Origin of the sequence: Kribbella sp. NPDC003557 (assembly GCF_040610805.1) — a bacterium.
Taxonomy (GTDB): Bacteria; Actinomycetota; Actinomycetes; order Propionibacteriales; family Kribbellaceae; genus Kribbella.
Map to the genome: position 1 here is coordinate 113,249 of NZ_JBEXMY010000010.1, position 57,671 is coordinate 170,919.

General features: G+C 70.5%; 45 protein-coding genes, 1 tRNA gene and 1 other RNA gene (1 of these 47 cut by a window edge). 23 read left to right on the forward strand and 24 right to left on the reverse strand.

Going from position 1 to position 57,671, the window contains the following annotated elements:
* Nucleotides 1-334, forward strand: partial view of a family 78 glycoside hydrolase catalytic domain gene (locus ABZW60_RS35425; RefSeq protein WP_355484448.1) — the 3' end only. It extends 2,255 nt beyond the left edge of the window; 334 of the gene's 2,589 nt are visible here — the last part of the coding sequence; the start codon falls outside the window, past its left edge; it ends in the stop codon at nt 332-334.
* Here the strand turns inward: ABZW60_RS35425 and trmB are convergent.
* Both trmB and ABZW60_RS35435 read right to left on the reverse strand, forming a co-directional pair.
* Nucleotides 315-1,037, reverse strand: a complete 723-nt coding sequence (gene trmB, locus ABZW60_RS35430; protein WP_355484450.1) for a tRNA (guanosine(46)-N7)-methyltransferase TrmB — start codon at nt 1,035-1,037, stop codon at nt 315-317. The two genes, ABZW60_RS35425 and trmB, sit on opposite strands and share 20 nt — an antisense overlap.
* Nucleotides 1,038-1,088: 51 nt before the next feature.
* Complete coding sequence (locus ABZW60_RS35435) at nt 1,089-4,073, reverse strand: bifunctional [glutamine synthetase] adenylyltransferase/[glutamine synthetase]-adenylyl-L-tyrosine phosphorylase (RefSeq protein ID WP_355484452.1); 2,985 nt, start codon at nt 4,071-4,073, stop codon at nt 1,089-1,091.
* Nucleotides 4,074-4,236: 163 nt separating this feature from the next.
* Between ABZW60_RS35435 and ABZW60_RS35440 the strand changes: the two genes are divergently transcribed.
* From ABZW60_RS35440 to ABZW60_RS35455, 4 genes are all read left to right on the forward strand, one after another.
* Nucleotides 4,237-4,731, forward strand: coding sequence for a hypothetical protein (locus ABZW60_RS35440; protein ID WP_355484453.1), 495 nt, complete (start codon nt 4,237-4,239; stop codon nt 4,729-4,731).
* Nucleotides 4,732-4,786: 55 nt separating this feature from the next.
* Complete coding sequence (locus tag ABZW60_RS35445; RefSeq protein ID WP_355484455.1) at nt 4,787-5,284, forward strand: SigE family RNA polymerase sigma factor; 498 nt, start codon at nt 4,787-4,789, stop codon at nt 5,282-5,284.
* Nucleotides 5,281-5,826: a hypothetical protein gene (locus ABZW60_RS35450; protein WP_355484457.1), complete on the forward strand. Its 546-nt coding sequence runs from the start codon at nt 5,281-5,283 to the stop codon at nt 5,824-5,826. The genes ABZW60_RS35445 and ABZW60_RS35450 overlap by 4 nt, the downstream gene beginning before the upstream one ends.
* 83 nt (nt 5,827-5,909) lie before the next feature.
* Entirely contained in the window at nt 5,910-6,197 is a 288-nt protein-coding gene (locus tag ABZW60_RS35455) for a YiaA/YiaB family inner membrane protein (protein ID WP_355484459.1), read from the forward strand.
* Nucleotides 6,198-6,221: 24 nt separating this feature from the next.
* Here the strand turns inward: ABZW60_RS35455 and glnA are convergent, their stop codons facing one another.
* Nucleotides 6,222-7,562 carry a type I glutamate--ammonia ligase gene (glnA, locus tag ABZW60_RS35460; protein ID WP_355484460.1) on the reverse strand — a complete coding sequence of 447 codons (1,341 nt, stop codon included), beginning with the start codon at nt 7,560-7,562 and terminating at the stop codon, nt 6,222-6,224.
* 116 nt (nt 7,563-7,678) lie between these two features.
* Here glnA and ABZW60_RS35465 point away from each other — a divergent pair, with 116 nt between their 5' ends.
* Entirely contained in the window at nt 7,679-8,086 is a 408-nt protein-coding gene (locus ABZW60_RS35465) for a hypothetical protein (protein ID WP_355484462.1), read from the forward strand.
* Here the strand turns inward: ABZW60_RS35465 and ABZW60_RS35470 are convergent.
* Together ABZW60_RS35470 and ABZW60_RS35475 are read right to left on the reverse strand one after the other, a co-directional pair.
* Nucleotides 8,012-8,911: an HTTM domain-containing protein gene (locus tag ABZW60_RS35470; RefSeq protein WP_355484464.1), complete on the reverse strand. Its 900-nt coding sequence runs from the start codon at nt 8,909-8,911 to the stop codon at nt 8,012-8,014. The two genes, ABZW60_RS35465 and ABZW60_RS35470, sit on opposite strands and share 75 nt — an antisense overlap.
* Nucleotides 8,908-9,381 carry a hypothetical protein gene (locus tag ABZW60_RS35475; RefSeq protein ID WP_355484465.1) on the reverse strand — a complete coding sequence of 158 codons (474 nt, stop codon included), beginning with the start codon at nt 9,379-9,381 and terminating at the stop codon, nt 8,908-8,910. Before ABZW60_RS35475 ends, ABZW60_RS35470 begins: the two co-directional genes overlap by 4 nt.
* A gap of 56 nt (nt 9,382-9,437) precedes the next feature.
* On the opposite strand from ABZW60_RS35475, the gene ABZW60_RS35480 reads away from it, so the two are divergent.
* Nucleotides 9,438-10,103, forward strand: coding sequence for a peptidoglycan recognition family protein (locus ABZW60_RS35480; RefSeq protein ID WP_355484467.1), 666 nt, complete (start codon nt 9,438-9,440; stop codon nt 10,101-10,103).
* Here the strand turns inward: ABZW60_RS35480 and ABZW60_RS35485 are convergent.
* Nucleotides 10,049-11,230, reverse strand: coding sequence for a DUF418 domain-containing protein (locus ABZW60_RS35485; RefSeq protein WP_355484469.1), 1,182 nt, complete (start codon nt 11,228-11,230; stop codon nt 10,049-10,051). The genes ABZW60_RS35480 and ABZW60_RS35485 overlap by 55 nt on opposite strands.
* A 173-nt stretch (nt 11,231-11,403) precedes the next feature.
* Here ABZW60_RS35485 and ABZW60_RS35490 point away from each other — a divergent pair, with 173 nt between their 5' ends.
* Together ABZW60_RS35490 and panB are read left to right on the forward strand one after the other, a co-directional pair.
* The gene (locus tag ABZW60_RS35490) at nt 11,404-13,176 is read left to right on the forward strand and encodes an NAD+ synthase (RefSeq protein ID WP_355484471.1); all 1,773 of its coding nucleotides are present in this window, start codon (nt 11,404-11,406) and stop codon (nt 13,174-13,176) included.
* A gap of 152 nt (nt 13,177-13,328) precedes the next feature.
* Entirely contained in the window at nt 13,329-16,271 is a 2,943-nt protein-coding gene (gene panB, locus ABZW60_RS35495) for a 3-methyl-2-oxobutanoate hydroxymethyltransferase (RefSeq protein WP_355484473.1), read from the forward strand.
* Nucleotides 16,272-16,289: 18 nt separating this feature from the next.
* On the opposite strand, the gene ABZW60_RS35500 is transcribed toward panB, so the two are convergent.
* On the reverse strand, nt 16,290-17,189 hold the full coding sequence (locus ABZW60_RS35500) for an aldo/keto reductase (RefSeq protein ID WP_355484475.1): 900 nt from the start codon (nt 17,187-17,189) through the stop codon (nt 16,290-16,292).
* Nucleotides 17,190-17,293: 104 nt separating this feature from the next.
* On the opposite strand from ABZW60_RS35500, the gene ABZW60_RS35505 reads away from it, so the two are divergent.
* On the forward strand, nt 17,294-17,791 hold the full coding sequence (locus ABZW60_RS35505) for an NUDIX domain-containing protein (RefSeq protein ID WP_355484476.1): 498 nt from the start codon (nt 17,294-17,296) through the stop codon (nt 17,789-17,791).
* On the opposite strand, the gene ABZW60_RS35510 is transcribed toward ABZW60_RS35505, so the two are convergent.
* A complete protein-coding gene (locus tag ABZW60_RS35510; protein WP_355484676.1) occupies nt 17,792-17,968 on the reverse strand; it encodes a hypothetical protein in 177 nt (58 codons plus the stop codon). It lies immediately after the preceding gene.
* A 63-nt stretch (nt 17,969-18,031) separates the two neighbouring features.
* Entirely contained in the window at nt 18,032-18,769 is a 738-nt protein-coding gene (locus ABZW60_RS35515) for a helical backbone metal receptor (RefSeq protein ID WP_355484670.1), read from the reverse strand.
* Between the two features lie 304 nt (nt 18,770-19,073).
* Here ABZW60_RS35515 and ABZW60_RS35520 point away from each other — a divergent pair, with 304 nt between their 5' ends.
* A complete protein-coding gene (locus tag ABZW60_RS35520) occupies nt 19,074-19,685 on the forward strand; it encodes a histone H1-like repetitive region-containing protein (RefSeq protein ID WP_355484478.1) in 612 nt (203 codons plus the stop codon).
* Between the two features lie 98 nt (nt 19,686-19,783).
* Here the strand turns inward: ABZW60_RS35520 and ABZW60_RS35525 are convergent, their stop codons facing one another.
* On the reverse strand, nt 19,784-19,972 hold the full coding sequence (locus ABZW60_RS35525) for a hypothetical protein (RefSeq protein ID WP_355484480.1): 189 nt from the start codon (nt 19,970-19,972) through the stop codon (nt 19,784-19,786).
* A gap of 53 nt (nt 19,973-20,025) precedes the next feature.
* On the opposite strand from ABZW60_RS35525, the gene map reads away from it, so the two are divergent.
* Both map and ABZW60_RS35535 read left to right on the forward strand, forming a co-directional pair.
* Nucleotides 20,026-20,874 (forward strand): type I methionyl aminopeptidase, encoded by an 849-nt coding sequence (map, locus tag ABZW60_RS35530; protein WP_355484482.1) that lies wholly within the window; start codon nt 20,026-20,028, stop codon nt 20,872-20,874.
* The gene (locus tag ABZW60_RS35535) at nt 20,871-21,254 is read left to right on the forward strand and encodes a GNAT family N-acetyltransferase (protein WP_355484483.1); all 384 of its coding nucleotides are present in this window, start codon (nt 20,871-20,873) and stop codon (nt 21,252-21,254) included. Before map ends, ABZW60_RS35535 begins: the two co-directional genes overlap by 4 nt.
* Here ABZW60_RS35535 and ABZW60_RS35540 read toward each other — a convergent pair.
* Nucleotides 21,242-22,762 carry a peptidase S10 gene (locus tag ABZW60_RS35540; RefSeq protein WP_355484485.1) on the reverse strand — a complete coding sequence of 507 codons (1,521 nt, stop codon included), beginning with the start codon at nt 22,760-22,762 and terminating at the stop codon, nt 21,242-21,244. The genes ABZW60_RS35535 and ABZW60_RS35540 overlap by 13 nt on opposite strands.
* Before the next feature lie 43 nt (nt 22,763-22,805).
* Here ABZW60_RS35540 and ABZW60_RS35545 point away from each other — a divergent pair, with 43 nt between their 5' ends.
* The 5 genes from ABZW60_RS35545 (at nt 22,806) to ABZW60_RS35565 (ending at nt 26,909) form a co-directional block, all read left to right on the forward strand.
* Entirely contained in the window at nt 22,806-23,183 is a 378-nt protein-coding gene (locus ABZW60_RS35545) for a DUF952 domain-containing protein (RefSeq protein ID WP_355484487.1), read from the forward strand.
* Nucleotides 23,184-23,193: 10 nt separating this feature from the next.
* Nucleotides 23,194-23,593, forward strand: an RNA gene (gene rnpB / locus ABZW60_RS35550) — RNase P RNA component class A.
* 243 nt (nt 23,594-23,836) lie between these two features.
* Nucleotides 23,837-25,447, forward strand: a complete 1,611-nt coding sequence (locus tag ABZW60_RS35555) for a TROVE domain-containing protein (protein ID WP_355484488.1) — start codon at nt 23,837-23,839, stop codon at nt 25,445-25,447.
* Nucleotides 25,440-25,649 carry a hypothetical protein gene (locus ABZW60_RS35560; RefSeq protein ID WP_355484490.1) on the forward strand — a complete coding sequence of 70 codons (210 nt, stop codon included), beginning with the start codon at nt 25,440-25,442 and terminating at the stop codon, nt 25,647-25,649. Before ABZW60_RS35555 ends, ABZW60_RS35560 begins: the two co-directional genes overlap by 8 nt.
* A 126-nt stretch (nt 25,650-25,775) precedes the next feature.
* A complete protein-coding gene (locus ABZW60_RS35565; protein WP_355484492.1) occupies nt 25,776-26,909 on the forward strand; it encodes a hypothetical protein in 1,134 nt (377 codons plus the stop codon).
* Here ABZW60_RS35565 and ABZW60_RS35570 read toward each other — a convergent pair.
* Nucleotides 26,906-27,391, reverse strand: coding sequence for a GNAT family N-acetyltransferase (locus tag ABZW60_RS35570; protein ID WP_355484494.1), 486 nt, complete (start codon nt 27,389-27,391; stop codon nt 26,906-26,908). The two genes, ABZW60_RS35565 and ABZW60_RS35570, sit on opposite strands and share 4 nt — an antisense overlap.
* Before the next feature lie 51 nt (nt 27,392-27,442).
* Between ABZW60_RS35570 and ABZW60_RS35575 the strand changes: the two genes are divergently transcribed.
* Entirely contained in the window at nt 27,443-27,997 is a 555-nt protein-coding gene (locus ABZW60_RS35575) for a TetR/AcrR family transcriptional regulator (protein ID WP_355484496.1), read from the forward strand.
* Here the strand turns inward: ABZW60_RS35575 and ABZW60_RS35580 are convergent.
* From ABZW60_RS35580 to ABZW60_RS35610, 7 genes are all read right to left on the reverse strand, one after another.
* On the reverse strand, nt 27,994-29,076 hold the full coding sequence (locus ABZW60_RS35580) for a hypothetical protein (protein ID WP_355484498.1): 1,083 nt from the start codon (nt 29,074-29,076) through the stop codon (nt 27,994-27,996). The two genes, ABZW60_RS35575 and ABZW60_RS35580, sit on opposite strands and share 4 nt — an antisense overlap.
* Nucleotides 29,073-29,474 carry a hypothetical protein gene (locus ABZW60_RS35585; protein ID WP_355484500.1) on the reverse strand — a complete coding sequence of 134 codons (402 nt, stop codon included), beginning with the start codon at nt 29,472-29,474 and terminating at the stop codon, nt 29,073-29,075. Before ABZW60_RS35585 ends, ABZW60_RS35580 begins: the two co-directional genes overlap by 4 nt.
* A gap of 39 nt (nt 29,475-29,513) precedes the next feature.
* Nucleotides 29,514-30,944, reverse strand: coding sequence for an RNB domain-containing ribonuclease (locus tag ABZW60_RS35590; protein ID WP_355484502.1), 1,431 nt, complete (start codon nt 30,942-30,944; stop codon nt 29,514-29,516).
* A 4-nt stretch (nt 30,945-30,948) separates the two neighbouring features.
* Nucleotides 30,949-32,073, reverse strand: coding sequence for a bifunctional RNase H/acid phosphatase (locus tag ABZW60_RS35595; protein WP_355484504.1), 1,125 nt, complete (start codon nt 32,071-32,073; stop codon nt 30,949-30,951).
* Complete coding sequence (locus ABZW60_RS35600; protein ID WP_355484506.1) at nt 32,070-32,783, reverse strand: C4-type zinc ribbon domain-containing protein; 714 nt, start codon at nt 32,781-32,783, stop codon at nt 32,070-32,072. Before ABZW60_RS35600 ends, ABZW60_RS35595 begins: the two co-directional genes overlap by 4 nt.
* Before the next feature lie 60 nt (nt 32,784-32,843).
* Complete coding sequence (locus ABZW60_RS35605; protein WP_355484507.1) at nt 32,844-33,971, reverse strand: Nif3-like dinuclear metal center hexameric protein; 1,128 nt, start codon at nt 33,969-33,971, stop codon at nt 32,844-32,846.
* 176 nt (nt 33,972-34,147) lie between these two features.
* Nucleotides 34,148-35,803, reverse strand: a complete 1,656-nt coding sequence (locus tag ABZW60_RS35610) for a glycoside hydrolase family 13 protein (RefSeq protein WP_355484508.1) — start codon at nt 35,801-35,803, stop codon at nt 34,148-34,150.
* Nucleotides 35,804-35,911: 108 nt separating this feature from the next.
* On the opposite strand from ABZW60_RS35610, the gene ABZW60_RS35615 reads away from it, so the two are divergent.
* On the forward strand, nt 35,912-37,120 hold the full coding sequence (locus ABZW60_RS35615; RefSeq protein ID WP_355484510.1) for an ROK family transcriptional regulator: 1,209 nt from the start codon (nt 35,912-35,914) through the stop codon (nt 37,118-37,120).
* A gap of 113 nt (nt 37,121-37,233) precedes the next feature.
* Here ABZW60_RS35615 and nagZ read toward each other — a convergent pair whose 3' ends face one another.
* Entirely contained in the window at nt 37,234-38,718 is a 1,485-nt protein-coding gene (gene nagZ / locus ABZW60_RS35620) for a beta-N-acetylhexosaminidase (protein WP_355484512.1), read from the reverse strand.
* A gap of 249 nt (nt 38,719-38,967) precedes the next feature.
* On the opposite strand from nagZ, the gene ABZW60_RS35625 reads away from it, so the two are divergent.
* Nucleotides 38,968-39,897, forward strand: coding sequence for an ROK family protein (locus ABZW60_RS35625; protein ID WP_355484514.1), 930 nt, complete (start codon nt 38,968-38,970; stop codon nt 39,895-39,897).
* Between the two features lie 423 nt (nt 39,898-40,320).
* On the opposite strand, the gene ABZW60_RS35630 is transcribed toward ABZW60_RS35625, so the two are convergent.
* Nucleotides 40,321-51,741: an amino acid adenylation domain-containing protein gene (locus ABZW60_RS35630; protein ID WP_355484516.1), complete on the reverse strand. Its 11,421-nt coding sequence runs from the start codon at nt 51,739-51,741 to the stop codon at nt 40,321-40,323.
* A gap of 447 nt (nt 51,742-52,188) precedes the next feature.
* Between ABZW60_RS35630 and ABZW60_RS35635 the strand changes: the two genes are divergently transcribed.
* Nucleotides 52,189-53,283 (forward strand): serine hydrolase domain-containing protein, encoded by a 1,095-nt coding sequence (locus ABZW60_RS35635; RefSeq protein ID WP_355484518.1) that lies wholly within the window; start codon nt 52,189-52,191, stop codon nt 53,281-53,283.
* A gap of 131 nt (nt 53,284-53,414) precedes the next feature.
* Here the strand turns inward: ABZW60_RS35635 and ABZW60_RS35640 are convergent.
* The 3 genes from ABZW60_RS35640 to ABZW60_RS35650 all read right to left on the reverse strand — a co-directional run bounded on the left by ABZW60_RS35640 (nt 53,415) and on the right by ABZW60_RS35650 (nt 54,418).
* Nucleotides 53,415-53,486, reverse strand: a tRNA-Val gene (locus tag ABZW60_RS35640).
* Nucleotides 53,487-53,507: 21 nt separating this feature from the next.
* Nucleotides 53,508-53,978 carry a peroxiredoxin gene (locus ABZW60_RS35645; protein WP_355484519.1) on the reverse strand — a complete coding sequence of 157 codons (471 nt, stop codon included), beginning with the start codon at nt 53,976-53,978 and terminating at the stop codon, nt 53,508-53,510.
* Nucleotides 53,975-54,418 (reverse strand): DUF3052 domain-containing protein, encoded by a 444-nt coding sequence (locus ABZW60_RS35650; protein WP_355484521.1) that lies wholly within the window; start codon nt 54,416-54,418, stop codon nt 53,975-53,977. The genes ABZW60_RS35645 and ABZW60_RS35650 overlap by 4 nt, the downstream gene beginning before the upstream one ends.
* Nucleotides 54,419-54,748: 330 nt before the next feature.
* Here ABZW60_RS35650 and aceE point away from each other — a divergent pair, with 330 nt between their 5' ends.
* Entirely contained in the window at nt 54,749-57,475 is a 2,727-nt protein-coding gene (aceE, locus tag ABZW60_RS35655; RefSeq protein WP_355484672.1) for a pyruvate dehydrogenase (acetyl-transferring), homodimeric type, read from the forward strand.
* The last annotated feature ends 196 nt before the right edge of the window (nt 57,476-57,671 follow it).

The following is a 57,671-nucleotide window of genomic DNA, read 5'->3' on the forward strand; positions in this document are numbered from 1 at the left end:
CTTCGAGAACGTCGCCGGGCTCCGGGTCGTCGACGCGGGCAGCGAGCGGATCGTCGTCCGGCCGGACGCCCGCGACGAGGTGGACTCGGCGAGCATCAGGACCGAGACGATCCGCGGGCGGGTGTCGGTGTCCTGGACGAAGACCGGGCGGGTGCTGTCGCTGGACGTGCAGGTGCCGGTCGGGACCACGGCCGAGATCCACGTGCCGTCGGCGCGGGCTTCGGACGTCGACGCCGTGCCGCAGTCGTTCGCGGGCACCCCGACGTACGACGAGGGCTACACGATCTACACGGTCGGCGCCGGGCAGTGGGCGTTCACGAGCCGCTCCGCTTGACGTAGATGAGGTCGCGGACGGCGCGCCCTTCGGCCTGCGCACGGGACTCGAACTTGGTCACCGGCCGCCACTCGGGCCGCGGCGCCCAGCCGTCGTCCCCGGAGTCGTGCTGGTACTTGTTGGCCAGCGTCGGCTCGGCCTCGCACGCCGCGAGCATGCCGTCGGCGTAGTCGGCCCAGTCCGTTGCCAGGTGCAACGTCCCGCCCGGCTGCAGGCGGTCGGCGATCAGCGCCACGAACGGCGCCGTGACGAGCCGGCGCTTGTGGTGCCGCTTCTTCGGCCACGGGTCCGGGAAGTAGATCCGGACGCCGGCCAGCGTGCCGGGGGCGACGTGATCGCGCAGGAAGTCCAGCGCGTCGCCCTGCAGCAGGCGGACGTTGTCGAGGTCGTACTTCTCCACCCAGAGCATCAGCTGGCCGAGACCGGCCGGGTAGACCTCCGCGGCCAGGTGGTTGACCTCCGGCGTCGCGACCGCGAGCTGTGCGGTCGCCTCCCCCATCCCGGAGCCGATCTCCAGCACGGTCGGCGCGTCCCGCCCGAACCACTCGGCCAGATCCAGGACGCCGGGCGGCAGATCCTCCTGCGTCCGGCCCAGGTCCTGCCAGTGGGATTCCCAGACGCGCTTCTGGCCGGCCGTCATCCGCACGCTGCGGCGGACAGTGCTGAAGACACCGGCTTGCCTGACCTGATCTGTTGCTCCCACCAGGTGAATTCTAGAAGCACCTGATCCGTAGGGGTCCGGGAGGTCTCCTGGTCAGTCGTCCCAGAACAGGTGCGCCACGGTGTTGTGGGCGCGGCGCGTGGTGCGCAGGTAGTCGTCGGAGAAGCGGCCGGACTCGCCGGGCGGGTAGCCGCAGATCTGCGCCACGGCGGCGAGGTCTCGCGGGTCGCGGGGCAGCGAGTCGCCGGGGCGGCCGCGGACCAGCATGATCGCGTTGCGGATCCGGGTGGCCAGCTCCCAGGCGGCCTGGAGCGTGTCGGCCTCGGACGAGTCGACGAGGCCGGCCTCCACCCCGGCACGCAGCGCGGTGAGCGTGCGCGTCGTGCGGAGGCTCGGGACGCGGTGCGCCTCGCGGAGCTGGAGCAGCTGGACGGTCCACTCGATGTCGGCCAGGCCGCCGCGACCAAGTTTGGTGTGCGTGGCCGGGTCCGCGCCGCGCGGCAGCCGCTCGGCATCGACGCGGGCCTTGATCCGGCGGATCTCCATCACGTCCCGCTCGCGGATGCCGTTCTCCGGGTAGCGCAACGGGTCGATCAGCTCGCGGAACGACCGGCACAGGTCCGCGTCGCCGCACAACGGGTCGGCGCGCAGCAGCGCCTGCGCCTCCCAGACGGCCGACCAGCGCGCGTAGTACGAGGCGTACGACGCGAGGGTCCGGACCAGCGGTCCCTGCCGGCCCTCCGGGCGCAGGTCCGCGTCGATCGCGACGGCCGGATCGGCGCCCGGCAGCGCGAGCATCCGGCGCAGCTCGGTCGCGGCCTGGGTGGCGAAGTCGGTCGCCTTCTTCTCGTCCGCGCCCGGGAGCGGGTCGTGCACGAACATCACGTCGGCGTCGCTGCCGTACCCGAGCTCGTGGCCGCCGAACCGGCCCATCGCGACGATCGACATCCGGGTCGGCTCCGGCTCCCCCTTCGCGACCGCCTTGCGGACGACTTCGAGCGCGGTCGTCAGGGTGCCGACCGAGACGCTCGTCAGGGCGTCGCCGACCGCCTCCACGTCGAGCAGGCCGGACAGGTCCGCGGCCGCGATCCGGAACAGCTCCCGGCGCCGGACCGCGCGGATCGCCGCGACCGCGGCCTCCGGCGCGTCCTGCCGCCGGGCGGCCGCGGACATCTCGGCGAGCAACGCCTCCTGGGTGCGCGGCGTCAGCTCGCGCTCGTCGGCGAGCATCGCCGTCGCCTCCGGCGCACGCTGCAGCAGGTCGACGGCGTACCGGCCGCTGGCGAGCAGGTGCGCGAGCCGCTCGGCCGACGCGCCTTCGTCGCGCAACTGGCGCAGGTACCAGGGTGTCGAGCCGAGGGCGTCGGAGATCGTACGGAACGCCAGCAGGCCGGCGTCCGGATCGGGCGACTCGGCGAACCAGCCGAGCATCGCGGGCAGCAGCGCCTTCTGGATCGACGAGCGCCGCGAAACACCTTCGGACAGCGCCTCGATGTGCCGCAGCGCCGAGGCGGGATCGGCGTACCCGAGGGCGGTCAGCCGTTGCTTGGCGGCCTCGGGCGTCAGCCGGACCTCACCGCCGGGGATCCGCGCGACGGCCGCGAGCAGCGGTCGGTAGAACAGCTTCTCGTGCAGGCGCCGCACCTCGAGGGCGTGCTTCTTCCACGCCGCGGTGAGGTCGGTGACCGGGTTCTTCGTGAAGCCGAGCGACCGGCCGAGGCGCCGCAGGTCGGCCTCGTCGTCCGGGACGTGATGCGTCCGGCGGAGGCGGTACAGCTGGATGCGGTGCTCCATCGACCGCAGGAACCGGTACGCGTCGGCGAGGACGGCGCCGTCCGTGCGGCCGACGTACCCGCTGCTCGTCAGGCTCTCCAGCGCCACCAGCGTCGTACCGCTGCGGACCGACTCGTCGCTGCGGCCGTGCACGAGCTGCAGCAGCTGGACGGCGAACTCGACATCGCGCAGTCCGCCGGGACCGAGCTTCAGCTGGCGGTCGACATCCGCGGCCGGGATGTGGTCGATCACGCGCCGGCGCATCGCCTGCACGTCGGCGACGAAGCCTTCGCGGTCGGCGGCCGACCAGGTGAGCTTGCCGATCGTCTCCTGGTACTGCCGGCCCAGCTCGCGATCGCCCGCGACCGGTCGGGCCTTGAGGAGCGCCTGGAACTCCCACGTCTTCGCCCAGCGCTGGTAGTAGGCGAGGTGGCTGTCGAGGGTGCGGACGAGCGGACCGGACTTGCCTTCCGGGCGGAGCGCGGCGTCGACCGGCCAGAGCGTGCCTTCGCCGGTGTGCGCGGAGCAGATCCGCATCGTGGCCGCGGCGAGCTGCGTCGCGGTCTTCAGGGCGGGCAGCTCCGGTTCGCCGTCGAGCGGCTCGGCCACGAACAGCACGTCGACGTCGCTGACGTAGTTGAGCTCCCGGCCGCCGCACTTGCCCATGGCAACGATCGCGAGCCGGCAGTCGGCGGCGCCGGGATGCAGGGCGAAGTACTCGTTGCGCGCGATGTGCAGGGCGGTCTCGAGCGCTCCTCCGGCGAGATCCGCGAGCACGGCGGCGACCTCGTCGACGAGCAGCCCCTCGGCGAGATCCCGCGCGGCCAGCCGGATCAGCAACCGGCGGTACTCGATCCGGAGCGCATCGACCGGGTTCTCGGCGTCGACCGCCGTCCTCAGCTTCGCGGCGACGTCCTCGACCGACGGCCGGGACCCTGCGAGCGACGGGTCCGCGAGGTCGTACCAGTGCCGCGGATGGACGCCGAGATGCCGCCCGAGCGCCTCACTGGCTCCGAGTACCGAGACGAGCCGCCGGCGGAAGTCGGCATCCATCTCGAGCGTGCGGGCGAACGCGCCCAGGTCGTGCCCGTGCCGGTGCAGCGACTCGGCCATCGCGCACAGGCTGTGCAGCGCGAGGTCGGGATCGGCCGACTCCGAGAGCGTGGTGATCAGCTGCTCGGTGGCCAGCGGGCTGTGCGAGTCGAGCGCGTCCAGGTCCTCGAGCATGCCCGCCGCCCGCTGCGGATCCTCGAAGCCCAGCCGGACCAGCCGGCCCTCCCACGACGATCTCCGACCCTCAGCCACCCCCGCAGGCTATCCAACCCCACTTTGTGCACCGGATCCGCGTCCCACGGGGCTCAGGGCGCGGATCTGATGCACAAAGTCGCGGCGGGATCTCGGCTGGATTGCGATGGATACACGGTGTCGTGTAGCGAACTCGCTCAGTAGTCGGGCATGATGACTGTCCATGGTCATGATGACGGGGTCACTCGCCGTGCGCGGCACGGTGGTGTGGTTGACACCCCAGCAGGGCGGACGCGTCTCCGGGCCGCCGGATCCGGACTACGACTACGACTACACCGCGACGGCGTACCTGCCGCCGCGCACCGCCGACGACGGGCAGGCCGGGCTCGCGCTCCGCCGGTTCGCGCCCGGCGCCTGGCGGACGCCGGCCGAGGGGATTCTCGTTCCTGCCAAGGGGAATCGGGCCCAGCAGGTGATCCCCGGCTGCATCGTCGTCATCACCGAGGGCGTCCGTCCCGTCGGGCTGCTGACCGTCGAAGAGGTCGAGGTGCTGGCCCCTGACGGCACACCCGTTCCGGCCGCCGCCCCGACGTTCGACGCAGTCGTCGAAGCCGCACCGCTGGCTGCCGAACCGCCGTACCGTCACTCCACCGCGGCCGCTCGCTGGACCTCCACCCACGCCTCCGACGACACGCCCTCGCAAACTGCCGGGGTTTGACCCCCAACGCCGCGCACCGGTTGTTCGTCTGAACCGGTGAGAGGACGGTGGTGTGGTGGCCGACTGGGAGCAGGCGTTCCGCGCGTTGCTGGCGACGCGTGGTGGTGCGCTGCGTAGCTACGCCTATCTGTTGACGGGCGACGCGGTGTCGGCCGGCGATCTGGTGCAGGAAGCACTCACGCGGGTGTTCGGGCGGCAACGGGTCGGCGAGGACATCGATCGGCTGGAGGCGTACGTCCGGCGGGCGATGCTGAACCAGTACGTCGACAGCCGCCGCCGGCTCGCGCGGTGGAACGCGACCCGGCACCTGCTGGTCGATCCGCCGCACCACGACGACGACCGGTACGCCGTCGCGGACGAGGTCCGCCGAGCACTGGCGACGCTGTCGCCGCGCCAGCGGGCCTGCGTCGTCCTGCGCTACTACGAGGACCTGACCGTGCCCGAGATCGCCGACGAGCTGAACTGCGCCGAGGGCACCGTGAAACGCCACCTGGCCGACGCCAGAGCCAAACTTGCCACGCAGCTCGCCATCACCGAGGAGAGCACCCCATGACCGACCTGCGCGAACTACTTCGCACCACAGCCGCCGAAGGCGCCGAAGCGGTCGACCTCGCCGAGGACGTCGTTGCCGACCGCATCCGTCGCCGCCGGACCCGCACCAAGCGCTTGGCTGTCGGCGGTGTCGCAGTCGCCGTCGCGGCGGCGATCGCCGGTACCACCTGGCTCGTTCGGCCGGCCCACGAAACCCCATCGCCCGCGAGCGGGCCGGCCCCTCGGATCGTGAGGTCCGATGTGGACAATCCTGCGGTGCTCGAGGCACTGCTCCGCACCACCTTGAGCGCCGACGCGAAAGGCTGCGTCCAGGCCGGCCCGGACCCCACCGCGGTCACGCTCGTGTGGCCACGCGGGTACACCGTCCGTGGCACTGCGCAGTCCTTCGAAATCCTCGACCAGGCGAACAACGTCGTCGCTCGCTCCGGCGTACCCCTCGACATCGGCGGCGGTGGCGTCGACCACTTCAAGCCCACCTGGACCGGCAAAGACTGTGCAACCGCCACCAACCTCTGGTGGGTAGGCCACATCTCCCAGCGCTAGCTGTGATGTCCGGCCTGGTAGGCCGAAGCCGTCTGAGTGTTTCTGCTCATGCCGCGACTGTCCAGATGCCAGACGATCCTGGTATGACGAAGAGCATCCAGCCCCGGCAGACCGCAGCCTTCTACGCCCAGGCGGTCGCCTCCTTCGCCGTCTCGGTTTCGGCGATGGTGATTGCCCTGGCGTATCTCCCGGCCCAGCCCTGGGTACGAGCGTTCCTCGCCCTCGGCCTGCTGTACGTCGTGACATCGACGGTCGTACTGTGCAAGGTCGTCCGGGACCGGCAGGAAATCTCCGAGGTGACGACCCGCGTCGACCAGGCCCGCCTGGACAAACTCCTCACCGAACACGACCCATTCAAAGTCGATTCGTGACCCGCCCGGCAGTCCCCCGACGTACTACAGAACCGGCAGCAGCTTGTTGAGTTCGAAGGGGGTGACCTGGCGGCGGTAGTCCTGCCATTCCGCGCGCTTGTTGCGGAGGAAGAAGTCGAAGACGTGTTCGCCGAGGGTTTCGGCGACCAGCTCGCTGTCCTCCATCGCGCTGATGGCTTCGGCCAGACTGCCGGGGAGCGGCTTGATGCCGAGGGCCTTGCGTTCGCGCGGGGTGAGGGACCAGATGTCTTCCTCGACCTCGGCCGGCAGCTCGTAGCCTTCCTCGATCCCCTTCAGACCGGCGGCGAGCATCAGGGCGAACGCGAGGTACGGGTTGGCGGCCGAGTCCAGCGACCGGAACTCGACCCGCGAGGACTGACCCTTGTGCGGCTTGTACATCGGCACCCGCACCAGCGCGGACCGGTTGTTGTGACCCCACGAGACGAACGACGGCGCCTCGTCGCCGACCGCGAGCCGCTTGTACGAGTTCACCCACTGGTTGGTGACCGCGGTGATCTCGGCCGCGTGATGCAGCAGCCCGGCGATGAACGCCCGCCCGGTCTTCGACAGCTGGTACTGCGCGCCGCCCTCGAAGAACGCGTTCCGGTCGCCCTCGAACAGCGACATGTGGGTGTGCATCCCGGAGCCGGGCTGGTCGGACAGCGGCTTCGGCATGAACGACGCGTAGATGCCCTGCGACAGCGCGACCTCCTTCACCACGACGCGGAACGTCATGATGTTGTCGGCGGTCGACAGCGCGTCGGCGTACCGCAGGTCGATCTCCTGCTGGCCCGGTCCGCCCTCGTGGTGGCTGAACTCGACCGAGATCCCCATCGACTCGAGCATCGTGATCGCCTCGCGGCGGAAGTCGTTGCCGATGCCCTGCGGGGTGTGGTCGAAGTACCCGGACGAGTCGACCGGCTCCGGCGTCGTGCCGGGCGCGCCGACGAGCGACTTGAACAGGTAGAACTCGATCTCCGGGTGCGTGTAGAACGTGAACCCGAGGTCCGCGGCCTTCGACAGCGTCCGCTTCAGCACGTGCCGCGGATCCGCGAACGACGCCGACCCGTCCGGCATGTTGATGTCGCAGAACATCCGCGCGGTGCCCATGGTCTCGCCACGCCAGGGCAGGATCTGGAACGTCGACGGGTCCGGCTTGGCGAGCATGTCGGCCTCGGTCACCCGGGCGAACCCCTCGATCGCCGACCCGTCGAACCCGAGCCCTTCGGCGAACGCACTCTCCAGCTCGGCCGGCGCCACCGCGACCGACTTGAGGAACCCGAGCACGTCGGTGAACCAGAGCCGCACGAAGCGTACGTCGCGCTCCTCCAGCGCGCGCAGCACGAACTCCTGCTGCTTGTCCATCAGTCCACCTCTCACCGGCACGTCGCGGGGTCTCTCACAGTGTGCCCCGCGCTTGTTAAGCAGACGTTACGTGGCGGGGCGGACAGTGCCACGATCAGGGCCTAGCGTGTCCCCTTGTGCAGACGATCTTCCACGCGGCGCTCATCGTGGCGGCGGTGCTGTGCGTCAGCGACCTGATCGTCGGCACCGCCCGGTTCGTGCAGTCGCTGCGGCGTAAACGGCCCGCCGAGCGGGACGTGCTGGGCCGCCGCTGGCTGCCGGTCCCGGAGCTCGGCTTCGGCATGTGCGCGTTCTGCTGCCCGGGCCTGGTCACGCTCGGTCTGACGCATCACGACGCGGACAACCTGCCGACCCGGCAGATCCTGCTCGCCGCCCTGGTTTTCGGGTACGCCGGGGCGGTGCTGTCCCGGGTCGTCCGGACCCCGGGGCCGGGCGGCCGCCGGTTCAAGCTACGCGCCGGCCTGCTGCTCGGTCTGCCGGCCGTGTTCGGCCTGGTCTTCGGCCTCTCGGGCATCCCCGGCTGAGCTCTCGTCCGATCCGCGGCGCGCCCGGTACCAGGGGACGATCCGCTCCAGGGGTGCGAACGCGAGCCAGCAGACGACCGTCGGCAGGAAGTGGATCAGCAGGATCGCGGTGTTCGCGGCGTGGAACCCGAGGAAGAACAGCGCCCCGAACAGCTGCCACCGGCCGCGCAGCCACAGGATCAGCGGCGACAGGAACTCCGCGATGATGCCGACCCACTGCATCACGTGCAGCATCCACGGGTAGTGCAGCAGCCACTCGCCGACCGGATGCGGCCGCCGCACGATCGCCCAGGTGAGTACGGCGCTGCCGGGCCAGGTCAGCGCCCATCCGGCACTGCGGAGTTTCGCCACCGCGGACAGGAAGTACGTCGCGATGACGCTGATCTGGATGCACCGGATCGCCCAGCCGGCCGCCTCCGACCGGGTCTGGTCGCCGTACCGCGCCCGGCCCACGGTCGGGAGCACCCAGAGCGCGATCACGAGCGCGAGGTGGTCGTGGTCGACCTTCCCGTCGCTCATCCCGATCAGCACCCACCAGGTGAACGCCGGCGCGACGACCCAGCCGGCGATCCGCGGGAAGTAGTTGGTCGCGCCGATCAGGCAGGCGGCGATCAGGACGATGTACAGCGCGGTGGTGTTCGCGACCGAGGGCTTCGGGAGGTCGAGGAGGCGGGCCAGGAGCAGCGGCTGGTACAGCCCGGGGTGCTCGCCCTTGTCGCGGGTGTCGCGGACGAAGGCGTGCATGTCGAGGATGACGAACAGGTACAGGACCGTCCGCAGCCAGGCGATCCGGCCGAGCGCGATCGCCGGGGTGAACCACTTCATCGGGTCACCGTCCAGGTCGCGAGCACCTGCGAGTTCGGCGGCCCCTCGACCCGGCCTTTCACCAGCTGGGTCGTGTCCCGGATCAGCTCGAGCTTCACGTACTTCGGCTGGTCGGGATGCTTGCGCGCCCACCCGTCCGCGACCTGCTGCAGCAGCGACGGGTCCTTGACGATCTCGCCGGCCCGCGCCTCGATCTCTGCCCGCGCGACGCCGGCGCCCTCGATGTTCAGCGGGACGTCGACCGTCGTACCGGCGTCCGTCTGCGCGCTGATCCGGGTGTAGTCGATCTTGGCGTCGTCGGGGACCGACATCGCGTACTGCGACATCGGCCCGAACGGCCAGGCGTCGTCGGTGGCCCGCACCGATCCGTTGATCAGCAGACCGATACCGGCAAGCGCGACGACCACCCGCACTCCCCGGCCGAGCCGTCCCACCCGCACCACGTCCGGTGCCTCCTGACTCTGTGTCACTGCAGCATTAGATCATTCCGGTTTGGGCGGGTCTTTGGTAGGGAATTTTCCTAGACATGACCGCCCCAGAAAATATCCAACGTGCCCGGGTCACCCGGCGCACCCTGCTCGGCGCCACCGCCGGTGGGGTGCTGCTGGCCGGCGCGACCATGCCCACAGCAGCGCATGCCGCCCCGGCGCCGCGCTGTTACACGCGCACCGAATGGTCGGCGCGCCCGCCCCGGTCCGCGACGCAGGTGATCGGCAAGCCCGATCACATCGTCATCCACCACACCGCGAGCCCGAACGTCACCGACTACTCGCTCGCGGCGGCGTACAAGGTCCAGCACTGGATCCAGGACCTGCACATGGATACCAACGGCTGGATCGACATCGGCAACCAGCTGACGATCAGCCGCGGCGGCTTTCTGATGGAGGGCCGCAGCAAGTCGTTGTCGTCGATCAACAACGGGCAGAACGTGCTCGGCGCCCAGACCGCGAACAACAACAGCCACACGATCGGCATCGAGCACGAAGGCATTTACGTCAGCGAGAACGTGCCGGTCGCGCTGTTCGACATGTCGGTGCTGACGTGCGCGTGGCTGTGTACGAAGTACAACCTGGACCCGCACGCGGCGATCGTCGGGCACCGCGACTACAACACGACGCAGTGCCCGGGTGACGTGTTCTACGCGCGGCTCCCGGAGTTGCGGGACCGGGTGGCCGCGGTTCTTCTCGGCTGATAGGTGATCCGCCTGATCAGGACTTCGAACGGGCCGCGGTAGTCGGCCCGGCGCATCCGGTCGGCGAGCAGGACGGTCGCCAGCCAGGTCGCGAGGGCGAGCAGTGCCGTCGTGGTCGTGGTGAGAGTGCCCGAGAGGTCGAGCAGGTACGGCGTGAACACGACGGCCCAGACGACGGACTGGGACAGGTAGCACGTCAACGATCGTTGTCCGACGGCGGCGATCGCCCGCGTCACCGGGCGGTCGCCGACCCGGTGCGCGATCAGGACGATCAGCGCGGCGTACCCGAGTCCGCCGAGGACGCCGGTCGCGTCGTGCAGCGGGCCGAGGACCGTGACCGCGTGGTCGCTCGGCCGGGCGAGTACGCCGCCGACGACCAGCGAGATCGGGAGCGCGCCGATGATCGCGATCGTCAGACCGAGGAGCGCCGTGGTGCGCAGCAGGGTGAGGTGCTCGGCCGGGCGTTCGAGGATGCGGCGGCGCCCCGCCCACAGACCGATCAGGAACGGCGTGACGAAGCCGATCCAGCCGAGGCCCGCGATGAACGGCTGCACGACCAGCCGGTCCGCGAACTGGCCGAGGAAGGTCGCCGGCACCATCGACGGGTCGGGTCCCTCGATGGAGCCCGCGAGCGTATCGCCGCTCGGCAACGCCGTCATGATCAGCACGATCGCGGCGACGACGAACAGCCAGCGGTCCTTCCAGCGCAGCGCCCAGACGCCGAGGAAGAGCAGCACGCCGTACGCCGCGAGGATGTCGCCGACGTAGAGCAGCATGGCGTGCAGGAAGCCGAGCACGACCAGGACCAGGCTGCGGCGCCACAACAGCTTGCGGATCGACCACCAGTCGTTGCCCGCGTCGCGCTGCCGGCGGACGATCTGCGCGACGCCGTACCCGAAGAGGACGCCGAACATGGGGAACGCCCGACCGTCGACGAGCGTCGAGATCAGCAGCCCGAGACCGCGGTCCACGGTCGATCCGTCCGTCGGGAAACCGCTGAAGTACGCCGTGCCGGCGATGAAGTAGTGCGAGTTGGCGAGAGCGATGAACAGCAACATGAAGCCACGCGCGAGGTCCGGCCCCAGCGCACGTTCACGCAGTCCGGTCGGCCCACCCTGAATGCTCATGCTCCCCAGTCAAGGCGCGCCCCAACGCCGACACATCCAACAAAAGTCCCGGCCCGCCGAACCTTCGTCGCTGTTCGACAGATGCAGGCACAGCGCGGTGAACAACCTGAGGCGTTGGTAAGAGGTTGGTGACGGGCGTGGGGTCGGGCCGGGGGAACCAGTACTGTGCTCTCGTGCCTCAGCTTCGGGTAGCGCTTGCTCAACTCAATGTGACCGTGGGTGACATCGACGGGAACGCGGACAAGATCGTCGCGTGGACCCGGAACGCGGTCGAGCGCGGCGCGCATCTGGTGGCGTTCCCGGAGCTCGGACTGACCGGTTATCCGGTGGAGGACCTGGCGTTGCGCGCGTCGTTCGTCGACGCCTCCCAGGCCCGGATCGGCAAGCTCGCGCAGCGGCTCGCCGACGAAGGTCTCGGCGACATCGTGGTGATCTGCGGCTACCTCGACCGCGCGAGCGGTACGGCGATGGGCATCGACCGCCTCGGCCGCCCGAAGGGCTCGCCCACCAATGCCGCGGCGGTCATCCACCAGGGCCGCGTCGTCACCAGCGCCGTCAAACACCACCTGCCGAACTACGGCGTCTTCGACGAGTTCCGGCACTTCGTCCCCGGCAACACCCTGCAGGTCGTGCGCATCCACGGCATCGACGTCGCGCTGGTGATCTGCGAGGACCTCTGGCAGGACGGCGGTCCGGTCGCGGTCACCCGTGCGGCCGGCGCGGGGCTGCTGCTCGTCGTGAACAGCTCTCCGTACGAGGCCAACAAGGACGACGTCCGCGGCGATCTCGTCCGGCGCCGCGCCCGCGAGGCCGGCTGCGCACTCGCGTATGTCAACCTCGTCGGCGGCCAGGACGAGCTGGTCTTCGACGGCGACTCGCTGATCGCCGACCCCGACGGCACGATCTTCGCCCGGGCACCGCAGTTCGAGCAGGGCAGCATGGTCGTCGACCTCGACCTGCCTGCCGCGTCAGGCACGCCGCAGGGCACCCACGAGGGCATCGAGATCGTCCACACGGTGCTCCAGGACGACCCGCTCCCGCCGTACGAGCCGATCGCCGCGAACATCGCGCCGCGGCTGTCCGACGAGGCCGAGATGTACGGCGCGATCGTCACCGGACTCCGCGACTACGTGCAGAAGAACGGCTTCAAGTCGGTGCTGCTCGGACTGTCCGGCGGCATCGACTCGTCGCTGGTCGCCGCGATCGCCTGTGACGCGATCGGCGCCGAGCACGTGTTCGGGATCTCCAACCCGAGCGTGTACTCCAGCGACCACTCCAAGGACGACGCCGCCGAGCTCGCCGCGCGGACCGGGCTGAACTATCGCGTCGTCCCGATCCAGCCGATGGTGCAACCGTTCCTGGACACGCTCGGCCTGACCGGGCTGGCCGAGGAGAACCTGCAGGCCCGCGTCCGGGCGGTGATCTGGATGGGTTTGTCAAACGCCGACGGCCACCTGGTGCTTGCCTGTGGCAACAAGTCGGAGCTGTCCGTCGGGTACTCGACGATCTACGGCGACGCGGTCGGCGGGTACGCGCCGCTGAAGGACGTGCCGAAGACCGTCGTCTGGCGGCTCGCGAAGTGGCGGAACGCGGACGCGAAGGAGAAGGGGCAGCAGCCCTCGATCCCGGAGAACTCGATCGCCAAACCGCCGTCGGCCGAGCTCCGCCCGGGGCAGCAGGACACCGACTCGCTGCCGCCGTACGACCTGCTCGACGACATGCTCGACGACTACGTCGAGCAGGACCGCGGCAGCGCCGAACTCGTCGCCGCCGGGTTCGACACCGAGCTGGTGACCAGGACGATCCAGCTCGTCGACAAAGCCGAGTACAAGCGCCGGCAGTACCCACCGGGCCCGAAGATCACCCACAAGGCCTTCGGCCGGGACCGCCGGTTGCCGATCACCAACGCATGGCGTGAGGACGCACGAAAGGCGGCCGAGCACTGAGTGACTCCTGGCGGTACCGCCCATCCACAGACACCCCGTGGAGTTCGCCCGACGAGCTCCACGACCGCTCCGGCCTGCCCCGACGCGATGTGAGCGATCGCTCACCCACAGGCGGTGGCGCTCACCCTCCGCAACGGTGGGACGATGAGGGCATGGTTGACAACTTCCTGTCGGCCGGTACCCAGGGCGACGACGAGGAGTTGCCTTCGCCGTACGGGACCGGACCGAAGAACCGGGCAACCGAGGAACACCGCCGCTCGGACTACGACAACGACACCTGGCAGGAGCGGGGCTCCGGCCTCGACCCCGCGCCGTCGCTGCCGAACGCCCCGCGCACGTACGAGCGTGGGCCGGTGCCGCAGCAGCCGTACGTTCCGAAACCGCCGTACCTTCCGAGTGCGCCACCGCCGCCGCAGCAGGCGCCGCGGTCCGAGCGGCCGGAGTACTACGGTGAGGCGCGCGAAGAGTCGTACGGGCGGGAGTACCAGGAGCAGAACCCGTTCCGGCCGCAGCCGCCGGCGCAGCAGCCTCCGCCGCAGGGTCGGCCCAGTCCGTTCGGGCCGGGGTCCGGCAGCAACGGTTCGCAGCAGCAGCCGAGGCCGCAGGGCCAGCCGCGCGCCGGGTCGAACGGCAGCACGAACTGGAGCACGCCGGCGCCACCGCCGAGCCCGTTCGCGCCGGGAACACCGAGTGGCGGACAACAGCCGCCGGCTGCGAGCAACGGGTTGAGTCACGGTGCTGGTAACGGGTTGAGCAGCTACGGCTCGAGCAACGGGCACAGCAGTAATGGTTCGAGCAGCGCGTCGAGCAATGGGTCGAGCAGCAACGGGCTGAGCAGCAACGGCTTGGGCCACCAGCAGCCACCGCGCCCGCCGCAGCGCCCGCAACCACCAGACGCACCACGATCCCAGGAAGGCCGCGGACACGAAGGCCGCGGACAGGAAGGCCGCGCGCAGGAAGGCCGCGGGCTGGAAGGTCGCGCGCTCGACGGCGGACTGGAAGGCCGCACGCCTGAAAGCCGCGGGCAGGACGGACGCGGGTTCGAAGGGCGCGGGCGCGAGGCGGAGCGTCGTTACGAGCCGGGCCCCGGGCCGGAGCCTGTGTGGAGTCACGAGCCGGCTCGCGCACCAGAGCGTGCGCAGGAGCCGGCACGTCCGGCTGAGCCCACTCGAGCGCGGGACGACCTCCGCCGCGCCGAGACGGAGCACGAGAGCGCTCGAGCGCGGGACGACCTCCGTCCCGCCGAGACGGAGCACGAGAGCGCTCGAGCGCGGGGCGAACTCCGCCGTGCTGAGACGCAGCATGAGAGCAGTCGGCCGAGGGATGAGCTCCGTCGCAGCGAGGCGCAGCGCGAGAGCGCACGGGCGCGGGACGAACTCCGCCGCGGCGAGACGGAGTACGAGAGCGGTCGGGCGCGCGGCGAGGGGCAGCGCGAGGGTGTTCGGCGGCAGGGGGAGGTTGCGCCCGAGGAGACTCGGCCGCAGGAGATCAGGCTTCGGCCGGGTACGCAGTCGCACAACGGGTACTTGTCGGACCCCAGCGCCGAGTACGAGAGCGACGACACTGTGAACGCGGTGGAACCCCCGGCCGAGCAGCCGCGCGTCCCCGGAGCGGCCCGCCCCATCGGCGCGCGCCGGCGAGCGGACGTGCAGCAGGACGCCCCCAGCCAGGTCCCCGCGGAGCAGGTCACCTCACACCGCGCCGCCCGCCGCGCCCAAGCCACCCCGGCCAAGGAGGCCGTGCCCCAGCAGATCCGGTCCCAGGAGTCCCTGCCCCGGCAGGTCCGGTCGCAGGAGGGCGTGCCTCAGCAGGCCCAGTCCCATGAGGCCACGCCCCAGCAGGCCCAGTCCGACGAGGCCATGCTCCAGCAGGTCCGGTCCCAGGAGCGCATGCCTCAGCAGGCCCAGCCTCACCAGGTCTCGTCGCATGAGGCCGTCCCCCGGCGGGCCTCGCTCCAACAGGTCGGGTCCGAGGAGGGTGTGCCTCAGCAGGTCTCGGCCCAGGAGGGCGTGCCCCGGCAGGCCCAGCCTCAGCAGGTCTCGGCCCAGGAGGCCGCGCCCCAGCAGGCCCCGCTCCAGCAAGCCGTACCTCAGCAGAGCGTGCCTCAGCAGGCTGTGGCGCATAAGGCTGTGGCCCAGCAAGGCGTGCTCGCGAACAACGCTGCGGCGGCGTCCGCGAGCACCACGCCGGAGGCCGCATCGACACCCGCCGCCGAGGCGTCCGAGGTCTCGCCGTACGGCGGTGGCGCGGCCGCCAAGCGGAGCGGTGAAGGCACTCCGGCGGCCGACGCAACGAAGCGCCCGCGGCGCTACCGCGTGCACCACCTGCGGGACTTCAAGAGCCGCGGCGAGAAGTGGGCGATGCTGACGGCCTACGACCAGTACACCGCCGAGATCTTCGACCAGGCCGGCATCCCGGTGCTGCTCGTCGGCGACTCCGCCGCGAACAACGTGTTCGGCTACGACACGACCCTCCGGGTGACGGTCGACGAGCTGATCCCGTTGGCGCGCGCAGTCGCCGGCGCGGTCGACCGGGCGCTCGTCGTCGCGGACCTGCCGTTCGGTTCGTACCAGGCATCGCCTGAGCAGGCCTTCCACACCGCCGTGCGGTTCATGAAGGAGGCCGGCGTCCACGCGGTGAAGCTCGAGGGCGGGCGGACCGTCGTACCGATGGTCGAGAAGCTCACCCAGTCGGGCATCCCGGTGATGGCGCACATCGGCTTCACGCCGCAGAGCGAGCACAGCATCGGCGGGTACCGCGTGCAGGGCCGGGGCGATCAGGCGGCCGGCCTGATCGACGACGCCGTCGCGCTCGCCGCGGCCGGTGCGTTCTCGGTGGTGCTGGAGATGGTGCCGGGCGACGTGGCCGCGGAGATCACCAAGCGGGTGCCGATCCCGACCATCGGCATCGGCGCCGGCCGCGACACCGACGCGCAGGTGCTGGTGTGGCAGGACATGGCCGGTCTGCGCTCCGGCACGATGCCGCGCTTCGTGAAGCAGTACGCCGACCTGCGCGGCATCCTGGTCAACGCCGCGGCGACGTACGCGTCCGAGGTCGCCTCAGGTGCTTTCCCCGGAGAAGAACACACCTTCTAGATCCGCGCTAGATCCACGCTAGATCCACGGCAGGCCTGAACGTTCGGTCCAGTACTCCTCAGGCTGCTGGACGAATTCGGTGAGCGGCCCGTCGATGTGGAACGCGAGGTTGCTGGCCAGCTGTGCCGCCGTGGTAGCTCCGCTGAGCACCACGTCGGCCCACGGCTGGCCGGCGGCCGCGCCGATCGCCAGCGCGTCGGGCGCGACGCCGTGCTGGTGAGCGAACTCGTTGAACGGCGTCTCGCCGGCGCGGGCCGTGAGGCGGCCGTTGGCGACCGCTTCCTTGACGACGACGAACCAGCCCGCATCGTGCGCCTCCGCGAGTGCTGGGCCTGCTGACGTCTCCAGCACGTTCCAGGTGGCCTGGACGGCGGTGAACGGCGTACCGGACGCCAACGCCTTGTGCAGCGTCTCGGCCTGGCGTGGGCCGCTCGTGGAGAGACCGACACGAACACCCGAGTCCGCCAGCTCGCGCAACCGATCGAGCAAGCGCTTGTCATCGAGTGCAGGGCTGTCGGACGTGAGGCTGTGGACGAGGTAGAAGTCCGGCGGGCCGCCGAGCGCTCGCAGCGTCTCCGGCCACTGCCGCTCGAACGTCTCGAGGCTGTGGTCCTTCACCTCGTGCGTGTCCGCGTCGTGCCGCCAGTCCGCGACGTACGTGTAGCCCCACTTCGAGCCGACGGTCAGCTGACTGCGACGCTCCGGGGTCAGCCATTCGCCGAGGAACTCCTCGGCAAGACCGTACGAACGCGCGGCGTCGAAGTACCGAACACCGGCCTGCCAGGCCTGCTCCAGCAACTCGTGCGTCCGGGTCCGCAGGTCCTCGACCGCACGTCGCGGCGGCAGATCCTCGTCGTGCCCGAGATTGATGTATCCAGGACGCCCCAGCGCCGCCAGTCCGAGACCGATGCTTGCCATGCCGAAAATGATCCGCACAGTGATCGTAGGTGTCCACAGCAACCATGTGAGACGCGCCGCACGACCCGACGCGGCACAGGCCTCGTCCCTTAGCGTTTTGTGGTGTGAGCGAATCCCAGCTGCCACCACCAGGGACGGTCCGGCACCGTACGACGGCCCGCGTGCTGCCGGTACGTCCGGACGGCAAGGTGCTGCTGCTGCACGGCTGGGACCCGCTGAAGCCGCAGACGCCGTACTGGTTCACGATCGGCGGCGGGGTCGAGGCCGGTGAGACGGTCGCGGAAGCGGCCGGCCGTGAGTTGCGCGAAGAGGTCGGCATCGTGCTGCCGGTCGACGCGCTCGGCGCACCGGTGGCGACCAACACGATCGAGTTCGAGTGGGGCGGCTGCCGGATCGTGCAGCACCAGACCTTCTTCGCGGTCGCGGTGGACCGCGTCGACGTGACGTTCGCGAACCAGGAGGAGCTCGAGCTGCAGACCATCAGCGCGCACGGCTGGTGGTACGGCGACGACCTCGAGGCGACCGGCCAGGCCGCGCACGTGACGATCCCCGGTCTGCTCCGTCAGGCGGCCGACGTCATCACCTTGCGCCGCGCGTCGTGATCAGCGCTTGCGCGCCTGTTTGAGCACCTTCTTCGGGACCTTCTTGTCCACCGTGTAGTGCACGCGGTCGATCCGCTCGGCGCAGCCCGCCTTCGACAGGCGCAGCAGGACGACCGGGCACTTCTTGCACCTCGGCTTGTCCTTGCAGCACTTCTTCTTCGCGGTCATCGACGGCACGCAGGGAGCGTAGGTGAGGCATGCCTAACCCGTCCAGACGTCGCACGGCGATCGTGGCGGACGTCACGCCAGCTGGGCGGTGAGCAGTGCGCGGGCCTCGACGAGTGACGGTCCGTACCAGGTCAGATGCCTTCCGGATACGCAGCGCGCGGGTTTACCGAACGCTTCCGGACCGTCGCTGGGTGAAAAGGCATAAGGCTCGTCCGGCAGTACCACGACGTCGTACTCCGGTAACGCGTCCGGATCGATCCGCGGATAACGCTCACCGGATTCGCCCAGCACGTTGTCGATACCGAGCCGGGACAGCAGATCTCCCGCGAACGTGTCCCGCCCCAACGCCATCCACGGCCGGCGCCAGATCGGTATCACCGCCCGCCGGCGCATTCCGTCGTACGGCGCACTCCACACCGCGCGTGCTTCGTGCAGCCAATGCGGTTCGCCGCCGACGACCGCGGACAGCATCCGGCCGAGTGAATCGAGTGCTTCGGGAACCGTCGTCGGCGCGGTCACCCAGACCGCGATTCCGAGGCCGCGCAACGCGTCGAGATCGGCCGCGCGATTCTCCTCGGCGTTCGCGACGACGACGTCCGGCGCGAGTGCGCGGATGCGTTCGACGTCGGGATTCTTGGTACCGCCGCAACGCACCACGTCGAGGTCCGCGGGATGCGTACACCAGTCGGTCGCACCAACGATTCGGTCCCTGTCGGTGGCCGCGATCGACTCCGTCAACGACGGCACGATGCTCACCACACGACGCACCTCGCCGGGCAGTTCGACGGTGTTCCGCAGGTCGTCGTACACGCTCTTCACCGCTCCGTTGTACCGCACGTTCGCAGGACGTTGCCGACGACAACACTCGCCGATCGGGGCTGTTCGGGGCCTGTTCGTGCGCGTGTCGCCAAGAAATTCTTGAGCGCATCCGGCATGCTCGGGGCGCGGCGGAATCCCTTCCATACAAGGATTTTCGGCATTTACCCGCCACTATGCCACGAGTTCTCCTTAACCTGCGGACGTTTCCGGTGCTTTACGTAGCGCACAAGTGTTGTCATCATCATGACGACGAGGAATCCACCGTGGTTTTCCTCAGCCGCACCAAGGAGGCAGAGTGCCAGCCAAGAAGGCAGCCGCAGGGAAGGCGACAGCCAAAAAGGCTTCTCCCGCCAAGAAGACTGTCGCGAAGAAGGCCAGCGCCGCGAAGACGACGACCGCGCGCAAGGTCAGCGCAGCAAAGAAGACAGCGACGAAGAAGGTGAGTGCGGCCAAGAAGACCGCCGCCAAGAAGACGGTGGCGAAGAAGGCGCCGGCCCGGAAGACCACCGCCAAGAAGGCCCCGGCGAAGAAGGTCACGGCCGCGAAGAAGACCGTCGCGAAGAAGGCTCCGGCCAAGCGCGCGACCGCCGCCAAGAAGACCACGGCGGCAGCCAGGAAGACCACGGCGGCAGCGAAGAAGACGACGGCCCGCAAGACGACGGCCGCGAAGAAGACCGTGGCCAAGAAGACGACGGCGAAGAAGGCCCCGGCCAAGAAGGTCGCCGCCAAGAAGGCGCCGGCTCGCAAGGTCGCCGCGAAGAAGGCCCCCGCGAAGCGCGTCGCCGCGAAGAAGGCGCCGGCCCGGACCGCCGCGAAGAAGTCCGCGGTGAAGAAGACCGTCGCCAAGAAGGCGCCGGCCCGCAAGGCTCCGGCCCGCAAGACCGCGGCCAAGCGCGTCGCGCGCTGATTCAGCCCGCAGTAACTGTCGAGGGGCACCACCGATGATGTTCGGTGGTGCCCCTCGGCACGTCGCCGGCGCGTGACGTCAGTCGTCGGCGGATGGCGTCAGTCGTCGTCCCACTTCGGGTCGTTGTCCCAGTCCTCGTTGCGTTCCTGGACCTTCTCCAGCGCGCGGGCGGCCTCCTCCGGCGAGCTGTACGGACCGAGCCGGTCGCCGGACTTCGCACCCTGGTACGGCTCGACCTTGCCGGTCTTGGTGTTGTAGTACCACTCGTTGCTGTGATCGTCGCTCATCTGGATGACCACCTCCTGGGAGTCTTGTCGCCGCTGCCTAGAATGATCTCACCATGTCGATCCTCACTCCTGGCGTCATTTCGCCGCGCCGCGACGTACCTGCTTCCATTCCTCGTCCGGAATACGTCGACAAGCCGGCACCGACGCCGTTCGACGGTTCCTACGTGACGGTGCCCGAAGTGGTCGACAAGATGCGCGTCGCGAGCAAGCTGGCCGCGCAGGCGTTGCAGGCGGTCGGTGCGGCGGCGAAGCCGGGTGTGACGACCGACGAGCTGGACGCGGTCGGCCACGAGTACCTGGTCGAGCGCGGTGCGTACCCGTCGACGCTCGGCTACCGCGGCTACCCGAAGTCGTTGTGCACATCGGTCAACGAGGTGATCTGCCACGGCATCCCCGACGACCGCCCGCTGGAGAACGGCGACATCGTCAACGTCGACATCACGGCGTACCTGGACGGCGTGCACGGCGACACCAACGCGACGTTCCTGGTCGGCGACGTCGACGAGGAGAGCCGGCTGCTCGTCGAGCGCACCCTCGAGGCGCTGAACCGCGGCATCAAGGCGGTCAAGCCCGGTCGCCAGGTGAGCATCATCGGCCGGGTGATCGAGTCCTACGCGAAGCGCTTCGGGTACGGCGTGGTGCGCGACTTCACCGGTCACGGCATCTCGACGTCGTTCCACTCCGGGCTGATCATCCCGCACTACGACGACGAGCGGTTCGACGACGTCATCGAGCCCGGCATGACGTTCACGATCGAGCCGATGCTGACCCTGGGCACGTACGAGTACGACCTGTGGGAGGACGGCTGGACCGCCACCACGAAGGACAAGTCGCGGACGGCGCAGTTCGAGCACACGCTGGTGGTCACCGACACCGGCGCCGAAGTCCTCACCCTGCCGTGACTGTCACGCGGTACGCCGAGGAACACCTGGCCGGCATCCTCGCGATCTGCGAGACCGAGGACTGGCCGTCCCTCCCCGCGGACCCGGCCCGCGCCCACGCCGTCTTCACCGCACCCGGCGTGACGACGGTCGTCGCCCTCGACGGCGAGCAGGTCATAGGTTTCGCCTACCTCCAGAGCGACGGCCACATCCAGGCCCACCTCTCCCAACTGGCCGTCCACCCCGCCTACCGCCGCAAGGGCATCGGCCGGGCCCTCCTCGAACACGCCACTCCCCTCACCGGCGCCCAACGAGTAGACCTCGTCACCGACACCGCCGAAGACTTCTACGCCTCCTTCACCCACAAAACCTTCCACGGCTTCCGCATCTACCCCGACTGACCGCCGCGGTTGGCGGACGACGTGATGAAGGCGCCGAGGTCTGCCGACTGCTGGATGCGGGATTGTTCGTGGACGTACATCATGTGGCCGGCGGGGTAGTACTTGGTTTCGATGTTGGTGGTGAGTTCGGCGGGGATCTGCAGGCGGGCGAGGGTGTGTTCGGTGGCGAAGTACGGCGTGGCGCCGTCGTAGTGGCCGGAGCCGACGTACACCTTCAGGTGCGGGTTGACGCGCATCGCCTCGGCGAGCTTCTCCGCGACGCTGATCTGCTTGCCCTCGAACTCCTTGAAGGACCAGTTGCTCGCGGCGTCGTAGTTGAGGATCTCGTAGGGCAGGTCGTTCTCGTAGCCGAGCTCGACGCGGACGTAGTGGTTCAGCGCCGCCGAGTACGGTCCGGTGATCGCGTTCATCGACGGGTCCCGGTCCGGCGTTTCCGAACCGTAGTCGGCGCTCCATCCCGTGAACCGTCCGTCGAGCCGCCCGACCGTCTGCCGCTGTGACCGCAGCAGCTCGCCGAAGAACCGCATGTGCTCGATCCGCAGGTTCACCCGGTCGATGTAGTCCTCGCTCAACCCGGTCAGCGCGGCCAGCCGGCCGACCACCTCGGCCCGGTAGTCCGCCGGAATTCGGTTGCCCTGGGCAAGCGCATTCGGGTACCGCCCGGCCGCGAACCGCTCGGCGTCGGCGAGCACCTCCGCCAGCGTCCGGTCCGGGACCAGCCCGTGGTAGTGCGCGATCGCGGCGTACGACGGCAGGAACAACGTGTACGGCAGGTCGTTGCCCGGCGTGAAGTCGAGCGTCCCGAACTCCAGCACGGCCGAGATCAGCATGACGCCGTTCAGGTACATCCCGTACCGCTGCTGCAGATGCGCCGCGAGCCCCGCCGCGCGCGTCGTACCGTACGACTCCCCGGCCAGGAACTTCGGCGACATCCAGCGGCCGTTGCGCGACGTCCACAGCCGGATCACCTCGCCGACCGACTCCAGGTCACGCGTGAACCCGTGGTAGTCCCCCGGCTTCTCCCCCTCCGCGGCCCGCGAGAACCCGGTCGACACCGGGTCGACGAACACCACGTCGCTGTACTTCAGCAACGTCTCGGCGTTGTCGACGATCGAGTACGGCGGCGGCGCGAGCTCGCCCACGTCACCCGACACGACGCGGCGCGGGCCGAGCAGACCGAGATGCAGCCAGATGCTCGACGACCCCGGCCCGCCGTTGAACGCGAATGTCACCGGCCGCGTGCCGGCGTCCGCGTCGTCCAGTGTGTACGCGGTCAGGAACACCTCGGCCTTCGGCTTCAGCCCGTCGAACTTGCCGTCGGTCAGCACCTCCTCGCGGAGCACGACCCGCCCGGTGGTCGCCGTGTACCGCAGGTCCTGCCCGTCGACCGTCATCGCGTGCCGCGTCGCCACCAGGTCGTCGACCGGCTCGGCGGGCTTGCTCCTGGTCTCGGACGTGGTCTCGGACTCGGTCTTGGTCCCGGGCTCGCTGTGCTCCTCGTTGGCCATGTCGAGCACCTTAATCGACGGCCGTACGGGCTAGCGTTGGACCATGGCGACGATTCTGCACATCGCGTTCGCGGACCAGTGGGAGGCCGCGCTGCGGGCCGGGAGCTACCGCTGGTCGACCCGCGGCAAGAGCCTCGACGACGGCGCGACCTTCATCCACGCCTCCCGCCCCGAGCAGGTCGCCATGGTGGCGAACTTCGCGTACGACGATATCGATGCGGCGGCCCAGCCGCTGTGCCTGCTGGTGATCGACACCGCCCGGCTGGTGTCGGCGCTGTGCGACGAGGACCTGGACGGGACCGGGATGAGTTTCCCGCACATCTACGGCCCGCTGAACCTGGACGCCGTGGTCGACGTCCGCCCGTACCACCGGGGTCCGGACGGGCTGTGGCCGGAGGTGACCGCCGAGGCCGTATCCTGAGGGTACGGAACGGGTCGGTCGGGCGATCGCGTCGTCCTCACTGAGGGCGCCGAGGAAAGTCCGGACTCCACAGGGCAGCGTGGTGGGTAACGCCCACCCGGGGCAACCCGCGGGACAGTGCCACAGAGAACAGACCGCCAGCGGCTCCGATGAACCCCGTGGTTCACCGGAGTGCGGGTGAGGGTGAAACGGTGGTGTAAGAGACCACCAGCTCCGCAGGTGACTGCGGAGGCTAGGTAAACCCCACGTGGAGCAAGGCCAAGAAGGGCGGTGGGCAACCACCACCCGCGCGAGCGTTCGAGGGCGGCCCGCCCGAGCTCGCGGGTAGGCCGCTAGAGGTGCCCGGCAACGGCCACCGTAGATGGATGATCGCACTCGACAGAATCCGGCTTACATGACCGACCCGTTCCCTCCCCCCGAGCCGCGGCTAATTCGTTGGCGGGGCTCGGCTGTAACGCCTTACAGTCGATGACGTGACAGACCCGGGTGGGCCGGAGCTGGTCGGTTACCACTGTTAATGGGAGTGTTGCGGGTTCGAGTCCCGCCGCCGGTTCGCCGGTGTAGCTCAAATGGCTAGAGCATCTGTCCGGTCGGCGCACCACGTCCGTCCGGGTCTGTCCTGTCATGCCCGGAACCGACAGGAGAGAAAGGACATGTCCACAGATCCGCTGGCTCTGATCAGCACCCGGCAGACGCGACAGGACGAGCAGGCCGATCCACGGCAGCGGAAGAACCGCGCCGGCGGCTACACGTTCGTCCAGGACGACTTCGCGCGGCTGCACCGGTTCCTGACGCTCGGCACGACCGGCGGCACGTACTACGCCTCCGAACGCGAGCTGACCCAGGAGAACGCCGGACTGGTCGTGGAGCTCGCGCGGAAGCAGGCAGCCGACGTCGTAGCCGCCGTACTGGACATCTCCGTGGCCGGCCGGGCGCCGAAGCAGGACCCCGGTCTGTTCGCGCTCGCGGCAGCCGCCAAGCTGGGCGACGACGACGGCCGCCGGGCCGCGCTCGCCGCCGTACCGCTGGTGGCGCGGACCGGTACGCACCTGTTCCGCTTCGCCGGCTACCTGGAGCAGTTCGGCGGCTGGGGCCGCGGCACGCGCCGGGCGATCGGCAGCTGGTACGTCGACCCGGACCGCACCGTCGACTCGGTCGCCTACCAGGTGCTCAAGTACCGTCAGCGCAACGGCTGGTCGCACGCCGACCTGCTCCGGCTGTCGCACCCCAAGACGGCGGAGCCGGGACGGCGGGAACTGTTCGACTGGATCCACGGCCGGCCGGCGGACCTGTCCGGGCTGCCGCTACTGACCGCCTTCGAGCGGATCCAGGCCGCTACCGACGCGACCGAGGTCGCCGACGTCGTGGCGCTCAACCGGGCGCTGTCGTGGGAGATGATCCCCGACCGGTTCCTGAACGAGCCGAAGGTCTGGGAAGCCCTGCTCGCGAACGGTCTCCCGCAGACCGCGCTGCTGCGGCAGCTCCCCCGCCTCACTCGGCTGGGGCTGCTCGAGCCGCTCGGTTCCTGGGCGGGGATCGTCGCGGACCAGCTCGCGGATGCCACCCGGCTGCGGAAGGCGCGGGTGCACCCGGTGGCCGTACTCGTTGCCCAGCGCACCTATTCCTCGGGTCGCGGGGCCCGGGGCGCGGGTTCGTGGACGCCGTCGCAGCCGATCGTGGACGCGCTCGACGCCGCGTTCTACCTGGCGTACGACGCGGTCGAGCCGAGCGGGAAGCGGATGCTGCTCGCGCTGGACGTGTCCGGGTCGATGACGTCGCCGGTGTCGGGTCTGCCGATCAGCTGCCGCGAGGCATCGGCGGCGCTCGCGCTCGTCACGGCCGCGACCGAGTCGTCGTACGAGATCGTCGGTTTCACCAGCAAGGGCAGCTTCCGGAGGACCGCGCTGACCCGGCTGCCGATCTCGCCGCGGCTGCGGCTGGACACCGCGATCCGGGCGGTGTCCGAGCTGCCGTTCGGCGGGACGGACTGCGCGCTGCCGATGCAGTACGCGCGGCGGCGCAAGCTCGCGATCGACACGTTCGTCGTCTACACCGACAACGAGACCTGGCACGGGAGGATCCACCCGCACCAGGCGCTGCAGCAGTACCGTCGGGAGCTGGGAATCGACGCTCGCCTGGTCGTGGTCGCGATGACCGCGAACGGCAGCACGATCGCGGACCCGTCGGATCCGGGGATGCTGGACGTGTCCGGTTTCGACAGCGCCGTCCCGGGACTGATCGGCGACTTCGCCCGTGGTGTCTGACGCCAGAGCCCAGCAGGCGCGCGAACTCCATCGCGCGCAGGCTGCGGCCGAGGCGTTGGCCCGGCGGCACCGCGAGCAACGCAACCGGCTGATCAGGCAGTTGCGGGCCGAGGATCCGGAGCGGTGGACCTACCCGGCGTTGGCGGCGGCGGTCGGTTGTTCCCCGGAACTGATCGCCGCCGTCGTCAAAGGCCGGGCCTAGCGGGAGTGATCCTCGGGCCGCGGAGGTCGCCTGCTCCTTCGAGTTCGACAGGGATCTTGCGACTCGGGGGGTGATGGGAGGGGGTTCGTGGGGTGGTGGTGAGAGGCTGGAGGTATGAGGCGTCGCGTGCGGACGGGGATTGTGATCCTGCTGCTGGTCGTGCTGGTCGGCGGGGCCGGGTACGTCGGGTGGGTGCTCGTGCAGCGGTCCGAGCCTGTGGCCTTGCCGGAGACCAGCGGGAGTTTCCAGGTCGGGCGGCGGACGTACGAATGGACCGACACGCCCCGCCGTGACCCGTACGTGAACGGCCCGCGCCGGCTTGCCGTCTGGCTCTGGTATCCGGTGGCGAAGGAGACCACCGGACGCCGCGTGCAGTACGCGCCGGGCGACTGGAGCGGACTGCACCTCAAAGCCCCCGCCTCGGTGTTCCAAGGCCCGTTCGACACGCTGCAGGATCGCGCCCTCGACCGGGTCGCGATCGCGCCGGGACGGTTCCCGGTCGTCGTGCTGATGCCGGGGATGGGGCTGTCCGCTCCGATGTACGCCGCGCTCGCCGAGAATCTCGCCAGCCACGGCTACCTCGTCGCGGGCGTCACCCCGACGTACAGCGCGAACCTCACCGTCCTCGGCGGGCAGACGATCGAGAGCAAGCCCGAGGCGAACCCGCCCAACCTCGGCGACAACACCGAGGGCGCGCAGCAGGTCGGCGACCACCTGGTCGGGGTCTGGGCCGCCGACGCGCGGTTCGCGGCCGGCATGGTCGCCAAGGAGGTGCCGAACTCGGTCGAGTCCGCGGTCGGCGCGTCGTACGTCGGTCACTCGTTCGGCGGCGCGGCGTCACTCGAGGCCTGCCGCCTGGACCCGCGGTGTGCCGCCGCGGTCGACCTGGACGGGATCCAGTTCGGCGAAGTCGTGCGGAAGGGCGTGAAGGCTCCGGTCATGCTGCTCGGCGCCGACGACTCCTGTATCACCAGTGTCTGCGGCCCGGACGCGAAGAACGACCACGGCCGGGACCGCGCCCTCTCGTTGCTCAAGGCAAGCACCGGTACGTCGTGGTGCGCGACGATCCCCGGCACCCGGCACTTCAACTTCACCGACTACGGCGTCTACTACCTTGCGTACCCGCTGCGCAGGTACCTCCCGCTCGGCAGCGCCGGCCCGCGGCACGCGCTGACGGTCGCCAACGGCTACGTCAGCACGTTCCTCTCCCACGCGATCTACAAGACCCCGTCGCCCGGCGCACCGGTCTGCAAGTCCTAGAGGTCCAGCTCGTACGTCTGGCCGACGAGGTGGTCGCCCCACATCTCGTGGACCTCCGTGCCGGTCAGCCGGAAACCACGCGACAGATAGATGTGCCGCGCCGCGACCAGCGGATCGTTCGTCCACAACACCATCCGCTTGTACCCCGCCGCACGCGCGAACGCCAGGCACGTGTCGACCAACTCGGCACCCAGCTTCAGCCCCCGCGCGGCCGGTGTCACGAGCAGCAGCCGCAACTGCGCGGTCGTCTCGTCCGGCCCGCGCACGCAGAAGATACTGCCCGCCCGCTCCCCGTCCGCCTCGGCGATCCACGCGGCCTCGCGCTCGTCGTCGTGGTCGGACGCGTACGCCGACACGATCTGCGCGATCAGCGTCTCGTACGCCGGCCCCCAGCCGTACTCGGCCGCATAGATCTCCGCGTGCGACTGCACCACCCAGCCGAGGTCTCCGGGCTGCCCCAGCTTCCTGATCAGTTTCGTCATCAACCTACCCGCTCTACTGACACGACTGTTTCAGTAAGCGATACTAGCCCCGTGCCGACCACAAAGGAAGCTCCTTCTGCCCGCCAGCAGGAACTGCTCGAGCGCGCCTACGCGTACTCGCTGACGCACGGCCTGGCCGACCTGTCGCTGCGCCCGCTGGCAACCGCGATCGGATCGAGCCCGCGCGTGCTGCTGTTCCTGTTCGGCAGCAAGGACGGCCTGATCCGCGCCCTGCTCGCTCGCGCCCGCTCCGACGAGCTCGAGCTCCTCCGCGGGATCGAGCAGCAGTACGACGACCCGCCCGGCCTGACCGTCATCGCACGGGAGCTGTGGACCTGGCTGGCCGCGCCGGAACGCCGGCCGCTGATGACGTTCTGGGTCGAGGCGTACGGGCGTTCGCTGGTCGCACCCGACGGCCCGTGGGCCGACTTCGCCCGGTCGACCGTCGACGACTGGCTCGAGCTGCTCAGGACGAGCGATCCCGACCGGACCGAGGCACGACGTACCGCCGTTCTCGCGATGCTCCGCGGCGCACTGATCGACCTGCTCGCGACCGGCGACCTGGATCGAACGACCGCCGCCGTCGAGGACTACCTGGCCGACTAGCCCTGTTCGCGAGCGCTGGAGTTCTGGCGCTGCGGGCCGGCCGGGGTGGACGGCGCCTTGTCCAGCGTCGCCTTGTCAGGACGACTCGCGACCGCGAGCCCCGCCGAGGCGGTACCGGAGAAGGCGACGTCGATGACGTCCTTCTGGTCTGGTTGCTGCCGGCGGTCCGTTGGTTGCTCGACCTGACGGTCGTGCTGCAGACCAGGTCCGGATCGATAGCTCTCTTCGATCCGCGCGACCGCCCGCAACCCTTCGTAGTACGCCGCCTCGCCCAGGCCGGCCGACTTGGCGGCGCGGCTCCGGACCGGCATGACCGTCTCCAGATCGGTCAGCGCGCGGAGCGGTGCCCGCATCGCCGCGTCGATCTCCCGCTTCACCCGGCGAACGTCGCCCGGCGGCACCAGCCCGGGGAGGTCCGAATTCTGGTACATCTGCTCGACGGCGATCGGCCACTTGCCGTCGGACAGCGCACAGTTCATCTGCCGCAGGATCTCGTCGCGTCCGACGCCGGCCTGATCGCCGATCCGTTCGGCGAGTACGTCGGCAGCAGGCATGTAGTGCTGATAGCGGGAGACGGCCGTCACGCTCTTCAGGCCGGGAGCGACGTCCTCCAGGCCGAGCTCGTCGATGTACCGGTCGAGGTTGCGATACGCCCAGGCCTCGGTGGCACCTTCCTCGAGGGCCTTCCGGGCGGCGTCAGGGGTGATCGGCGTGTCCCGCTCGTCGCCGTTGTCGCGGCCGGGCGGCGCCAGCATGTGCGCGTTCTCGTGCAGCACGACCAGCAGCGCACTGCGGTACCGCACCAGGTCCTCGGTGCCGAGTTGCTGTCCCTGGCGGGCGAACATCTCCTGCAACGGCTTGACGATCTCGCCGTAGTGGTAGCGCAGCGTCCCGTCCCAGTCCGCCGTACCGAGGACGATGCCGCGATCGACCTGGCGCGTGGGGCCGAGTTGCCCGCGCTTCCAGGACGAGTGGTCGGCACCGGCCAGCGCCAGTGCCGCCTCGGCCTGGCGGTCCATCAGCTCGTCGAAGCTTCGGACGCCCGGCCGGCGCCGCGGGTCGCCGCCCGCAGTGGTCATCGACGGGCCAGCGCGTCGATCAGCTTGGCGAGTGACTCGTTCAGGCCGAGGATCGCGTACCGCTCGGCGACGTCGGTGGTCTCGTCCGCGATGCCGGTGATCTCGACGATCCCCGCCTCGGCCCGGGCCCGCCGCTGATCGATGGTCCCGTCGTCCGCGGAGGCACGCTGCAGGACGGCCGTCGCTCGTGCCATCCGCTCTTCGGCCTGCGGTGAGGTCTGGTTCGCCCACTGGGCGAGGAGGTACTCCGCGGCCTCACGCTTGCCGGCCGGCTCGATCGACCGCGCCGTCTCGCGCAACCGCTGCAGCTCGGCGAGCGCGCCGTCCAGATCCAGTCTGCCGAAGGTCCACAGGTCGTAGGCGTCCTTGTACTGCACGAAGAACTCGTCGTAATCCACGCTGGCCCTCATCGGTAGACGTCGCGTAGATCGTACGAGCTAAACCAGTTCGAAGGCGACGGTGCGCTTGGCGATGTCGGCCTCGACGAGCCGGACGCGGACCTGCTGTCCCAGGGGCAGCTCCGCACCCGTGACACGACCCTCGATCGCGTACTTCGTCAGCACGACGATGCCGCGGTTCTTGTCCTTGTCGTCCACATCGGTGATCACGCCGTCGAACTCGCTGCCGACCTGGTCCGCGACCAGACCGGCCTCGACCATGCCGACGATCGAGCGCTCGTACGCGTGCGCACGCCGGTCCGCGTCATCCATGATCTTCGGGATCTCGTCCATCGACTCGCGCACCCAGGCGGGCACCTCGACGCCCGCCGAGAGCGCGACGCAGATCTCCCCCGCCCACCGGTCCACCAGGCGTCGCAGCGGCGCGGTGACATGCGCGTACGCGGCCTTCATCGCAGCGTGCTGCGACTGCTCCGGCAGGCTCCCGTCGAACGCCGTGTACCCGGCGCCGCGGAACAGGACGGTGCACGCCGCGAGCATCGCCGCGTGCGCCGGCACCTTCGGGTCGAGCCCGTGGATGAACTCGGCGTACGACATCTCGGCCGGCCAGTCGATCCCGAGCGCCTTCGCGGTGCTGCCGAGTTTGTGGCGCAGGTCGTCGTGCGACTCGGGCAGCGTGCGGAGGATGCCGATCTTGCCCTTCATCATCAGGCTCGCGGCCGCCATCCCGGTGAGCAGCGAGATCTGTGCGTTCCAGCCCTCGACCGGCAGTGGGGCGCGGAACTCCAGGCCCCAGCCGTGGTTGGAGGTGACGATCTCCTGGTCCGGGATCGGGAGGTTCACCCCGCCGCGTTCCAGTTCGCGCTGCTCGCGGAGCTTCCCGACCTCGCGCAGCAATTGCAGCGACTCCGACGCCGTCCCCGCGTCCAGGTCCTTCTGCACGCCCGCGTAGTTGAGCTTGGCCCGTGACTTCACCAGCGCGCGCTCGCAGGTGACGCCCGTACCTTCACCGGTCGCGTCCACCGTGATCGTCCACAGCAGGGCCGGGCACACCTGGTCGGGCAGCAGCGAGGCCGCGGCTTCGGACAGCTCCGGCGGGTGCAGCGGCGTGCGCTTGTCCGGCGCGTACAGCGTCTCGCCGCGCCGGCGGGCCTCGGCGTCGATCGGATCGCCGGCCCGCACGAACGCGGCCACGTCCGCGATCGCGTAGTGCACGGTGAACCCGTCGCCCGTGCGCTCGATGTGCAGCGCCTGGTCGAGGTCCATCGAGTCCGGCGGGTCGATCGTCACGAACTCGATGCCGGTCCGGTCCAGCTCGGGCAGGCGCGCGTTGCGGGCCGCCTCCAGAGCCGCCGCGGTGACCTCGGGCGGGAACTCCGCCGGCACCTCCTGCTCCCGGCGGATGTCCTGCAACGACGCCCGGAAGACCTCCGGAACGCCCTCGACGAAACGAACCCTCTGCAGCGGCATGGGGTCAGACTAGCGACGGCTGCACGTTGAAGGAGCGCAGCGACGCGAGGCCGTCTGCGTACCAGTGGATCTCGGTCAGGGTCGCCGGGCGCAGCTCCATCCGGAACAGCGAGGACATCGGGGCCTGCAGCACCGAACGGACCATCAGCTTGATCGGCGTCACGTGGGTGACCACGACGACCGTCCTGCCCGGGTACCGCGCGAGCAGGCCGTCGCGCGCCGAGCGGGCCCGCCGGGCGCAGGTGTCGAACGACTCGCCGCCGGGCGGCGCGACCGCGGTCGAGTCCAGCCACGCGTTCATCGCATCCGGCCACTTCTGCTGGATCTCCGCGAACGTGTGCCCGTCCCAGTCGCCGAACGCGACCTCCCGCCAGCCCTCGTCCACGATCGGCTCGAGCCCGAGCTTGGCCCCGACCGCCTCGGCGGTCTCCCGGGTCCGGCGCATCGGTGACACCACCAGCGCGTCGACCCCGCCGATCCGCGCCAGGTACTCCGCGGCGGCCAGCGCCTGCGCCCGGCCGGTGTCGCTCAGCCCGGGGTTGTCGCCGCCGGAGCCGGAGAACCGCTTCTCCGCGGTGTGCGGCGTCTCGCCGTGCCGCAGGAAGATCAGCTGCGTCGGCGGCTCGGCCTGCGGACCCCAGCCCTGCAAGGCTTTCTGCAGGTCGGACGGCTCCTTGTCGACCGCGGCCGGCGATCCGGCCGGCGCCGGCGTCAACGGGATGTCGACCCCGTCCAGCGCGTTGTTCGCGAGGGCGTCGGCGGCGGCGTTCTGCGCGCGCGGCACCCAGGTCCACTCGGTCCCGAACGGCGCCAGCCCCTGCGCCTTGATCGCCAGTGGCTGCAGGTCCGGGTGCTTGATCTTCCAGCGGCCGGCCATCTGCTCGATGACCAGCTTGGAGTCCATCCGCACCTCGATCGAGGCGTTCGGCGCGTACTCCGCGGCGAGTTCGAGACCCGCGACGAGACCGGAGTACTCGGCGACGTTGTTGGTCGCGATCCCCAGCGTGCGTCCCTGCTGCGCGATCACCTTGCCGGTCGCCGGGTCGCGCACGAGCGCGCCGTACGCCGCCGGGCCGGGGTTGCCGCGCGATCCACCGTCGGCCTCGACGATGACGTGGGAATAGCTCATGCCGCGCTCTCCGGCGTCCGCACCAGGATCCGGCCGCACTCCTCACAGCGCAGTACGAGATCCGGCGCAGCGGCCTTGATGGCGTTCAGGTCGGACGGCGCGAGCTCCATCCGGCAGCCCATGCAGCGCTTGCCGACCAGCGGCGCGGCGCCGATCCCGCCGTTGTGCTCCCGCAGCCGCTGGTACTGCGCGACGAGCGGCTCCGGCAGCTCGACCGCCACCGCGGACCGCTGGTCGCCGAGCTGGGCGCGCTGCTCGTCGAGCTCCTTGATCGCGGCGTCGCGGCTGGTCTCCAGCTCGGCCTGCCGGCCGGCGAACGCCTCGGCCCGGGTGCGCAGCTCGGTCTGCACGACCTCGGCGGCCTCGAGCTTCTCCATCACCTCGAGCTCGGCGTCCTCCAGGTCGGAGATCCGCCGGTCGAGCGAGCCGATCTCGTGCTGCAGGTTCTCCAGGTCGCGCGGCGAGGTGACCTGGCCGGAGTCGAGCCGCTGCTGGTTGCGCGCCTTGCGCTGCCGGACCTGCTCGACGTCGGAGTCGGCCTTCTTCTGCTCACGCTGCAGGTCGCTGACCTCGGTGTCGGCGGTGACGAGGTCGCGGTCGACCACGGACTTCTCGGCGACCAGGTCCTTCAGGGCCTGGTGCTCGGGCAACGACGCGCGCTTGTGCGCGACCTGATCCAGCTGCAGGTCGAGATCCTGCAGGTCCAGCAACCGGCGTTGGACGGCGGGCTCGGCGTTCAGGGTCGGCTCCTTAGATCGTGTCCGGCGCGCTCAGATCCGCAGGGTCCATGCGTCCGTGCAGAGCGTCGAGATGTGAGTGTCTACGGTACTTCCTCGGGCCGCCAGCCCTTCGACCAGGAGTCGCTCGGCATCCGCGAGCCACGGCCACTCGCTGGCCCAGTGCGCGACGTCGACGAGCGCCGGGTCGGCGTACGCCCGGGCCTCGGTCGCGGGATGGTGCCGCAGGTCCGCGGTCAGGTACGCGTCCACTCCGGCCGCGCGGACCCGGTCGAACTCGGAGTCGCCTGCTCCCCCGACCACTGCGACGGTCTCGATCGTGCGGTCCAGGTCCCCTGACACGCGGACGCCGTGCTCGGTCCGGGGCAGGCTCTCCGCGACGAGCTGTGCGAACGCGGCCAGCGTCAGCGGCGCCTCGAGTACGCCGACCCGCCCGCCGCCGCGCTCGCTCGGCAACGACGCCAGCTCGTAGATGTCGTACGCCGGCTCCTCGTACGAATGCGCCGCGACCAGCGCCTCGACGACCGCACGCCGCCGGCGCCGCGGCAGGATCATCTCGATCCGGTGCTCCGGGACGACCTCGATGTCGCCGACGGTCCCGATCGTCGGGTTCGCGCCGGCGAGCGGCCGGAACGTCCCCTCGCCGGTACCGCTCCAGGCGGCCCGCTCGTAGTCGCCGATCCGCCCGGCGCCGGCCTTCGCCAGCGCGTCGAGCATCGCCTGGGTCTCGTCGACCGGGACGAACACGACCAGCTTGTCCATCGGCTCGGCCGGCATCGCCTTCAACGGCCGGGTGTCCCGCAGCCCGATCGCGGCGGCGAGCGCGTCGCTCACGCCCGGGTTCGCGTTGTCGGCGTTGGTGTGACAGACGTGCAGTGCGACCCCAGCGCGGATCAGGTCGTGGACGACGCGGCCCTTCGGTGTCGTCGCGGCCACGCTGTTCACGCCGCGCAGCAACAGCGGGTGATGCGTGACGAGCAGATCGAAACCGCCGTCGATCGCCTCGTCGATCACGCCCCGCATCGGGTCGACGGCGAACAGGACCCGCCGTACCTCCTGGTCCGGGTCGCCGGTCACCAGACCGACCGCGTCCCAGGACTCCGCCCAGGCAGGGTCGTACAGCCGGTCGAGTACCGCGATCACGTCCGCAAGCGTCGTCACGCGGCCTATCCTGACACTCCCGCGGCCCGGCCTTCCCGCGGCCCGATGGTCCTTCTACAGAGTTCGGATCGTGGCAGGGGCAACCGCCCCGGTGCCCCCACCACGACCCTGCGCGCCCCGGTCACAGGGGGAGGGCCGTCAGCAGACGGCTTGACCGGAGCGGGTTCTTGGAGGGGTCAGATCAGCCAGGCCGTCGTGGCGCTGGGCAGCTTCTCACCCTCGAGCGGACCGCTGGACAGCACGACCGCCGCGTCGGGCAGCTCGACGGGAGCCGCTCCGAAGTTCGTCACGCACTGCCAGCCGCCGGAGCGGACGAAGTGCAGGACGTCGTCGGTGTTGTCGATCCAGGTCAGCGAGCTGCCGGTGCGCAGCCCACGCCGTACGGCCAGAGCCTTGCGGTACATGCTCAGCGTCGACTCGACATCGTCCTGCTGCGCCTCGACGGAGTACGCGCCGAACCACTTCGGCTGCAGCAGGTGCGACCCGCCCGCACCGAAGCCGAACGACAGGCCGCCGACGGTCCACGGCAGCGGCACCCGGCAGCCGTCGCGGCCCTTCTCGGCACCCTTCGAGCGGAAGTACGCCGGGTCCTGCAGATTCGCGGCCGGCAGCTCGCCGACCTCCTGCAGACCGAGCTCTTCGCCCTGGTACAGGTACGCCGAGCCGGGCAGCGCCAGCATCAGCAGGGTCGCGGCGCGGGCGCGGCGCAGGCCGAGCGCGACGTCCACGGTCGGCTCGGTGCCGTTGCTCAGCAGCCAGTCCTTGCCGTCCTGCCAGCCGCCCTTCGGGTTCTTCGGCAGGCCGTACCGGGTGGCGTGCCGGACGACGTCGTGGTTCGAGAACACCCACGTCGAGGACGAGCCGTTCTCCTCGGCGAGTGCGAGGTTCTGCTCGATCACCTCGCGGAACTTCTCGTACTCGAAGTCGGCCTGCAGCAGGTCGAAGTTGAACGCCTGCCCGAGCCCGTCCGCACTCGCGTACCGCGCGCGACGGTGAGCCGGCACGAACGCCTCGGCGACCGCCGACCGCGGCGGGTCGTAGGTGTTCAGCAGCTTGCGCCAGTCCTTGTAGATCTCGTGCACGCCGTCCTGGTCCCACAGCGGGTGCCGGCCGTTCGACTCCGACTGCCGCGGCAGCGTGGCCTTGGCCGGGAACGGCTCCGAGAGGTCCTTCACCAGCGCGTGCGCGACATCGACCCGGAAGCCGTCCACGCCGCGGTCCGACCAGAACTTCAGCGTCTCCAGGAAGTCCGCGCGGACCTCGGGGTGCTGCCAGTTCAGGTCGGGCTGCTCGGCCGCGAACATGTGCAGGTACCACTGGCCGTCGTCGGTCCGGGCCCACGCCGAGCCGCCGAACACCGAGTCCCAGTCCGATGGCGGCTGGTCGGGGGCGCCGTCCGGGCCGTCGCGGAAGATGTACCGGTCGCGGGCCGGGTGCCCCTTCGCGGCCTCGAGCGCCTCGACGAACCACTCGTGCCGGTCCGAGGTGTGGTTCGGGACGATGTCGACGATCAGCTTGATGTTCTCCGCGTGCAGCGCCTCGATCAGCTGGTCGAAGTCCTCCAGGGTGCCGAGCCGCGGGTCCACGTTGCGGTAGTCGTCGACGTCGTACCCACCGTCGGCCAGCGCGGACGGATAGAAGGGGCTCAACCACACCGCGTCGATGCCCAGCGCCACCAGGTACGGGACTCGACTGATGATGCCGGGCAGGTCACCGACGCCGTCACCGTTGGCGTCGGCGAAGCTGCGCGGGTAGATCTGGTAGACGACGGCCTGCCGCCACCAGTCGGACTGCGCCGTTTGGGTCGTGTGGGTCGTCTGCGGAGTGGTCACTTCGCCTCACTCGGAAATCTGGGGGTAACCCGGCGTTTATATATAGGCTCTAAATTTAGAATCTGCATGTATTCTGCGGTCGGTACGACGACAGGTCAAGGGGCTTTCATGGCGAAACCACCGACTACCCCGCCGACAGCCACCCCGACGATGTTGCGGCGGGTGAACGCGGGCAAGGTACTCGGCGTGCTCACCCACGCCCGGGTGATGACCGGAACGGGCCTGATCGAGGCCACCGGTCTCACCCGCGCGACCGTGCACGCGGTCTGCAACGACCTGATCTCGATGGGCTGGGTGGTCGAGCTCGACCCCGGCCGGACCTCGGTCGGGCGGCCGTCGCGGCGGTTCGAGTTCAACAGCCACGCGGGGTACGTGCTCGGCATCGACATCGGTGCGGCCAAGACCACAGTGCTGGTCTCCGACCTGCGCGGCGAGACGGTCGCCAAGGCCGGGCGGTCCGCGGCCGGCGTGAAGACGCCCGGCGAGCGGACCGGGATCGTGCACGAGACGGTGGTGGAGGCGCTCGCGTCCGCGGGGGTGTCGGACGCGCAGGTCCTCGCCGCCGGTGCCGGGGTCGCGGCCCCGGTCGACCGGGACGGCAACATCCTGGTCGACGACGAGTTCTGGCGGCGCTTCGACACCGGGCTGTCCACGCGGCTGACCGAGCTGCACGGGTGGCCGGTCCTGCTGGAGAACGATGCGAACCTCGCCACCCTCGGCGAGCACTGGCGCGGCGGGGCGCGCAACGTCGACGACCTGGTCGTCCTGCTCGCCGGTGAGCGGTTCGGGTCGGGGCTGATGGACTCCGGCCGGTTGCTGCACGGCTCGCGCGGTGGTGCCGGCGAGATGGTGTTCCTGAAGCTGATCGAGGGCGTCGGCGACACCCACGGCATCGCGCGGATCGCCCGCGAGCACGGGACGGCGGCGGTCGCGGACCCGGCCGTCGAGACGTCACTGCGCGAGCTGGCCGCGGGCGGTGAGGTGACCGCGGAGCAGGTGTTCAGCGCGGCGGCCGCCGGCGACAAGGTGGCCGAAGGCATCCTGCACGAGATCGCCGACCGGACCGCGCGGGTGGTCGCCACGCTCGGCACGCTGTTCAACCCCGAGCTTGTCGTCCTGGGCGGCGCCGTGGCCGAGGCCGCGGCGGCCCTGCTCCCCGACCTCGAGGCCCGGCTGGTCCGCTACACCAGCACTCCCCCGCGCGTCGGCGTCTCCTCCCTCGGCGACGCGATCGTGTCGGTCGGCGCGGTCCGCCACGCCCTCAACTACGTCGAGGAACACGCCCTCGACCTGGAGCTGGAGTGCCGCTCCGACTGACGTCAACGGCAGCTCGACAGTACGTATACGCCCACTAGGCCCTGGCCGCCCGTCCCGCTGAGCGTGAGCCCGGCCGGTCCGGCCGGACACCTCCTGTCGAGCTGCCGACCCGCTTAGGGCTCGCGGGTGAGTTGCCGCGCGATGGCCTCCAGGACAATGACGTTGCGGCCTGAGGTGGTGGCGGAGGGGACGCCCTGCGGGACCAGCGCCTGGTCCTCGGGGATGCCGGTGCAGAGGACGAAGACGTTGTCGGGGTGACCCTGGACCAGGTGCTCCAGGGCGGCGCGCATCCACGGCGTGCGGCCCGCGTCCTGGACGGCGATCACCAGCGGCCGGCCCTGCGCGGCCTTCGCGGCCTTGGCGATCGCGTCGTCCTGCGGCTCGCCCGTGTCGGTCAGGTGGTGCTCCCCACGCAGGACGACACCCTCGGCGCCGGGAGCCACCCGGGTGAAGATCTCGGGCAGCCCGGAGAAGTACGGGTTCCAGGCCGGGTGCAGGCCCTGCGTCAGGTCGATCACGTACGGCGTCGCGCCGTACGCCGGGAAGGTCTGCCCGGCCACGACCCGCGTGGCGACCTCGCGGATCGGGGCGCCGCCGAGGCCCGGCAGCCGCGAGCGCCGGCCGAGCGAGGTGGCGAGCGCACGGACCCGGGCGGCCGCGTCGGCGACCCGTTCGGCGGGGAGCGTGCCGGTGCGGACAGCGTCGACCACGCGGGCGGTCAGCGCCTGCGGGTCCGCCATACCGACCGCGATCATCGCCAGGTCGGCACCGGCGCCGATCGACGCGACGGCGGCGTCCTCGATCGACCGGTTCTTGGTGATCGCCTGCATCTCGAGCGCGTCGGTGGTGATGACGCCGGTGAAGCCGAGCTCCTCGCGCAGCAGCCCGGTGAGCACCCGGTGCGACAGGGTGGCCGGCTGGTCGTCGTACGCCGAGAAGATGATGTGCGCGCTCATCACGACATCGGCGCCGGCCGCGATGGTCGCGCGGAACGGGGCGAGCTCGACGGCGCCGACCTCGGCGACCGACCGGTCGACCCGCGGCAGGTCGGTGTGCGAGTCGACCGAGACGTCGCCGTGGCCCGGGAAGTGCTTCGGGCAGGCGGCGATCCCCGCGTCGTGGACGCCCTCGACGAAGGCGACGCCGTGCCGCGAGACCACGTCGGCGGTGCGACCGAACGAGCGGGTGGAGATGATCGGGTTCGCGGGGTTGCTGTTCACGTCGACGGACGGGGCGAGCATCAGGTCGATGCCCAGCGCTGCCAGGGTCGCGGCCGCGTCCCGGGCCGCGGCGCGGGTCAGGTCGACGTCGTCCAGGTCGCCGAGCAGGCGCGGGGACGCGAGCGGCCACGGGTTCGCCGGCGCCAGGTGGCTGAACTCGCCGCCCTCGTGGTCGATCGCCACGATCACATCCGGCCGCTCGGCCCGCAGCTGCGCGGTCAGCGCCGCCACCTGCTCGGCGTCCGCCACGTTCCGGGTGAACAGGATGACGGCCCCGAGGCCGCCGGCCACCGCCCTGCGCAGGTCGTCGGGCGCCGTCGTCCCGGTGAAGCCGACCACCAGTGAGCCGGCCGCGTCACGCTCCAGTTGATCACTCATCCCCCAACCCTCTCCCGCACTGGGCTCACCCCGCCACCCGGGGCCCGTACGGGATGGGTCCGATCCGGACCCGATCCCCGTTTGAGGCCTCTCAAGGCCGGTCGAGGGGCATCGTTGTCAAGGGCTGTCATGGCAGTTACCTGCCGTCTTCCTGCGGGTTTTCCATGATTACCTGGAATCACCCCTGTCTGTTCGGGCCGACTACAGATAACGTTGTCTCTCGACCTGACCGCCCTGACCGGGGGGACGATGAGCGACGACGCAGCTTCGGCGCGGGGAACCGTGCTGGGAATCGACATCGGCGGCACGAAGATGGCCGCCGCTTTGGTGTCCGCCGACGGCACGATTCTCACCGGCGACCGGATCGCCACCCCGTCCGGCGACGCCGACCAGGTGTTCGCCGCGCTCGGTGAGCTGATCACCCGCGTTCGCGGCGACGCGTCCCCGCTGGCGGTCGGCATCGGCTCCGCCGGCCCACTCGACCAGCCGCACGGCCTGGTCTCCCCGGTGAACATCCCCGGGTGGCGCAACTTCCCCGTCGTCGACCGGGTCCGGGCGCTGACCGGCGACGTCCCCGTGGCGCTCGGGCTCGACGGGCACTGCTTCGCCCTCGGCGAGTTCTGGAGCGGCGCCGGGCGCGACGCGCACACGCTGCTCGGGATCGTCGTGTCGACCGGTGTCGGCGGCGGTCTCGTCGTCGAAGGCCGGCCACTGATCGGCCAGTCCGGCAACGCCGCCCACATCGGCCACGTGGTGATCGACCAGGACGGCGAGGCCTGCGCGTGCGGGTCGTTCGGCTGTGTCGAGGCGTATGCGAGCGGCCCGCGGATGGTCGCCCGCGCGCAGCGCAGCGGCTGGCGGACCGGCGAGGACGTGGACGCCGAGGCCCTGGCCGCCGACGCCGCGGCCGGGGACGAGCTCGCGCTGGCCGCGTTCGACGACGGGGCGCAGGCGCTGGCCGCCGGGATCGTGGCGACGGCCGTGACCGTCGACCTGACCACGGTCGTGATCGGCGGCGGCGTCGCGAAGGCCGGGCCGGTGCTGTTCGACCCGGTGCAGGCCTGGGTGAAGCGGCTGGCGCAGCTGCCGTTCGTCACCGACCTCACCGTGGTGCCCGCCCAGCTCGACAACGCGGGTCTTCTGGGCGCCGCTCATCAGGCGTGGGCCGCGCTGGCCTGACACGCACAGCCTTGCGCGTTCGGTAAGGCTTCTCCCGCGCACCTTTGCGCAATTTTTACGAATCTCGGGAATCCGTGTAACGACCACCCCACGCCAAGCGATGCAACGGATGGATGGGGTGGGGGCACCGTCATCCACGGCCGGTCGAGGGGGGCCCGGACCGGCCGGCCAACGGTAGATCGAGGGGGGCCTTGGATCGACCGGACACGTGAGCGGCGGGTGAGGAGACTCCCCCGCCGCAAGCGTGTCGAGCAGGGATCGGGAACCAGCGTGCCTTCGGCAACGTCCGACCGATCGAACACGTTCGATCCTGTGGAGGGATGGGATCGAACGCAGGTTCTGCACCGTGAACGGCGGACGGTGGCTGCGGGAGGGCTGCCACTGACCTGACCCCCCGTCCACGGTGCAGAACTTCCACGACCGTTACGGGGTGAGCCACTCCGGTTCCGGCAGGCGACCGCGGTCCAGCCGGCCGTTGTCGTCCAGCGGGAGTTCCTCGATCGGGATCAGGTCCGCCGGCACCAGGTAGATCGGCAGTTCCTTGCCCAGGTCGAGCATCAGCCGGGCCAGGACGGCGGGGTCGCTGTCCTCCAGGACGACGTACCCGATCAGGCAGGTGTCGCCGGCCGGGTCCGAGCAGGCCACCACGACCGCGTCGACCACGCCGGGCTGGTCGGCCAGCACATGCTCGGTCTCGCCGGGCTCCACCCGGTGGCCGCGGATCTTCACCTGGTCGTCCGCGCGACCCAGGTACTCCAGGGTGCCGTCGGCGCGCCAGCGGCCGAGGTCCCGGCTCCGGTACAGCCGCGCGCCCGGGTGTCCCGGGTCCGCGACGAACGCGCGCTCGGTCTCCTCCGGCCGCCCGATGTAGCCGCGGGCAACGGCGGCGCCGCCGAGGTGGATCTCCCCGACCGCGCCGACCGGCACCGGCCGCAGCGCGGCGTCCAGCAGCCGTACGGCGACACCGTCGATCGGCCGCCCGATCGAGGGCCGGTCCTCGGCCGGGTCGACCTCGTGGATCGTGGTCACGATCGACGCCTCCGCCGGACCGTACTCGTTGAACAGCCGGCACTGCGGATGCGCGTCCAGGAAGTCCCGCACCTTGTGCGTCAGCACCATCGCCTCACCGCCCGCGACGATCTCCCGCAGCTCGGGCAGTTCGGGCAGCCGGCGCATCGTCGCCAGCAACGCGGTCAGCGGGCTGAACGCCATGAACAGCCGCTGGACGCCGTGGTCCCGCAGCGCCGCGACGACCGCGTCCGGGTCGTACCGGTCGTCCTCGCCGAGCAGGACCAGTGCCGCGCCGGACGCCAGCGTCGTGAACATCTCCTGCACGTGGACGTCGAAGCCGAACGAGGTCCACTGCAGCGTGCGCAGCGATCGCCGCGTCCGCAGGTAGTGCCGGACCAGGTTCACCGGGCCGCGGTGCGGGACCACGACGCCCTTCGGGTTCCCGGTCGAGCCGGACGTGTAGATGCAGTACGCCACGTCGTCGGCCGCCGCCCGGACCGGCGGCGACTGCCGCGCCCTCGTGTCCCCGTCGCCGCCGGCCACCGGAACGAGCCGCAGGCCGAGGCGATCGGCCAGCGCCGCGTCGTCGCCGACCAGCGCGACCGCTTCCGCGTCGTTGACCATGAAGGCCCAGCGGGACTCCGGTACGCCGGGATCCAGCGGGAGGTACGCCGCGCCGGACTTCAGGACCGCGAGCACGGCGACGACCATTTCGGTGCCGCGGGCAACACGGACCGCGACCAGCTGCCCGGGCTTCACGCCGAGATCGACCAGCTGCCAGGCGACCGCGTTCGAGCGACGGTCGAGTTCGGCGTACGTCAGCTCGCGGTTGCCCTGGATCAGCGCGATCGCGTCCGGCGTCCGCGCGACCTGCTGCTCGAAGAGCGTGTGCAGGCCGCTGAGCTCGCCGGCGACGACCGCGTCGCGGCGTACCCGGCTGATCGGGGCGTCGAGCTCACCCTCCAGCTCGCGGAGTGCGGCGAGGTCGGCCTCGGTCGGGAGCACCAGCTCCGGCAGCCGCAGCTCCGGCGTGGTCGTTGCCCTGCGCAACACTTCGGCCAGGTAGCCGAGCAGGCGCTCGATCGTCGCACGCTCGAACAGGCCGGAGCGGTAGTCCGCCGTACTGGTGATGCCGGCGCCGTGATGGGTCAGCCGGAACCGCAGGTCGACACCCGTCGGCAGGTCGTCGTCGCCGTCCTCGAACTCGACCAGGATCTGGAACAGCGGGTCGCGCTGGAGGATCGCGAGATCGGTACCGGCGTGGTCGAACGCGCCGGCGGTGATGTCGCGGATCCGCTCGGTCAGCTCGCCGAGGTCGGGCTCGCCGGACAGGTCGATACGCAACGGGAGCGGGCGACGCGGAGCCGTCGAGGTGTCACCCTTCGGGCGGATCAGGGCCGAGCCGATCGTCACATCGTCCTGCGCGGCGAACCGGCCGAGCACGGTCGCGACCGCGGCCAGCATGGTCATCACCGGGCTGAGCTTGCGATCCCGGCTGTACGCGAGCACCGCGTCGCCGAGCTCCTCCTCCAACTCCTGCTTCACCGAAGCCACCGCGTCGTCCCCGGTCCCCCGAGCCCGATCCGCAGGCAACACCAACGGCTCAGCCCCAGCAAGCACCCGACTCCAGTAAACAAAGTCCCGCCGCCGCAGATCCACCCCACTCTGCCCAACGCCCACACTCGCCTCGGCCGCGGCCAACTCAGCTGCGGCCGCCTCGGCTGCAGTCGGCTCAGCTGCAGCCGGTTCGGCTGCGTTCGCCTTGGCCGCAGTCGCCCTGGCTGCAGTCGCCTCGGCTGCGTTCGCCTTGGCCGCAGTCGCCCTGGCTGCAGTCGCCTCGGCTTCTGCGGCCGCCTCGGCACCCGCTACTTCCTCGGCACCCGCAGCTACCTCGGTGCCCGCGGCCTGCTTGGCGCTGACAGCATCCTTGGAACCCGAGGTGTGCCCAGCCTCGGCAACTTCGTTCGTGCCCCCGGCTTGCTTCGCGCCCCCATCCACCTGCGTATCCGCCGCCTGCTCGGCGCTCACACCTTCCTTGGCGCCCGCAGCCTGCACGGCACCCACGGCCTGCTTCGCGTTCGCAGCTACCTTGCCGTCCGCAACTACCTTGGCACCCGCACCTTGCTCGGCCGCCGCAGCTCCGTTCGTGGCCCCGGCTTGCTTCGCACGCCCAGCCACCTGCGCATCCGCCGCCTGCTCGGCGCTCACACCTTCCTTGGCACCCGCAGCCTGCACGGCACCCACGGCCTGCTCAGCGCCAGCGGCTTGCTTCGCGTTCGCAGCTACGTTGCCGTCCGCAACTACCTTGGCACCCGCACCTTGCTCGGCCTCCGCAGCTCCGTTCGTGGCCCCGGCTTGCGTCGCACCCCCGGCCGCCTGCGCATCCGCAGGCTGCTTGGGGCTCGCACCTTCCTTGGCACCAGTAGCTTCCTTGGCACCGGTGGCTTCCTCGGCGCCTTCGGCTACCTTGGCGCCCGCGTCTTGCTGAACTTCCGCAGCTTCGTTCGGTACGCCGGCTTGCTTGGCGACCGTCGCTGCGTTCGTGCCACCGGCTTGCTTCGCGACCCCGGGCGCCTGCGCGTCCGCAGCTTGCTTGGCAACCGCAGCTGCGTTTGCAAGCCCGGCTTGCGCCGCCGGCCCGGCTTCCTGCGCATCCGTAGTTACCTTGGCACCAGCAGCTTCCTCAGCTTGCTTCGTGCCTGGGGCTTCCTTGTCGTCTGTGGTTTGCCCGGGCTCGCCGAGCAGGGCTAGTTGCTCGCGCATCAGCTTGGTGACGCCATCGACCAACTGCCCCGCAACCCGGAGCTGTTGCGACATCAGGGCTGCCATCCCGCTCCCCGGCAACTCCGCCTCGCTCGTCGCCGCCGCGGCCTCGTCGACCTTCGCCGCCAGCTCCGCGAGCCCCGAACCCAGCACAGCCAACGCCGTCCGCGCGTCCCGGACCGGCTCCTCCTCTACGACCGCCTCGACCGCGGACTCAGCCTCACCAGCAGCCTCACCAGCGGCCTCGACCTCAGGCTCCGGCTCAGCTTCCGGCTCCGGCGGCGCCGTCAGGACCGCGACGGCGGTCGCGAGCTTGTGCGGCGTCGTGTACGTCAGGAACAGATCGTCCGGCGCCAACTCAACCTCGAACCGGCCGTTCAGCTCGTCGATCACCGGCGCCATCGACGCCGGCGTCGCCCCGAGCTCCGCGAACGTGTGGTCGACGGTGAGGTCGTACGGATCGAGGCTGTGCACCTCGCACGTCACATCCAGGATCACGTTCAACGACTCGCGATACCGCTCCGCAGACATCGCGTCACCCGACAACGACCCGGCCTGCGCCAAATAGTCCGCATCGAGCTGATGCGTCTCGGCCGGCAACGCGAACGGCGACTCAGCCTCTTCGACCTGCTCGACCGGCTCGGCCGCCACCTGGTCCGGCGGGTCGAGCGGGATCCGCTTCACGGCGGCGCTCGACGGCGGCTCGAACACCACGCTCTGCGCGCGAGCGGCCCGTTCGAACGCGCTGAGCCGCGGCGCAACGTTGTCCACGGCAACCGCCGTACCCGGCCCGGCCGGCACCGTCACCGACTGGTCGACCGGGTGATACACCCGACGGAACGGGTACGTCGGCAGCGGCACGCGCCCGCCGTCCGGGTAGACCTTCGCCCAGGCGATCTCGGTGCCCTGTTCGTACAGCTCGGCGAGGCCGTTCATCGTCGCGAGTACCGGGTCCTGGCCGAGGCGCTGCGCCGGGATCCACGTGCTGTTCGGCGCGATCCGGCGACCTGCGGGGCTCAGTACGGCGTCCGGTCCGAGCTCCAGGAACCGGCGACACCCGGCCGCCGTGACCGCCTCGACCGCGTCACCGAACAGCACCGGCTGGCGCAACTGCCCGACCAGGTAGTCGCCGTCCAGCACCGTCCCGGACTCGAGCAGATCACCCGACCAGCTGGACACCATCGGCGTCCGCAGCGGCTTCAGCGTGATCTCGCGGACGATCTCCGCGAAGTCGGACAGTATTGGGTCAACCAACGAACTGTGGAACGCGCGGTCGACGTCCAACCGTTGCCACGACACCTGCAACTGGTCGAGTTGCGCCGCCAGCTGGCCGACGATCACCTCGGACCCGGTCAGCACGAACGACTGCGGGCCGTTGCCGGCAGCAACCTCAACGCCTGCCGTCCGGGCGATCTCGCGCACCCGGTCGGCGTCGGCGCGAACGGCCACCATCGCACCCGGCACCGTGCCACGCTGCATGAGCTCCCCGCGCTTCGCGGTCAGCCGTACGCCGTCCGCGAGCGACAGCGCCCCGGCGACGCACAACGCGGCGTACTCACCAACGCTGTGTCCGACAACCAGTGCGGGCTGGACGCCGAACGACTGCCACAGCCGGGCCAGCGCGAGCTCGAACGCGAACAGTGCCGGCTGCGCGGTCTCGGTCGGCCACACGCCTTCCGCCGTACCGGCCGGGGTGAGGAGCAGGTCGAGCAGGCTGCCGCCGGTCTCCTCGTGGTACACGCGATCGCATTCGTCGAGCACCGAGCGGAACGCGGGGAAACGCGCCGCGAGCCCCGCGGCCATTCCGCGCCGCGCCGCGCCCTGTCCGGTGAACGCGTAGCCGAGCGGGCCGGGGCCGCCGCGCGGCACCTCGGTGGCTTGCGCGGAGCCGAGCGCGTCGACGAGCTCCGCCTCGGTACCGCCCGCGACGGCGATGCGGTGCCGGTGCGCCGGGCGGCCGAGCGCCGCCGTACCGGCGAGGTCGATGAGGCGATGACCGGTGCCGTGGTCCAGGTCGGCCCGGTACAGCTCGACGAGATCCGCGAGGGCGTCCGGGTCGGGCGCGGACAGCGGCAGTACGACGGGGCCGTCGTCGCCGCGGCGGATCTGCCGGGGCGCTTCCTCAAGGATCACGTGCGCGTTGGTGCCGCTCGGGTCGAGTGCGCTGACGCCGGCGCGCAGCGTCGTACCGCCCGACTGCAGCGGCACGGTCCACTCGCGGGTGTCGGTCCCGATCACGAACGGGCTGCCGTCGAGGGCGAGCGCCGGGTTCGGGCCGGTGTAGTTGATCGTCGGGACCAGCGTCCGGTGCTGCAGCATCAGGATCGTCTTGATCAGGCCGGCCATCCCGGCGGCGCTGTCCAGGTGGCCGATGTTCGGCTTCACCGATCCGAGCGTGCAGAACCCGACTTTGTCGGTGTGCCGGCGCAGCGCCGACGTCAGCGCCTTCACCTCGGCGGCGTCCGCGGCCGCGCTGCCGATCCCGTCCGCCTCGAGGTAGCTGAGCGAGTCGGCCTCGAATCCGGCCCGCTCGAGCGCGCGCTCGACGAGCTCCGTCCCGGCCGGGGCGTCCTCGTTGCTGACCGCCGTACCGCGGATCACGGCGTACACCGTGTCGCCGTCGGTGAGGGCCTGGTCGAGACGCTTCAGCAGGACGGCGGCGACACCGTTCCCGCCGACCGTACCGTCGGCGTCGGCGGCGAACGCGCGGAGGTGGCCGCTCGGCGACAGGATCGAGTCCGGCGCCGGGTGGTACGTCGTTGCCTGCGGCACCTGTACGGCGGCGGCACCGGCGAGCGCGAGATCGGCGTCGCCCGACCGCAGCGCCTGGCACGCGAGGTGTACCGCGACCAGCGACGACGACGAGGCCGACTGCACCCCGATCGCGGGGCCGGTCAGCCCGAGCCGGTACGCGACGCGGGTGGCGATCGAGTCGCGGGACTGCTGCTGGCGGTTGTACAGATTCATGCCGGAGCCCGCGAACACGCCGACGCGGCTCGCCGTGCCCGCGTACCCGCCGTGCTCGAGCGCCTGATGACACACCTCGAGGAACAACCGCTGCGCCGGCTCCATCAGCTCGGCTTCACGATCACTCAACCCGAAGAACTTCGCGTCGAACGACTCGACGTGCTCCAGCACCCCACCGACCGCGACAGTCCCGTCACCGGTATCCGGCGCCTCCCGCCGAACACTCTCCACCCCACCGACAAGGTTCTCCCAGAACTGCTCAATCCCCTCAGCCCCCGGAAACCGCCCCGCCAGCCCAACCACAGCCACCGGCTCAACCACAGCCTTACTACCGCTCGCCGCACCCGCCTGCACAGCCGCACTCGACCCCGCAGCCACACTCGGCGCAGCAGCCGCGCTCAGCTCAGCAGCAGAACCCGGCTCGGCAGCCGCAGCCACCCCCGGCGAAGACACACGCGCACCGGCACCACCCGCGGCGCCAGTGCCCGCGACAACTACCGCCTCAACGGCATCGCCAGCAGCCAGGTCACCGTCCGCCTGAGGCTCACCAGCATCCTCACCCCGAGAACCGGCTTCCTCAGCCTCCGCAGACTCAAGGTGGGCTTCAGCCGCCGGCTCCTCCGCCTGCTCCGCAGACAGGGTTGCACTTGCCGCCGGTACGTCGGCCTCGACGTCCTGCCCGTCAGCCGGCACTACGGCCTCAGCAGCCGCGTCGTCGTCCGCCCCGGCCCGCTCCTCAGCCAGCTCCGACTCGTCGACGTCCTCACCCGCGGACGCCGTGGCACCTACGTCCGGAACGTCGCCCACGGCCGTCAGATCGGAGAGCTCCTGCCCGCCCTCCTCCGCCCCGTCGCCGTCCCGCATGCCAGCCGGTACGACGCTTTCGATCCGCGCGACGTCCCCCGCCCCAGCCAGCTCCTCGGCCAGGGCGACACTTGCTGCCGGTACGTCAGCTTCGCCGCGCTCCAGCTCGTCAGCGGGCACGACGGCCTCAGCACCCGCGTCCTCCTCCGCCTCAGCCCGCTCCTCGGAACGGGCGGCATCTGCCTCCGGTACGCCGGCCTCGCCGCGCTCCTGCTCGTCAACGGGCACGAGGGCCTCAGCACCCGCGCCGTCCCCCGCCTCGGGCAGGGCGGTGCCTGCTGCCGGTACGTCGGCTTCGCCGTGCTCCTGCTCGCCAGCCGGTACGACGGCCTCAGCACCCGCGCCGTCCTCCGACTCGGCCCGCTCCTCGGCCTGCTCCGACTCTGCTGCTTCCTCTTCGCCGGACAGTGTGGGGGTTGCATCTGGTACGTCGGTTTCGGCGGCCTCGTGCGCCTGCCCCTCGCCCGATTGCTCGGCCTGCTCGACCTCCGTGGACTGCTCGTCCGCGGACGGCGTCAGGCTCGCAGGTGGCACGTCGGCGCTGGCCGTTACCTCGTCCGGCTTCAGGGCACCCGCGGACTCCGCAGACTCGACCGGCTCCTGCTCATCTCCCGGAGCGGTGGAATCGACCTCCGCGACATCGCCCGCCTCGGACCCGTCGTCGGACTGCTCCCGCTCAGCGTCCTCATCCGCAGCCGCGACCGGTACGTCGGCATCAGAGGTTGCCTCGTCCGACTCCTCAACAGCTTCAGCGCCTTCGCCAGCCTGGTCTTGCTCGACAGCTGATGCGTCGGAATCCCCGGGCGCCTCGTCCACCTCGGGCCGCTCACCAGACTGCTCCAGCTCGGCGTCCTCATCCGCGGGTGCAGCGGCGCTTGCAGCCGGTACATCACCACCAGACGATTCGTCGTCCAGGGCCTCGACAGCCTCTGGCTCCACGTCGGCCTGGACCTGCTCAACAGCCGGTACGTCGGAATCCGCACGCGCCTCGTCGTCCACTTCGGCCGGCTGGCCAGGCTGTTCCGGCTCGGCGTCGTCGCCCGCCGACGCGGTGGAGTTCTCGGCCGGTACGCCGGTCTCAGGCGATGCGTCGTACGGCCCCTCGACAGCCTCTGAGTGCGCGACGGCCTGGTCCTGCTCAACAGCCGGTACGTCGGAATCCGCGCGCGCCTCGTCGTCCGCCTCGGGCCGCTGGCCAGGCTGCTCCTGCTCGGCGTCCTCGGCCGCCGTGGCGCTCTCGGCCGGTACGTCGGCATCAGACGAGGCGTCGTGAGGAATGTCGACAGCCTGCGACTGCGCGTCGTCCTCTTCGGACTCAGCTTGCTCCTGCTCGTCAGGCGAGGCGGCGGATTCGGCGGGCTGGGCGTCGGCCGACTTGGTGTCGGTGGTCGAAGTCGCGTCGGCCTGCGAATGCTCGATGTCCGCAGGCCGCTCGTCGGCGCCGTCCGGGTTCACGCCTTGCGCGTCAAGCGGCTCTTGCTCCGCATCCTCAGCCTGCTGGGCGGTCAACTCCGGCTGCTCGGCATGAGCGTCGCGTACGGCGGCGATAGCGTCGTACGGCTCTTGCCCCGCATCGTCGGCTTGAGTGTCGGCGGGCTCCAGTTGCTCGGCCTGAGCGTCGCTGAGCGCGGCGGTCGCGTCATGCGGCTCTTGCTCCGCAGCCCCAGCCTGCTCGTCGGCGGGCTCCGGCAGCTCGGTCTGAGCGCCAGGGATGACAGCTGTCGCGTCGTACGGCTCTTGCTCCGCGCCGTCGGCCTGCCCGTCGGCCGGCTCCGGCTCCTCGGGCTGGGCTGTTGGTACGGCTGGCGCCGCGTCGCGCGGCTGTTGCTCCGCCTCGTCGGCCTGAGTGTCGGCGGGCTCCAGTTGCTCGGCCTGAGTGCCGGGGACGGCTGAGGTCGCGTCGTGCGGCCGTGACTCCGCGTCGTGCGCCTCTTGCTCCGGCTGCGCCGCCTGCTCGTCGGCGGACTCCAGTTCCTCGGCCTCAGCGCCGGGGGCTGCGGCGGTCGCGCCGTACGGTCGCTGCTCCGCGTTGTCGGCCTGCTCTTCAGCGGAGTCCGACTCGTCCGGCTTAGCTGTTGGTACGGCGGGTGCTGCGTCGTACGACTGCAGCTCCACCTCCACCACCCGCTCATCGGTCGGCCCGGGCTGTGCGTTGGAGGCGGTGAGGGCCGCGTCGTGCGGTTGTTGACCCGCGGCCTCGGCCTGCTCGTCGGCCTGTGGGCCGAGGGCCGCGGTGGTCTCCGCCTGCGCCTCGAGGGGCTCGGGCGGTGGGGTGGGGGTGCCGAGGGTGGGGCGTTGGGGTGGGGTGGGGATGGATTGCTGGAGTTCGCGTTTCCAGGCCAGGCGGACGACGGGGAGTTCGGTGGTGCGTTCGGACGGGTCGTCGTCGGCGTACGGGGTGGACTCCGGGGTCGTGGACGGGCCCTGGCCGGTGGGGCCGGAGGCGGGGGTGGCGCCGGCGGGTTCTACGTGGGTGTGGGCGGGTTCCAGGAGGGTGCCGTCGATCCAGCGCTGCTTGAGCAGGGGGCGGAGGATCTTGCCGCCGGGGGTGGTGGGGAAGTCGCGGCGCGGGACGCCGATGACCTGGGCGGCGAGGCCGAGGCGGGTCTGGATCAGGCTGCGGATGGCCTGGTCCATGCCGGGGACGGCGTCGGGGGTGAGTGCGTAGAACACGACGAGGCGGTCGGTGCCGGTTTCCTCGTCGGCGATGCCGCAGGCGGCGACCAGGCCGTGTTCGGCGCCGACGGCGGTCGCGGCGACGGATTCGATGTCGTGGGCGTAGTGCAGCCGGCCGGACATGATGATGCGTTCGCTGTCCCGGCCGGTGATGACGACCTGGCCGCCGGTGATGAAGCCCTGGTCGCCGGTCGCCAGCCACTTGCGGGCCGGCCAGTTGCCGACGGGGAACGCGGCGCGGTCCGCTTCGAGGTTGCCGAGGTACCCGGGCGTCACCCGCGCCGACGCGACCTGCAACTGGCCGATCCGGCCCTCGGGGAGTACGGCGCCGTTCGGCGCGACGATGCGCACCGTCGTACCGGGTGCGGGCGCGCCGACCGACACCAGCGAGAGCACACCGGGCGCCTCGGTGCGCGGCTTACCGGGACGCGCGACGGCGACCTTGCCCGACGACGGCCGCTGGTCGACCCACTCGACGACGCCGGTCGGCGGGATGCGGACGCGGTGGACGTTCGGCGTCAGGCCGGGCCGCGCGAACGTGATCCCGGTGACCGTCTCGGTCATCCCCCACGCGGCCACGAACGTCTCCGGGACGACGCCGAACCGGTTCGTCACCCGCAGGAACTCCGACATCACCGGCACGGTGATCTGCTCGCCGCCGCTGACCAGGCTGCGGAGCGCGGACAGGTCCCAGTGCCGGTCCGGTTCGCCGGCGACCGCGGTGGTCGCGAGCCGGTACCCGAAGTTCGGCGACCACGAGTGGTTGACCCGGTGCTGCTCCATCAGGTCGAGCCAGCGCAGCGGGTTGGCGAGCACCCAGTCGGTGTTCACATGGATGTTCGTGCAGCCGGTGAACACGGGCAGCAGGTGGTAGAGCAGGAACGCGCCGCTGCGGTCCAGCGGCAGCCAGTTCAGCGTCGTCTGTCCTGGCCGGACCGGCAGCATCGCCGGCGTCCCGGCGGCGAACTCGACCAGGCCGCGATGCGTGAGCTGGACGATCTTCGGCGTACCGGTCGAGCCCGAGGACATCATCAGGACCGCGATGTCGTCCGCGGCCGGGCGGTGGAAGTCGGAGGTCGGCTCGTGGCCGGCCATCGCGTCCGGGTCGAGGACCGGGAGGCCGAGGTCGTTCGGCAGGTCGGACGGGCGGCCGATCAGGACCGTCCAGCCGAGCAGGTCGGTGATCCGGCGGAGCCGCTCGCGGCCCTCCTCGGTGCGGTCGCCGCCCGGGTTCGGCGCGACCAGGAGCGGGCGGATACCGCCGAGCGTGCAGGCCCAGAAGGCGGCGAAGAAACCGACCGGTTCGGTGCAGTGCACGACCGCGGGGTCGCCGGCCCGGACGCCGTTCGCGCGCAGGCCGGCCAGGATCCGGGCGGCGAGCTCGAGCAGCGTCGGGAAGTCGAGCTTGGTCTCGCGGCCGTCCGCGCCGATCTCGACGACGCCGGCGCCGCCGAAGTCGCGGGCCGCCCGCAGCAGTGCGCTCGGCAGGTCGCGGGGATAACCGGCGGGAATCATCAACGCCGGCCCGGTGGAGATCGCCGGCCGGTCCGCACCACTTCTCACGCCGATGCCACCACCAGCTGAGCGTCAGAGCGTACGACGGGGCGCTCGGCCGGTTGGCGACCCACGGACACGTGCCTCCCCAACTGGACGGAGCGGGTTCTGGGCAGACCCCGCCTCACTTCACACCGACAGCAGCCCCGTTTCCGCCTGCCGGAACGATGTCGTGACCGGGCACACCCGGTGCGTCATCGCGCCGACCGACAGCCGTGAACCCTACCAGCCGCGACCCGCACCGGAGGAGTCCGATCTCGGCAGCCGAAGGTTAAGAATTCCCGGGAGAAGCCGTGACCGCCGACATGGTTCCAACGAGCGACGGCAGGTTCGGGTACGGGCCGTACGAAAGCCGGTCACCGGGACCGCGTCAGCGCGGTGGCGGTGGCGTGTCAGCGCTCGCCGGGATCGTGAGTGACGTCGAACAGACCATCACTCGAACGAGGAGTACGCAGCATGTCGATCCAGTCCCCCGCCCTGAACAGCACCGAGCGCCCGGAGCTGCGGAAGGCCGCCCAGGAGTTCGTCGACGCCGGCTTCGGCGGGCTCGAACTGCGGGTGCACGACGAGCACGGCGAGTGGGTCGGCACCGCCGGGATCCGCGAGCTCGGCCGGGCCGAGGCGCCGCCGGTGGACGGGCAGTTCCGGGTCGGGAGCGTCACGAAGACGTTCGTGTCGACCGTGGTGCTGCAACTCGTGGCCGAGGGCAAACTCGAGCTGGACGGCGTGGTCGCCGGCCACCTGACGCGCTTCGATCTGGACCCGCGGATCACGGTGCGGATGCTGCTCGACCACACCAGCGGGTTGTTCAACTACACGGGCGAGTACTACCCCGACGGCACCGTCGTCGCCGGTGTTCCCGCGACGGGCAAGGACTGGGCGGACCACCGGCTGCGCGGGTACACGCCGGACGAGCTGGTCGGGTTCGCACTGGCCAAGCCGGCGCGGTTCGAGCCGGGTGCCGAGTGGAGCTACTCGAACACCAACTACACGGTGGCCGCGCTGCTGATCGAGGCTGTCACCGGGCGTACGTTCGCCGCGGAGCTGGAGAGCCGGATCGTCGAGCCGCTCGGCCTGACCGGCACGCTGGAGCCGGGCGATCGGACGGACATCCCCGGGCCGCACTCGCACGGGTACTTCCGGTACCAGGACGGTGACGAGTGGAAGGTCGTCGACGTCACCGAGCAGAACCCGTCGCTGCTGTTCGCCGCCGGGAGCATGCTGTCGACCACGCAGGATCTGCACAAGTTCATGTCGGCGCTGCAGGGCGGCAAGCTCGTGCCTGCCGAGCTGCTGGGCGAGATGCGTACGCCGGAGCCGAAGAGCGGGCCGCTCAACTACGGACTGGGCCTGTTCGCGCAGGACACCGGCACGGAGACGATCTACCACCACAACGGCAGCGCACCGGGCGGATACGGCGCCCTGATGTACAGCAACGCCGACGGCACCAGGACCCTGACCGCCGCGATCACCATGGGCGACGCCGACGTGGACCTGCTCCAGATCTTCCCGCCTGCCCTGGCCCGCCTGGTGGAGACGGTTTTCGGCTAGTACGACGCCGGACCACCGCGGGGGTCCGGGGGCGACGCCCGCCGGGCGGGGCCCGGGGGTTGCACCCCCGGACAACACGACGGGCGAGGACCGCACGCGCTCTCCGCGTGCACACCTCGCCCACTCGTCCGTGGGCGAAGAGGGGATCGAACCCCCGACATCTTCCTTGTAAGGGAAGCGCTCTACCGCTGAGCTATTCGCCCGGATCAAACGACCGGAGGAGTCTACCCGAGATCCCGGCCCAGACTTGCCAGCGCGGTCGCGTAGTCGTCGAGGTTGCGGGCCTCGGGGATCTGGTTCACGACCGACCACCGGATCACGCCGGTGCGGTCGACGACGAAGGTGCCCCGGAGCGCGCAGCCCCGCTCCGCGTCGAAGACGCCGTACGCCGTGGCGATCGCGCCGTGCGGCCAGAAATCGGTGAGCAGGCCGAACGGCAGCTGCTGCGCGTCGGCGTACGCCCGGAGGGTGAACATCGGGTCGCACGAGACCGCCAGGAACTCCGCCGCGGCCAGCAGGTCAGGCCGGTCGCGGAGCGCGGCCAGCTCACTCGTACAGACCTGACTGAACGCGTACGGATAGAAGACCAGCACGACGTCCCGGCGGCCGGCGTAGTCGCTCAGCCGGACCGGTTCGCCGTGCTGGTTCCGCGTCTCGAAGTCGGGGGCCCGGCTGCCGGCAGCCGGGACGGTCACCCGCGGCGACCGGACTTGGGGACCACCAACTTGGTGGCGGACCAGTCGTCGGTCACGCTCAGTGTGCTCGTCGTCGCCAGGCCCGCGACGGGCGCGGCCTCGGCGATGTCGCTGGTCTCGACGTACCCGTCGCGACCGACCTTCGGAGTCATCAGCCAGACCACTCCACCGGCCTTCAGGTCGGTCAGGATGTCGAAGAACGAGTCGACCAGGTCGCCGTCGTCCTCACGGAACCAGAGCAGGACTGCGTCCACGACCTCGTCGGTGTCGTCACCGACGAAGTCCTCCCCGGTGACCTCCCGGATGGCATCACGCAGGTCGTCGTCGCAGTCGTCGTCGTAGCCGATCTCCTGGACGACCCAGCCGGCCTCGAGGCCGAGCCGGGACGCCATGTTCGGCACTCCGCTCTTGCCGTCCGCGTGATCCGCGGTCGCACTCACGTGTCCTCCTCCGTGGTCCCCGCTTGCCCGGGGGTAGGTGTCATTGCACTGCTGTTACCTCTGGTACAGCCACACAGCTAGCAGTAGTCCATCGTGACCTACCGCGTCGCGCAAGTATGCACCAGGGTTCCGTGACGTGTCCGGTATGCGCGTGGCGGGTACAAGGCGTGTCCGCTCAGATCCCGGCCGGTGAGCCGGAATCGGGCCGGAAGGGAAGGCAAAGTAGAACGCATTCCGAACAGGTGACAGGATTGCGGTGAAGACAACCAGAGAGAACGGCAGGACACCGTGGCTTCCGGACACGAACCACCAGCCATCATCACCGAGGGGATGCCCACCCAGCTCCCCGACATCGACCCCGACGAGACACGGGAGTGGGTCGAATCGCTCGACGCGGTCCTGGACGAACGGGGCAAGGCGCGAGCGCGCTACCTGATGCTCAAGCTGATCGAGCGCGCCCGGGAGCGACAGGTCGGCGTGCCCGCACTGCGGAGCACCGACTACATCAACTCGATCCCGCCCGAGCGTGAGCCCTGGTTCCCCGGCGACGAGCACATCGAGCGGCGGATCCGGGCGTTCATCCGGTGGAACGCCGCGGTGATGGTGAGCAAGGCCAACCGCAAGGGCCTGGAGGTCGGCGGTCACATCGCCACCTACCAGTCGGCCGCGAGCCTGTACGAGGTCGGCTTCAACCACTTCTTCCGTGGCAAGGACCACCCGGGCGGTGGCGACCAGATCTTCATCCAGGGTCACGCCTCCCCCGGGATGTATGCGCGCGCCTTCCTCGAGGGCCGGCTGACGACCGACGACCTGGACGGCTTTCGCCAGGAGGTGTCGCGCGGCCCGCACAAGGGCCTGTCGTCGTACCCGCACCCGCGGCTGATGCCGGACTTCTGGGAGTTCCCGACCGTCTCGATGGGTCTGGCCGCGCTGAACTCGATCTACCAGGCGCGCTTCAACCGGTACCTGCACAACCGCGGTATCAAGGACACCAGCCAGCAGCACGTCTGGGCGTTCCTCGGTGACGGCGAGATGGGTGAGCCGGAGTCGCTCGGCGCGATCGGCCTGGCCGCGCGCGAGGAGCTCGACAACCTCACCTTCGTGATCAACTGCAACCTGCAGCAGCTGGACGGCCCGGTCCGCGGCAACGGCAAGGTCATCCAGGAGCTGGAGGCGTTCTTCCGCGGCGCCGGCTGGAACGTGGTCAAGGTGATCTGGGGCCGCGAGTGGGACAACCTGCTGGCCCAGGACCACGACGGCGCGCTGGTGAACAAGATGAACACCACGCCCGACGGCCAGTTCCAGACGTACTCGGTCGAGTCCGGCGAGTACATCCGGGAGAACTTCTTCGGCGGCGACCAGCGGCTGCGCCAGATGGTCAGCGGGCTGTCCGACGAGGACCTGCGCAAGCTGCCGCGCGGCGGTCACGACTACCGCAAGGTGTACGCCGCGTTCAAGAGCGCGACCGAGCACGTCGGCCAGCCGACCGTGATCCTGGCCCAGACCATCAAGGGCTGGACGATCGAGGCGCTGGAGGGCCGTAACGCGACCCACCAGATGAAGAAGCTGACCTCGGACGACCTGAAGGCCTTCCGCGACCGGCTGTACTTGCCGATCGAGGACAAGGACCTCGAGGACGCGTACAACCCGCCGTACTTCCACCCCGGCACCGACTCGCCGGAGTACCAGTACATGATGGAGCGGCGTAAGCAGCTCGGCGGTTCGCTGCCGGAGCGCCGGGTGCAGCCGAAGACGCTGAAGCTGCCGGGCGACGACGTGTACAAGCCGCTGGCCAAGGGTTCGCACGCGCCGGTCGCGACCACGATGGCGCTGGTCCGGCTGTTCCGGGACCTGATGAAGGACCCGGAGATCGGTCACCGGATCGTCCCGATCGCCCCGGACGAGTACCGCACGTTCGGTATGGACTCGATGTTCCCGACCGCGAAGATCTACTCGCCGCACGGGCAGAACTACGAGGCCGTCGACCGCAACCTGCTGCTGTCGTGGAAGGAGTCCACGGCGGGTCAGCTGCTGCACGAGGGCATCAGCGAGGCCGGCGCGATGGGTTCGGTGCTGGCGGCGAGCACGGCGTACGCCACGCACGGCGAGCCGATGATCCCGTTCTACATCTTCTATTCGATGTTCGGGTTCCAGCGCACCGGCGACTGGATGTGGGCGCTCGGCGACCAGCTCGGCCGCGGCTTCCTGATCGGCGCCACGGCGGGCCGGACGACGCTGACCGGTGAGGGTCTGCAGCACGCGGACGGTCACTCGCCGCTGCTCGCCTCGACGAACCCGGCCGCGGTGCACTACGACCCCGCGTTCGCGTACGAGATCCCGTACATCGTCAAGGACGGCCTGCGCCGGATGTACGGCTACGGGCTGGACCAGGACAAGCCGCACGGCGAGGACGTCTTCTACTACCTCACGGTCTACAACGAGCCGGTGGCACAGCCCGCCGAGCCGGAGAACCTCGACGTCGCGGGGCTGCTCAAGGGCATGTACCGCTTCAACGAGTACCAGACCGCCGAGGGCGACGACGTGCCGCGCGTGCAGCTGCTCGCGTCCGGTGTCGCGCTGCCGTGGGTGATGAAGGCGCAGCAGATCCTCGCCGAGGAGTACTCGGTGGCGGCCGACATCTGGTCGGTGACCTCGTGGAACGAGCTGCGCCGGGACGCCGTCGCCGCCGAGCAGCACAACCTGCTGCACCCGGACGAGCCGGAGCAGGTGCCGTTCGTCACCGAGCAGCTGAAGGACACCAAGGGTCCGGTGGTCGCCGTCAGCGACTTCATGCGCGCGGTGCAGGACCAGATCTCCCGCTGGGTGCCGAACGACTACACGTCGCTCGGGACCGACGGCTGGGGTCTGGCCGACACCCGGGCCGCGGCCCGGCGCCACTTCCAGGTGGACGCCGAGTCGATCGTGGTCGCCGCTCTGGAGATCCTCTCCAAGCGCGGTGACGTGAAGCCGGAGGTCGCCGCCGAGGCGGCCCGCAAGTACCGCATCGACGACCCGACCGCGGTCGCCGGCGTGAAGCAGGAAGGCGCCGGCGCCTGACCCGCCGCAACGCCTGAGCAACGGGCCGCCCACCGCACCGGTGGGCGGCCCGTTCGTTTATTGGGTGCGGCTGGTGGCCGCCCGCGGAGCAGAGTGACGACAGCGTTCCGATCACGCCGGAGCGGGTGCCCGCGTCCTACTGGTGGATCGTCGAGGGCGGCACGTACCTCGGGGCGATCACGCTGCGGCACGCGCT

Coding starts and splice junctions, on each gene's coding strand:
- ABZW60_RS35440 (WP_355484453.1), top strand. CDS start 4,237: ATGGTCATGATGACGGGGTCACTCGCCGTGCGCGGCACGGTGGTGTGG.
- ABZW60_RS35450 (WP_355484457.1), top strand. CDS start 5,281: ATGACCGACCTGCGCGAACTACTTCGCACCACAGCCGCCGAAGGCGCC.
- ABZW60_RS35455 (WP_355484459.1), top strand. CDS start 5,910: ATGACGAAGAGCATCCAGCCCCGGCAGACCGCAGCCTTCTACGCCCAG.
- glnA (WP_355484460.1), bottom strand. CDS start 7,562: ATGGACAAGCAGCAGGAGTTCGTGCTGCGCGCGCTGGAGGAGCGCGAC.
- ABZW60_RS35470 (WP_355484464.1), bottom strand. CDS start 8,911: ATGAAGTGGTTCACCCCGGCGATCGCGCTCGGCCGGATCGCCTGGCTG.
- ABZW60_RS35480 (WP_355484467.1), top strand. CDS start 9,438: ATGACCGCCCCAGAAAATATCCAACGTGCCCGGGTCACCCGGCGCACC.
- ABZW60_RS35485 (WP_355484469.1), bottom strand. CDS start 11,230: ATGAGCATTCAGGGTGGGCCGACCGGACTGCGTGAACGTGCGCTGGGG.
- panB (WP_355484473.1), top strand. CDS start 13,329: ATGGTTGACAACTTCCTGTCGGCCGGTACCCAGGGCGACGACGAGGAG.
- ABZW60_RS35500 (WP_355484475.1), bottom strand. CDS start 17,189: ATGGCAAGCATCGGTCTCGGACTGGCGGCGCTGGGGCGTCCTGGATAC.
- ABZW60_RS35525 (WP_355484480.1), bottom strand. CDS start 19,972: ATGAGCGACGATCACAGCAACGAGTGGTACTACAACACCAAGACCGGC.
- map (WP_355484482.1), top strand. CDS start 20,026: ATGTCGATCCTCACTCCTGGCGTCATTTCGCCGCGCCGCGACGTACCT.
- ABZW60_RS35540 (WP_355484485.1), bottom strand. CDS start 22,762: ATGGCCAACGAGGAGCACAGCGAGCCCGGGACCAAGACCGAGTCCGAG.
- ABZW60_RS35545 (WP_355484487.1), top strand. CDS start 22,806: ATGGCGACGATTCTGCACATCGCGTTCGCGGACCAGTGGGAGGCCGCG.
- ABZW60_RS35555 (WP_355484488.1), top strand. CDS start 23,837: ATGTCCACAGATCCGCTGGCTCTGATCAGCACCCGGCAGACGCGACAG.
- ABZW60_RS35570 (WP_355484494.1), bottom strand. CDS start 27,391: ATGACGAAACTGATCAGGAAGCTGGGGCAGCCCGGAGACCTCGGCTGG.
- ABZW60_RS35580 (WP_355484498.1), bottom strand. CDS start 29,076: ATGACCACTGCGGGCGGCGACCCGCGGCGCCGGCCGGGCGTCCGAAGC.
- ABZW60_RS35590 (WP_355484502.1), bottom strand. CDS start 30,944: ATGCCGCTGCAGAGGGTTCGTTTCGTCGAGGGCGTTCCGGAGGTCTTC.
- ABZW60_RS35595 (WP_355484504.1), bottom strand. CDS start 32,073: ATGAGCTATTCCCACGTCATCGTCGAGGCCGACGGTGGATCGCGCGGC.
- ABZW60_RS35615 (WP_355484510.1), top strand. CDS start 35,912: ATGGCGAAACCACCGACTACCCCGCCGACAGCCACCCCGACGATGTTG.
- nagZ (WP_355484512.1), bottom strand. CDS start 38,718: ATGAGTGATCAACTGGAGCGTGACGCGGCCGGCTCACTGGTGGTCGGC.
- ABZW60_RS35625 (WP_355484514.1), top strand. CDS start 38,968: ATGAGCGACGACGCAGCTTCGGCGCGGGGAACCGTGCTGGGAATCGAC.
- ABZW60_RS35635 (WP_355484518.1), top strand. CDS start 52,189: ATGTCGATCCAGTCCCCCGCCCTGAACAGCACCGAGCGCCCGGAGCTG.
- aceE (WP_355484672.1), top strand. CDS start 54,749: ATGCCCACCCAGCTCCCCGACATCGACCCCGACGAGACACGGGAGTGG.